51 protein-coding genes, 1 tRNA gene and 1 pseudogene (1 of these 53 cut by a window edge) are annotated in these 57,671 nt (G+C 44.9%); 33 read left to right on the forward strand and 20 right to left on the reverse strand.

Translation table 11 applies throughout. From position 1 onward, the window contains the following. The 3 genes from R7E38_RS09005 to R7E38_RS09015 form a co-directional block, all read left to right on the forward strand. On the forward strand, positions 1–703 hold a 703-nt coding region (locus R7E38_RS09005; protein ID WP_318081744.1), incomplete at its 5' end, for a hypothetical protein. A 108-nt stretch (positions 704–811) separates the two neighbouring features. Next, positions 812–1,153 carry a hypothetical protein gene (locus tag R7E38_RS09010; protein ID WP_062731032.1) on the forward strand — a complete coding sequence of 114 codons (342 nt, stop codon included), beginning with the start codon at positions 812–814 and terminating at the stop codon, positions 1,151–1,153. 139 nt (positions 1,154–1,292) lie between these two features. Beyond that, on the forward strand, positions 1,293–2,048 hold the full coding sequence (locus R7E38_RS09015) for a PhzF family phenazine biosynthesis protein (RefSeq protein WP_047101324.1): 756 nt from the start codon (positions 1,293–1,295) through the stop codon (positions 2,046–2,048). A 69-nt stretch (positions 2,049–2,117) separates the two neighbouring features. Here the strand turns inward: R7E38_RS09015 and R7E38_RS09020 are convergent, their stop codons facing one another. From R7E38_RS09020 to R7E38_RS09030, 3 genes are read right to left on the reverse strand one after another with little or no spacing between them, the layout of a single operon-like run. Then, positions 2,118–2,246, reverse strand: coding sequence for a DUF2474 domain-containing protein (locus R7E38_RS09020; RefSeq protein WP_017447407.1), 129 nt, complete (start codon positions 2,244–2,246; stop codon positions 2,118–2,120). Positions 2,247–2,266: 20 nt separating this feature from the next. Further along, on the reverse strand, positions 2,267–3,274 hold the full coding sequence (gene cydB / locus R7E38_RS09025) for a cytochrome d ubiquinol oxidase subunit II (RefSeq protein WP_226083197.1): 1,008 nt from the start codon (positions 3,272–3,274) through the stop codon (positions 2,267–2,269). A 28-nt stretch (positions 3,275–3,302) separates the two neighbouring features. Further along, complete coding sequence (locus R7E38_RS09030; protein WP_086047473.1) at positions 3,303–4,667, reverse strand: cytochrome ubiquinol oxidase subunit I; 1,365 nt, start codon at positions 4,665–4,667, stop codon at positions 3,303–3,305. Between the two features lie 154 nt (positions 4,668–4,821). On the opposite strand from R7E38_RS09030, the gene R7E38_RS09035 reads away from it, so the two are divergent. After that, positions 4,822–6,237, forward strand: coding sequence for a PLP-dependent aminotransferase family protein (locus tag R7E38_RS09035; protein ID WP_226083196.1), 1,416 nt, complete (start codon positions 4,822–4,824; stop codon positions 6,235–6,237). Positions 6,238–6,246: 9 nt separating this feature from the next. On the opposite strand, the gene R7E38_RS09040 is transcribed toward R7E38_RS09035, so the two are convergent. Then, entirely contained in the window at positions 6,247–6,795 is a 549-nt protein-coding gene (locus tag R7E38_RS09040) for a sugar O-acetyltransferase (protein ID WP_086047472.1), read from the reverse strand. Between the two features lie 334 nt (positions 6,796–7,129). On the opposite strand from R7E38_RS09040, the gene R7E38_RS09045 reads away from it, so the two are divergent. Then, positions 7,130–7,996, forward strand: coding sequence for a mechanosensitive ion channel family protein (locus R7E38_RS09045; protein WP_005373258.1), 867 nt, complete (start codon positions 7,130–7,132; stop codon positions 7,994–7,996). Positions 7,997–8,094: 98 nt separating this feature from the next. On the opposite strand, the gene R7E38_RS09050 is transcribed toward R7E38_RS09045, so the two are convergent. The 7 genes from R7E38_RS09050 to R7E38_RS09080 all read right to left on the reverse strand — a co-directional run bounded on the left by R7E38_RS09050 (position 8,095) and on the right by R7E38_RS09080 (position 15,723). Then, positions 8,095–8,415: a DUF1840 domain-containing protein gene (locus tag R7E38_RS09050; RefSeq protein ID WP_005373256.1), complete on the reverse strand. Its 321-nt coding sequence runs from the start codon at positions 8,413–8,415 to the stop codon at positions 8,095–8,097. A 173-nt stretch (positions 8,416–8,588) separates the two neighbouring features. Further along, positions 8,589–9,491, reverse strand: a complete 903-nt coding sequence (locus R7E38_RS09055) for a hydroxymethylglutaryl-CoA lyase (protein ID WP_226083194.1) — start codon at positions 9,489–9,491, stop codon at positions 8,589–8,591. Continuing rightward, a complete protein-coding gene (locus R7E38_RS09060) occupies positions 9,472–11,520 on the reverse strand; it encodes an acetyl/propionyl/methylcrotonyl-CoA carboxylase subunit alpha (protein ID WP_318081745.1) in 2,049 nt (682 codons plus the stop codon). The genes R7E38_RS09055 and R7E38_RS09060 overlap by 20 nt, the downstream gene beginning before the upstream one ends. Continuing rightward, the gene (locus tag R7E38_RS09065; protein ID WP_226083190.1) at positions 11,513–12,295 is read right to left on the reverse strand and encodes an enoyl-CoA hydratase-related protein; all 783 of its coding nucleotides are present in this window, start codon (positions 12,293–12,295) and stop codon (positions 11,513–11,515) included. Before R7E38_RS09065 ends, R7E38_RS09060 begins: the two co-directional genes overlap by 8 nt. A 104-nt stretch (positions 12,296–12,399) precedes the next feature. Then, complete coding sequence (locus tag R7E38_RS09070) at positions 12,400–14,007, reverse strand: carboxyl transferase domain-containing protein (RefSeq protein WP_226083185.1); 1,608 nt, start codon at positions 14,005–14,007, stop codon at positions 12,400–12,402. A 114-nt stretch (positions 14,008–14,121) separates the two neighbouring features. Further along, complete coding sequence (locus R7E38_RS09075; protein ID WP_226083182.1) at positions 14,122–15,291, reverse strand: isovaleryl-CoA dehydrogenase; 1,170 nt, start codon at positions 15,289–15,291, stop codon at positions 14,122–14,124. A gap of 45 nt (positions 15,292–15,336) precedes the next feature. Further along, positions 15,337–15,723, reverse strand: a complete 387-nt coding sequence (locus tag R7E38_RS09080) for a MerR family transcriptional regulator (RefSeq protein ID WP_005373242.1) — start codon at positions 15,721–15,723, stop codon at positions 15,337–15,339. 209 nt (positions 15,724–15,932) lie between these two features. On the opposite strand from R7E38_RS09080, the gene R7E38_RS09085 reads away from it, so the two are divergent. The 14 genes from R7E38_RS09085 to choV all read left to right on the forward strand — a co-directional run bounded on the left by R7E38_RS09085 (position 15,933) and on the right by choV (position 33,710). Beyond that, the gene (locus R7E38_RS09085; protein WP_226083179.1) at positions 15,933–17,111 is read left to right on the forward strand and encodes a thiolase family protein; all 1,179 of its coding nucleotides are present in this window, start codon (positions 15,933–15,935) and stop codon (positions 17,109–17,111) included. 70 nt (positions 17,112–17,181) lie between these two features. Next, the gene (locus R7E38_RS09090; protein WP_053304725.1) at positions 17,182–18,675 is read left to right on the forward strand and encodes a CoA-acylating methylmalonate-semialdehyde dehydrogenase; all 1,494 of its coding nucleotides are present in this window, start codon (positions 17,182–17,184) and stop codon (positions 18,673–18,675) included. A 95-nt stretch (positions 18,676–18,770) separates the two neighbouring features. Further along, a complete protein-coding gene (locus tag R7E38_RS09095; RefSeq protein ID WP_017820335.1) occupies positions 18,771–19,925 on the forward strand; it encodes an acyl-CoA dehydrogenase family protein in 1,155 nt (384 codons plus the stop codon). Between the two features lie 49 nt (positions 19,926–19,974). Next, positions 19,975–20,751 (forward strand): enoyl-CoA hydratase, encoded by a 777-nt coding sequence (locus R7E38_RS09100; protein ID WP_005382662.1) that lies wholly within the window; start codon positions 19,975–19,977, stop codon positions 20,749–20,751. Between the two features lie 10 nt (positions 20,752–20,761). Next, positions 20,762–21,892: an enoyl-CoA hydratase/isomerase family protein gene (locus tag R7E38_RS09105; RefSeq protein WP_064376640.1), complete on the forward strand. Its 1,131-nt coding sequence runs from the start codon at positions 20,762–20,764 to the stop codon at positions 21,890–21,892. A gap of 19 nt (positions 21,893–21,911) precedes the next feature. Beyond that, complete coding sequence (gene mmsB, locus R7E38_RS09110) at positions 21,912–22,808, forward strand: 3-hydroxyisobutyrate dehydrogenase (RefSeq protein ID WP_213971763.1); 897 nt, start codon at positions 21,912–21,914, stop codon at positions 22,806–22,808. 9 nt (positions 22,809–22,817) lie between these two features. Then, positions 22,818–23,576: an SDR family oxidoreductase gene (locus R7E38_RS09115; RefSeq protein ID WP_213971764.1), complete on the forward strand. Its 759-nt coding sequence runs from the start codon at positions 22,818–22,820 to the stop codon at positions 23,574–23,576. 463 nt (positions 23,577–24,039) lie between these two features. Then, positions 24,040–26,058: a diguanylate cyclase gene (locus R7E38_RS09120; RefSeq protein WP_411978673.1), complete on the forward strand. Its 2,019-nt coding sequence runs from the start codon at positions 24,040–24,042 to the stop codon at positions 26,056–26,058. Between the two features lie 605 nt (positions 26,059–26,663). Continuing rightward, positions 26,664–27,263, forward strand: a complete 600-nt coding sequence (gene betI, locus R7E38_RS09125) for a transcriptional regulator BetI (RefSeq protein ID WP_017820329.1) — start codon at positions 26,664–26,666, stop codon at positions 27,261–27,263. 18 nt (positions 27,264–27,281) lie between these two features. Then, positions 27,282–28,742 (forward strand): betaine-aldehyde dehydrogenase, encoded by a 1,461-nt coding sequence (gene betB, locus R7E38_RS09130; protein WP_025767886.1) that lies wholly within the window; start codon positions 27,282–27,284, stop codon positions 28,740–28,742. 180 nt (positions 28,743–28,922) lie between these two features. Next, a complete protein-coding gene (gene betA, locus R7E38_RS09135) occupies positions 28,923–30,638 on the forward strand; it encodes a choline dehydrogenase (protein WP_226083174.1) in 1,716 nt (571 codons plus the stop codon). Between the two features lie 36 nt (positions 30,639–30,674). Beyond that, positions 30,675–31,613, forward strand: coding sequence for a choline ABC transporter substrate-binding protein (locus tag R7E38_RS09140; protein WP_005382646.1), 939 nt, complete (start codon positions 30,675–30,677; stop codon positions 31,611–31,613). Between the two features lie 73 nt (positions 31,614–31,686). Then, a complete protein-coding gene (gene choW / locus R7E38_RS09145; protein ID WP_213903283.1) occupies positions 31,687–32,529 on the forward strand; it encodes a choline ABC transporter permease subunit in 843 nt (280 codons plus the stop codon). 2 nt (positions 32,530–32,531) lie between these two features. Then, positions 32,532–33,710, forward strand: coding sequence for a choline ABC transporter ATP-binding protein (choV, locus tag R7E38_RS09150; RefSeq protein ID WP_017633664.1), 1,179 nt, complete (start codon positions 32,532–32,534; stop codon positions 33,708–33,710). Positions 33,711–33,806: 96 nt separating this feature from the next. Here choV and R7E38_RS09155 read toward each other — a convergent pair. Continuing rightward, a pseudogene (locus R7E38_RS09155) lies at positions 33,807–34,462 on the reverse strand (nitroreductase family protein). A 243-nt stretch (positions 34,463–34,705) separates the two neighbouring features. Here R7E38_RS09155 and R7E38_RS09160 point away from each other — a divergent pair. Further along, entirely contained in the window at positions 34,706–35,140 is a 435-nt protein-coding gene (locus tag R7E38_RS09160) for a globin (protein WP_054729720.1), read from the forward strand. A 41-nt stretch (positions 35,141–35,181) separates the two neighbouring features. Here R7E38_RS09160 and R7E38_RS09165 read toward each other — a convergent pair whose 3' ends face one another. Next, the gene (locus R7E38_RS09165; RefSeq protein ID WP_054729723.1) at positions 35,182–35,964 is read right to left on the reverse strand and encodes a slipin family protein; all 783 of its coding nucleotides are present in this window, start codon (positions 35,962–35,964) and stop codon (positions 35,182–35,184) included. A gap of 10 nt (positions 35,965–35,974) precedes the next feature. Then, positions 35,975–37,351: an NfeD family protein gene (locus R7E38_RS09170; protein WP_226083172.1), complete on the reverse strand. Its 1,377-nt coding sequence runs from the start codon at positions 37,349–37,351 to the stop codon at positions 35,975–35,977. Between the two features lie 498 nt (positions 37,352–37,849). Here R7E38_RS09170 and R7E38_RS09175 point away from each other — a divergent pair, with 498 nt between their 5' ends. The 3 genes from R7E38_RS09175 (at position 37,850) to R7E38_RS09185 (ending at position 41,735) form a co-directional block, all read left to right on the forward strand. Next, entirely contained in the window at positions 37,850–38,818 is a 969-nt protein-coding gene (locus R7E38_RS09175; RefSeq protein ID WP_262642877.1) for a cytochrome c peroxidase, read from the forward strand. Next, positions 38,811–41,168 carry an ATP-binding protein gene (locus R7E38_RS09180; protein WP_226083167.1) on the forward strand — a complete coding sequence of 786 codons (2,358 nt, stop codon included), beginning with the start codon at positions 38,811–38,813 and terminating at the stop codon, positions 41,166–41,168. Before R7E38_RS09175 ends, R7E38_RS09180 begins: the two co-directional genes overlap by 8 nt. A gap of 99 nt (positions 41,169–41,267) precedes the next feature. After that, on the forward strand, positions 41,268–41,735 hold the full coding sequence (locus R7E38_RS09185; RefSeq protein ID WP_213891401.1) for an OsmC family protein: 468 nt from the start codon (positions 41,268–41,270) through the stop codon (positions 41,733–41,735). A gap of 75 nt (positions 41,736–41,810) precedes the next feature. Here the strand turns inward: R7E38_RS09185 and gdhA are convergent, their stop codons facing one another. Beyond that, the gene (gdhA, locus tag R7E38_RS09190) at positions 41,811–43,163 is read right to left on the reverse strand and encodes an NADP-specific glutamate dehydrogenase (RefSeq protein WP_226083164.1); all 1,353 of its coding nucleotides are present in this window, start codon (positions 43,161–43,163) and stop codon (positions 41,811–41,813) included. 303 nt (positions 43,164–43,466) lie between these two features. Here gdhA and R7E38_RS09195 point away from each other — a divergent pair, with 303 nt between their 5' ends. After that, positions 43,467–44,477 carry a DUF2804 domain-containing protein gene (locus R7E38_RS09195; protein WP_047101375.1) on the forward strand — a complete coding sequence of 337 codons (1,011 nt, stop codon included), beginning with the start codon at positions 43,467–43,469 and terminating at the stop codon, positions 44,475–44,477. A 7-nt stretch (positions 44,478–44,484) separates the two neighbouring features. After that, positions 44,485–45,342: a sterol desaturase family protein gene (locus tag R7E38_RS09200; RefSeq protein ID WP_005373167.1), complete on the forward strand. Its 858-nt coding sequence runs from the start codon at positions 44,485–44,487 to the stop codon at positions 45,340–45,342. Between the two features lie 16 nt (positions 45,343–45,358). Here the strand turns inward: R7E38_RS09200 and R7E38_RS09205 are convergent. Next, positions 45,359–45,433 (reverse strand) — tRNA-Gly (locus R7E38_RS09205). A gap of 371 nt (positions 45,434–45,804) precedes the next feature. Between R7E38_RS09205 and R7E38_RS09210 the strand changes: the two genes are divergently transcribed. The 3 genes from R7E38_RS09210 (at position 45,805) to R7E38_RS09220 (ending at position 47,580) form a co-directional block, all read left to right on the forward strand. Next, positions 45,805–46,323 carry a DUF4136 domain-containing protein gene (locus R7E38_RS09210; protein ID WP_005382627.1) on the forward strand — a complete coding sequence of 173 codons (519 nt, stop codon included), beginning with the start codon at positions 45,805–45,807 and terminating at the stop codon, positions 46,321–46,323. 87 nt (positions 46,324–46,410) lie between these two features. Beyond that, complete coding sequence (locus R7E38_RS09215) at positions 46,411–46,848, forward strand: hypothetical protein (RefSeq protein ID WP_318081755.1); 438 nt, start codon at positions 46,411–46,413, stop codon at positions 46,846–46,848. A gap of 51 nt (positions 46,849–46,899) precedes the next feature. Further along, positions 46,900–47,580 carry a DedA family protein gene (locus tag R7E38_RS09220; protein ID WP_226083160.1) on the forward strand — a complete coding sequence of 227 codons (681 nt, stop codon included), beginning with the start codon at positions 46,900–46,902 and terminating at the stop codon, positions 47,578–47,580. A gap of 124 nt (positions 47,581–47,704) precedes the next feature. On the opposite strand, the gene R7E38_RS09225 is transcribed toward R7E38_RS09220, so the two are convergent. The 3 genes from R7E38_RS09225 to R7E38_RS09235 all read right to left on the reverse strand — a co-directional run bounded on the left by R7E38_RS09225 (position 47,705) and on the right by R7E38_RS09235 (position 49,541). Further along, a complete protein-coding gene (locus tag R7E38_RS09225; protein ID WP_226083158.1) occupies positions 47,705–48,028 on the reverse strand; it encodes a hypothetical protein in 324 nt (107 codons plus the stop codon). Positions 48,029–48,114: 86 nt separating this feature from the next. Next, positions 48,115–48,573, reverse strand: coding sequence for a hypothetical protein (locus tag R7E38_RS09230; RefSeq protein ID WP_017633653.1), 459 nt, complete (start codon positions 48,571–48,573; stop codon positions 48,115–48,117). Between the two features lie 326 nt (positions 48,574–48,899). Continuing rightward, positions 48,900–49,541, reverse strand: coding sequence for a murein L,D-transpeptidase catalytic domain family protein (locus R7E38_RS09235; protein ID WP_033906463.1), 642 nt, complete (start codon positions 49,539–49,541; stop codon positions 48,900–48,902). Positions 49,542–50,394: 853 nt separating this feature from the next. Between R7E38_RS09235 and R7E38_RS09240 the strand changes: the two genes are divergently transcribed. Then, positions 50,395–50,970, forward strand: a complete 576-nt coding sequence (locus R7E38_RS09240; protein WP_053349404.1) for an imm11 family protein — start codon at positions 50,395–50,397, stop codon at positions 50,968–50,970. 139 nt (positions 50,971–51,109) lie between these two features. On the opposite strand, the gene R7E38_RS09245 is transcribed toward R7E38_RS09240, so the two are convergent. Then, the gene (locus R7E38_RS09245; protein ID WP_054574642.1) at positions 51,110–53,470 is read right to left on the reverse strand and encodes an EAL domain-containing protein; all 2,361 of its coding nucleotides are present in this window, start codon (positions 53,468–53,470) and stop codon (positions 51,110–51,112) included. Positions 53,471–53,943: 473 nt separating this feature from the next. On the opposite strand from R7E38_RS09245, the gene rbsD reads away from it, so the two are divergent. From rbsD to rbsB, 4 genes are all read left to right on the forward strand, one after another. Further along, the gene (rbsD, locus tag R7E38_RS09250) at positions 53,944–54,363 is read left to right on the forward strand and encodes a D-ribose pyranase (RefSeq protein WP_005382620.1); all 420 of its coding nucleotides are present in this window, start codon (positions 53,944–53,946) and stop codon (positions 54,361–54,363) included. A 23-nt stretch (positions 54,364–54,386) separates the two neighbouring features. Continuing rightward, on the forward strand, positions 54,387–55,892 hold the full coding sequence (gene rbsA, locus R7E38_RS09255; RefSeq protein ID WP_226083154.1) for a ribose ABC transporter ATP-binding protein RbsA: 1,506 nt from the start codon (positions 54,387–54,389) through the stop codon (positions 55,890–55,892). Beyond that, positions 55,889–56,872, forward strand: coding sequence for a ribose ABC transporter permease (rbsC, locus tag R7E38_RS09260; RefSeq protein ID WP_005373145.1), 984 nt, complete (start codon positions 55,889–55,891; stop codon positions 56,870–56,872). The genes rbsA and rbsC overlap by 4 nt, the downstream gene beginning before the upstream one ends. An 87-nt stretch (positions 56,873–56,959) precedes the next feature. Beyond that, positions 56,960–57,671: the 5' portion of a ribose ABC transporter substrate-binding protein RbsB gene (rbsB, locus tag R7E38_RS09265; RefSeq protein WP_005373143.1), read on the forward strand. Its footprint extends 167 nt past the window's final position; 712 of the gene's 879 nt are visible here — the first part of the coding sequence; the start codon lies at positions 56,960–56,962; the stop codon falls past the right edge of the window.

Raw genomic sequence — 57,671 nt, forward strand, 5'->3', positions numbered from 1 at the left:
AGAAGCAGAAGCAGAAGCAGAAGCAGAAGCAGAAGCAGAAGCAGAAGCAGAAGCAGAAGCAGAAGCAGAAGCAGAAGCAGAAGCAGAAGCAGAAGCAGAAGCAGAAGGAAAAGTAGTGTTAGCGAGAGGTCCTTCAACTTTAAACTCAGGCACAGGTTTTTGTCTTGAACAAACGGGGAGCTCTGGTAAAGAATTTGATGAAATCGAGAACGCTTCATCGATTACATTGGATGCCGCAAATTATTTTAAACCTGAATACGTTGATAGGCTCACTCAACTTGCTAAAGACATCCTTATCGAACGCCCTGGTATTACACTGCATGCACTTACCCTCGAAATAGCCAACCTACATGGCTTAACACGTACAAGCAAAAAGCAACTCGAGTATATGAGAAAAATACTTGATACTTTCGCTGGTATCAAAGAGAGCGATGGGTACTCTCCAACACTCTGGGTTTCGCCGAGTAATATGGTCGATTTGATTGAGTGGCGGGGTGTAGAGGCATTCGGTTATGAACGAAAGTGGAATGAGCTGTCGTATGAGGAGGCTTTGGGGCTTGCTAAGTTTGCGATTCAGAAGAACCCAGAAGCGCCAATAGATGTTATTTGCGATGAGTTAAATATTAAGAGACGTCATGAGACATCCTTGAACCAATTTGCTATTTGGCTAAAAACCGTTAATGAATTTGACGATCAGAAATAGCTAATACATATGCTTGTCAGGCCTGATGCCTCAAAGCTTAGGAACTGACAAGCTTTTCTCGAATCTTTTATATACGCAGTTAGATTAAATCATTAACAAGGATGTGTAATGATAAATAGAAAATGGATATTTGCGGCTATTTTGCTTATTGGAGGACCTTCATTATTGCCCTTTAGTTTGGAAGTAATCTCAATAATTGAGCTGTTTGGTCTTTTGGGTTTGTGGACAATTTATTCATCTTACGCTGAATATTTGGTGAATCACCCTTGGTTTAAAAGAGGTCTGCGTTTAGCAACCAGTTGGGACTTTCAGCCTCAAATGCTGTTCTCTCTGAGAGAGCTTAGGGCATGTCCACAGTTAGTTTTCCACATGCTTCCTGTTCAAAGTGTGATGATCTGGGCTTTGAACATTATGTTTTGGGCGAGTGTGGCTTGGTGCTACAGAATTTAAGCGAACAAGTTGTTCAAGAGGGGTTCGCAACGCATGGCATTTTTACTGTGCGTTGGTTTTAGTGATTAAGGCGGTATGCAGTGGTATCAGTATTGAGTCGCTCACCCGTCAACAAGACGCCAAACAGTAAGGATGATGGATGATTAAAGCGCAAACATTTGATGTATTTTGTGATGAGTTGGCTCAAGGTAACCCTTGTGGCGTTGTCGAACTAAATCACTGGCTGAGTGATTCTGAGTTACTTCAAATCACTCACCAGGTCGCTCAACCTGTCACATCATTTGTGGTTCAGTCTGGCAGTGACTACCACATTCGCTGGTTTAGCCTAGAAGGAGAGATCAACCTATGTGGACACGGAAGTTTGGGCGCAGGCGCTGCAATCATTTCCAACTATCATCAGAATGAGGTCATTCTAAAAAGCCAGTATGGCCATATTACCGTTACTGGACTGGATGGAATGTACAGGATCGTGATGCCAAGTTGGCAAGCCAAGCCTCATGCCATCCCCTTGGGTATTTCAGGCTTTTCCAATGACCCCGTAGATGCTTTTACAACGCGTGATTTGGTTGTTGTTCTCGAATCCGAAGATGATGTTGTTCGCTATCAACCTAACTTTGATGAGCTGATTAAAATTGATGAGTTTCATGCGGTCATCGTGACGGCTCAAAGTTCTGATAGTAGCTATGTGCTGCGTTACTTTGCACCTAAAATCGGTATTTCAGAAGATCTTGCCACAGGCTCGGCTCAGTGCTCATTAGCGCCTTATTGGTTTGAAAAGCTAGGCAAAGAAAAATTGACGGCTCGTCAGCTATCTCGTGCTGGTGGTTATTTTGAAGTGGCTCGCGGTTTAGAATCTACGATCGTATTGTCTGCACACGTGAAAAGTCGGACTTGAATGCAAACGCCTCTAGCTCTTACACAAGATCTAGAGGCATCCATTTTTTATTGACTTAAAAGTGCCGAGCTACGATTTTAACCCGGCAGCGGTCATCATGACGCGAAATAACATAGACACTAACCCTAATGCAGCGACGCTAACGACCCAAATTCCAACCATCCAAGCCCATTGGCGGCACCAATTTTTGACTTTCATACTCACTCCTTATCAACTCGTTAATGGTACGCTTCGTCTTCTTTCACTTTTCCAGAGAAGACGTAATAACTCCAAAAGGTGTAAGCCAGAATGATCGGGATGATGATCACCGCTCCAACGAGCATAAAGCGCTGACTGCATGCAGGAGCCGCTGCTTCCCATATTGATATGCTAGGAGGAATGATATTTGGCCAGATACTGATGCCAAGCCCTGCGAACCCGAGAATCACGATCACTAGCGCCATCACGAAAGGGCTGCGCTCTTTACGCTTTTTAACGGAGTCAGCAATTTTCAAACATACCAGTCCAGTAATGACTGGTACGGGCAGTAAGTAGAACAAATTCGGCAGAGAAAACCATCTTTCCGCAATGGTAGGGTAAGCAAGTGGAGTCCAAGCGCTCACAATGACTAATGCGGAGATCATCGCCAGTAGTGTTTTATTAGTGAAGCGGTACATCGTGTTTTGCAGTGCACCTTCCGTCTTCATGATGAGCCATGTGCTACCAAGCAGCGCGTACGTTGCGACTAAACCCAAACCACAAAAGATGGGAAAAGGGCTGAGCCAGTCGAGTTGGCTACCTACGAAGACGCGGTTTTCCACCGCAAAGCCTTGAATTACCGCGCCAACAACGATGCCTTGGAAAAACGTGGTTAAAATCGATCCGACCATAAAAGAGCGATCCCAGAACTTTAAGTGGCTTTCCAGTGCTTTAAAGCGAAACTCAAATGCGACTCCACGAAAGATCAAAGCAATCAACATCAACGTTAAAGGGATGGTTAGCGCTTCAATAATCACCGCGTAAGCCATCGGAAAAGCGCCAAATAGAGATGCGCCTCCTAGCACAATCCAAGTTTCGTTACCGTCCCAAACTGGCGCGACACTGTTGACCATGACGTCTTTTTGTTTTTCATCCTTGATGAAGGGCATCAGTATTCCAATACCCAAATCGAAGCCATCCATGATGATGTACATCAAAGTGGCAAAAACGATGATCGCGAACCAAATCACGGATAAATCAAAATGCATATTTTCTACCTTCACTTTGTGACAAATTCTAGATGCGACCTGAAACGGTCGTCATGTCGTGCTCATCGTGTTCGATTGCATCGGGGCCTTTCTTGATTTGGTGGATCATGTAGTAATAACCAAAACCAAATACCAAGCTGTATACAACCAGGAAACACAGCAGGCTGATGCTCATTTGTAGGTCTCCGTGTGCAGAAACCGCATCACGCGTTTTTTGTACGCCATAAACGACCCAAGGTTGCCGACCAACCTCTGTCGTAAACCAGCCAGCGAGTATTGCGATAAGACCAGATGGCCCCATAAATAATGAAAACTTGAGGAACCAACGCGAGGTATAAAGCGTGTTCTTTTTTCGTAACCATATGCTGTAGAAGCTCTGTAAAATCATCAGAAGTCCTAGCCCGACCATGATTCGAAATGACCAAAAGACGATAGGTGAGTTCGGTCGTTCCTCTTTCGGGAAGTCTTTCAGCGCCGGGATTGGCTCAGTTAAACTGTGGCGTAGGATCAAACTTCCTAAAACAGGAATTTCTAAGGCATAGTCTGTGCGTTCTTGTTCCATGTTTGGCATGCCGAACAATATCAATGGGGTTGGTTTGCCATCACTGTTATCCCAATGTCCTTCGATGGCAGCGATTTTGGCGGGCTGGTGTTCCAGAGTGTTTAGCCCGTGCACATCGCCAATCACGGTTTGGAGTGGCGCAAGGAACACTAAGATCCCGAGCGACATCGAAAACATGGTTTTTACCGCAGTCGATTGATTGCCTCTCAATAAATGCCAAGCGGCTGACGCGCCTACAAAGAGTGCTGAACTGACGAAAGCCGCGACGCTCATGTGCGCCAAACGATAAGGAAATGAAGGATTGAAAACGATAGCAAACCAGTCGGTTGGCACCACACGTCCGTCGACAATTTCATAGCCTTGTGGCGTTTGCATCCAACTGTTGGAGGCGAGAATCCAGAACGTCGAAATGATCGTTCCTAACGCCACCATCGAGGTTGCAAAAAAGTGCAGCTTTTCGCCGACGCGACGCCAACCAAACAGCATTACGCCAAGAAATCCGGCTTCGAGAAAGAATGCCGTTAACACTTCATAAGTCAGTAATGGGCCAGTGATAGAACCAGCGAAGTCGGAGAAACCACTCCAGTTGGTGCCGAATTGATAGGCCATGACAAGGCCAGATACAACGCCCATCCCAAAGTTAACCGCAAAAATTTTCGACCAGAAATGATAGAGCTTTTGGTAATCGGGATTGCGTGTTTTTAGCCATAAGCCTTCCAGCACGGCGAGATAGGTGGCCAAACCTATGGTGATAGCGGGGAAAATAATATGAAAGGATACCGTAAAGGCGAACTGTATCCGTGCAAGCATAAATGCGTCGAGGCCAAACATTAAACTTCCTTTGATCTTTTAAGTTTTATGAGAGAGCTATTTTAAGAGGAGCGGAATGAGGGAAGTAGGTACAGACAGTGACTATAAACCTATAACAGATTAAATATTGAAGTGTTATTATTTTGAATTCGGCTTTAGGGAAGGGGATTTGCGTTTGGCGAAGTATCAAGAGTTAGTGGAACAGCTTAAAAGGCAGATAAAATCGGGGATATGGCATCCGGGTGACAAGCTGCCTTCGCTGCGTCGCCAATCTGAACACTCGGGTTTAAGCTTGATGACGGTGTTGCATGCCTATCAAATTCTGGAATCTCAAGGCTGGGTAACGTCACAGCCGCGCTCTGGTTATCGAGTCGCGCCCAATATTAAGAGTTCAAATGAACCCCAAGCGCCAGCCGCGGTTTCGTGGACAGAACAGGTAGACATCAATGAATTTATCTTTGATGTGCTGCAAGCGAGTAAAAATCCATCCATGATCAATTTTGGCTTTGCCTATCCAGATCCAAGTTTGTACCCACGCTATCACGTGAATCGGGCGATGAGCGCAGCCGCTCGCAATATGCCGATTTCTACCGCCTTTGATAACTTACCGCCGGGAAACGAACAATTACGCACCATCATCGCGAAGCGTTATGCTGCGAAAGGCATTGAAATTTCACCCGATGAAATTGTCATTACGGCAGGCGCGCTGGAGGCGTTAACGCTCAGTTTGCAAGCCTGCACAAGACCGGGAGATTGGGTGGTTGTGGAGTCGCCTGTATTCTATGGCGCATTGCAATCCTTAGAGCGGTTAGGTTTGAAAGCGCTCTCAGTAAGAACAGACCCAGTCACGGGCATTGACCTAGACTCATTGGAACGAGCGCTGCAAACACACGATGTGAAAGCATGTTGGCTGATGTCGAACTTCCAAAATCCTCTGGGTTTTACGCTCACCAACGAGAAAAAACAAAAGCTGATTGAGCTGACACAGCGATATAACGTGCCAGTGATTGAAGATGATGTGTACAGCGAACTGCATGCCGAGAATGACTCAGTTTACCCACTAAGAATGTTTGATGACATGGGCAATACCATGTTGTGCTCCTCGTTTTCAAAATCATTAATCGCAGGGCTACGTATTGGTTGGGTTGCGGCGGGAAAGCGGGCGCTAGAGGTACAAAAGTTACAGTTAATGAGTACATTAGCGACGAGTGCACCAGTGCAAATGACATTGGTGCACTATTTAACAAGCCGCAATTATGAATCGCATTTGAAGCAGTTACGGAAAAAGCTGTTTGAACGTAAAAGTAAGATGACGGATCTGCTTAATGAGCTGTTACCTGAAGAAGTCAACGTGTTAAGCCAAAGCGGCGGGTACTTTATTTGGTTAGAGCTTCCCAAGCATATCGACGGCTTGCAGATATATCGAGAATCGCTAAAAGATAATATCAGCATCGCGCCGGGAAAGATGTTCAGCCTGACAGAACAATACGATCACTGTATTCGTCTTAACGCTTCTTTTGAGCTCAATGACAAATACGTTCATGCTCTCAATCTGCTTGCCAACATTATTCGCGATCATTTGGCGAAATAGCGACTTTCTTCATTTTTTGGGTTTAATGGAGCGCGCCGGATTTCCAACGACTCGATCGCCCGGCGCAACGTCTTTGGTTACGACAGAGCCAGCGCCGACGACGGCCTCATCGCCAATGGTCACGCCTGGCAGTATGATTGCGCCCCCACCAATCCAAACGTTATTGCCAATTGTTACCGGTTTGGCGATCTCATCTCCGGCTAAGCGTCTTTTTGTATCGAGTGAATGAGCGGCTGTGTAAATTTGTACTCTAGGCCCAATCATGACGTTCGCGCCAACCTCAACCTGCCCATTGTCCAGAATAATGGCATCCCAGTTGATGTAGGTGTTTTCTCCGATGGACAAGTGACAACCGTAGGTAAGTTGTAGCGGTGGCTCTATACAGGCGCTGTTTTTTAATTGGACGCCCATTTTCGCCAATAGTTGTCTACGGATATCTGGGTTTGGCTCGTGGTTAAATTGGAAGACAAGCTGCGCAGTTTTGGCGCGCATTAGCTTTAGTTCTTCATCCAGACAATTATAGGTTTCTCCAGAGCGCATCCGAGTCAGTTCTGACATGACAATCATTCCATCAATGTTATTTGCAATAAGGTGTATAATAAGTGAGAGTGATTCGAAGTGAAAATTTGATGCTTAAAAATCAGAAAGTTATCACTGATTTGCCTTGCGTCTCAAGTTGGTTGATTGGCTCGTTTAGTTCACAAAGACGTACTCCCTAAATGGCTTAATCGGTTGAAGCCAAAGTGGGAAACCACTCGAAGCGTTTTACGTAGATTACTATATAGTTAATAAGAAGAACTTAATTGAGCCGCTTGCGCTATCGATTGGGCTAAAAATATAAGACTTATGCGCTCTGGCTTGCTGGCAACGATGAATCAAGAGTGAGCACTTTATGTTCGAACGGGTCATTTCATTTTTAGAAACAACACTGTTTACCTTTAACGAACAACCTATCACGTTGTGGGCGATATTGATGGTGCCGACATGGGTCATTGTCGCTTTATGGTTATCCAAAATTTTGATCAAAACCGTTACGTCAAGAATGTCTTCATCGGGGAAAGACCCAAACGTGATTCATTTGGTTAAACGGATATTATTTGTCATCGCTCTCGCCATTATTTTTATGACCACACTTTCGATGATCAATGTGCCAATCACCGCGTTCGCCTTTCTGTCTGGTGCCATCGCTATCGGCTTCGGTTTTGGTGCGCAAAACATCATTAACAACTTCATAAGTGGCTGGATTTTGATTGGTGAAAAGCCAATTCGAATTGGGGACTTTTTAGAGGTTGAGGGCGCCAAAGGCACTGTCGAGCAAATAAATACACGTTCAACGAGAATCAGACGAACCGATGGTGTTCATATGCTCATACCCAACAGTCAGTTGATTGAGAACGTGGTGATCAACTGGACGTTATGCGACAGATTAGTTCGTGGCTCGGTCGTCGTCGGCGTCGCGTATGGGAGCGATGTCAAACAGGTTGCTGCCTTAATGGCGGAAGTGACTTCGCAGCAAGCGCAAGTTCTGAGTTCGCCAGCGCCAGATGTGTTTTTTCAAGACTTTGGTGACAATGCTTTGATCTTCGAATCTTATTTTTGGATTAACTCAACGGTTGAGGGCGGTATTCGCTCGGTCGCAAGTGCCATGCGTTTTGAAATCTACGAAGCTTTCGAAAAGCACGGCATTGAAATCGCGTTTCCACAACGAGATGTGCACATTGATGGGCAAATCAAGTTGTCTAGGGAGAGAAACGGATAGGGCGATAAGCGGTATTGGTGTTCTTATCTTGGTGTCGAGTAACCATAGCGAGGCGGTCACAACACGGATTCACCTCGCTAGAAACCAGTTTGAAGGCGTTATTGGTTGTCCCACATGACTTCGCATTCTTCTTTGATTGCTGATTTTAGCAACTCAATCAGTGGAAACGCTCTGCGTCCTAGGCTTACCGCGGGCTCTGCTTGTTCTTCCTCTTCGTCTACATCAGTAGGGAGGTTTTCTTCAGCTGCATTTTTCGCAGATAGAGCAGAAGTTAATCTTGATAGCGCGTCAGGAACATCTTGAGCGGAAATTGATCCCGGCACCGTGCCGCTGTGACCCATCATTTTGAGCATATCTAATGCAATATCACCAAACATTGTGACGTTTGAGTGGCTTCGACAACGAAATGTTATGAGCATTTACCTGATCCTGTTTTATATGTTCGGTTTGAAACTAAATTGTAGCTGAAATCAGACACTAATTAATGTGATGAAGACCGTTGAGCGTTAAGGTTTTTATGAGTAACAACAAAAAACGGGCACGTACGTCTGCATGCCCGTTGAAATACATTACCTGATTGGTTGTTGATGATTTACAAGCTATACGGATCGCCCAGAGCTAATGCGACCCTAGAAGCAGGAGACTTTCCTAACGCACGGCAAATTTGCCAACCCGCTTCATTGATGACGCCAAGGTCAACGCCTGTTTCAATCCCAAGTTGCTCACACAGATAAAGTACATCTTCCGTTGCAACATTGCCACTGGCTCCTTTCGCGTAAGGGCAGCCGCCGAGCCCCGCTACTGCGCTATCAATGGTGTTGATACCCATTAACAAGGCTTGGTAGATATTGGCTAATGCTTGTCCATAAGTGTCATGAAAATGTACTGCGAGCGCGTCTTTTGGCAGTAGCGTTAACAACGAATCCAGCATGGCGATAACGCGATTAGGCGTTGCTTTACCGACAGTATCACCGAGCGAAATCTCATAACATCCCATATCAAACAACGTATTGGCGACCTTGGTAGTTTGCTCTGGCTTGATTACTCCCTCATATGGACACATCATGGTACAAGACAAGTACCCGCGTACAGGAATGTTGTGCTGGTTCGCCAATTCGATAACGGGTTCAAATCGAGCGAGACTTTCGGTAATGCTGCAGTTGATGTTCTTCTGGCTGAACGTTTCTGAAGCGGAGCCAAACACCGCAATTCGCTTTACACCGCTTTCCAGCGCACGTTCTAACCCTGCGAGATTTGGTGTGAGCGCGCTATAAACCACGTCAGGCTTTTTTGAGATACCAGCAAACACCTGATCGGAATCGGCCATTTGAGGCACCCACCTTGGAGAGACGAAAGATCCCGCCTCAATATGCTTTAAGCCACTGCTGCTTAGTTGGTTAATCAAACGGATTTTATCAACCAGCGTCACTGCCGTTTCATTTTGCAGACCATCACGAGCGCCGACTTCGACGATATTAACCTTCGCTGGTAGCATATTCGCGCTCCTTATCTTCACTGACGTTATCCGATATCAAAGACAAATTCAGCAGTATGGAACCGTGCTGTACTTGGTCCCCGTGCTGATAAAACAATTCGTCGACTGTTGCTGCGACCGGAGCCGTGATGGTGTATTCCATTTTCATTGCTTCGAGTACCAAAAGCGGATCGCCCGCCGCCACTTCGTCACCTTTAGCCACCATAACTGCTGAAATTATGCCGTTGAGTGGTGCGGTTGGACTTAGTTCATCATCTACATCTTTTGCAGAGTCAAAGTTAGGTTGATGAGCGAACGTGCGCTGCTGACCAAGATAAAATAGTGTTGTTCTTTGTTCATCGCTAAGTGCATTAAAGGTGTAACGCACATTATCAATATCGACGATAAATTGGTTGTCACTTTCAAGCAGGATGACCTGATGCAGATCCTCGCCGCATCGGACAGTGAAGTGAGATCCTGTATCTTGCGATGATTGTTGCAAACGTACTTGATGGTTGGCATTGGCATCCGTGAAGTTAAATCGGTAAACGTTGTCAACCGACAGTCTAAAACCTCGTTTGGTTGGCGCGGGTAACGTTGAGCTGTCTGATTTTGAAATCAGATCATTCCAGCGAGCAACCGCCGCCAATGTAAGCCAGATTGAATCCGACACGTCTTGCTGCTCATTTATGCCTTGTTGATGTGTGACGAGGAAACCTGTATCAAGCTCAATCTCTGCAAAGGCTGGCTGCGAAATAATGCTGTGCAGATAACCAATGTTTGTCGTTACGCCACGTACGTGATATTTAGTTAACGCCTGCTTAAGCTGCTTTAGAGCGATATCACGAGTTTGCCCCCAGACGATCAGCTTGCTGATCATTGGATCGTAATATTCGCTGATGCTATCGCCTTGGGTAACACCGCTATCAACTCGTACGTACGCTAGGCGCACATTACTGTCTGATACGGGTTCTTTTAAGTAGTCAATGCGGCCAGTCGACGGCATAAAGTCATTGTCTGTATCTTCTGCGTAAATTCGCAGCTCAATTGAATGACCGTTGTGGGTGATTTCAGATTGCGAAATAGGTAAATGCTCGCCAGCTGCGACTTTGAATTGCCACTCCACCAAATCAACGCCGGTGATCAATTCAGTGACAGGGTGTTCAACTTGCAGACGGGTATTCATCTCCATGAAGTAGAATTGACCTCGGCTATCGAGTAAGAACTCCACCGTGCCAGCGCCAACATAGTCGATCGCTTGAGCGGCCTGAACCGCAGCTTCACCCATTTGTTTACGCAGTTCATCACTAAGACCGGGAGCTGGTGCTTCTTCGACTACTTTTTGGTGACGGCGTTGAATGGAGCAATCGCGATCAGAAAGATAGATACAGTTGCCATGTTGGTTAGCAAATACCTGAACTTCAACGTGGCGAGGCTGCAATATACATTTTTCGATTAGAAGCTGCTTATCGCCAAAGCTTGAAAGTGCTTCACGCTGCGCACCGTCGATGGCCAGAGGCATTTCGGCTGCGCTATTGACCACTCGCATGCCTTTACCGCCACCCCCTTGGGTTGCTTTAAGCATCACTGGGTAACCGATTTTTTCCGCTTCTGCTAATAAATGCTCTACACTGTTGTCTGTGCCGTGATAGCCGGGAACCAAGGGCACGTTCGCCTCAGACATGATGGCTTTGGCTTGCGACTTCGAACCCATTGCTTCAATTGCGCTGGTGGAAGGGCCAATAAAAACAATGCCATTTTCTCTGCACGCTTTCGCCAGTTTCGGGTTCTCGGAAAGAAAACCATACCCAGGGTGGATAGCATCGGCTTGCCATTTTTTCGCAGCGCCGATAATCGCATCGATATCGAGATACGATTCACTCGCCGGAGCGGGGCCAATGAATTCAGCGAAATCCGCTTGTTTAACATGTAAGCTGCTGCGATCCGCTTCGGAATAGACGGCAACCGTCTCTATAGCCATGCTTTTTGCGGTTTTAATGATTCGGCAGGCAATTTCACCGCGGTTTGCGATCAGTATTCTTTTAAACATGATTCCTCCAATTGGCGGCGCGCTTTTCAAAAAATGCAGCTAGTCCTTCTTGTCCTTCGCTGGATACGCGAGCGGTTGCAATAGCTTGGCTGGTGTATTCAGTTAATGAGTGATCGATAGGTTGATTGTCACAACGTAAGCAGAGTGCTTTTGCTGCCTGCATGGCTTGTGGACTGTTGTTAAGCAGGTGATCAATGGTGCGGTTGACGGCTTCTCTTGGCTGAGAGTCGATCTGATGAAGAATACTCATCGAAAGCGCAGTCTCGGCATCAATCAGTTCCGCGGTTAAAAAGTAGCGTCGGCTTTGTCGTTGTCCAATCGCTCGGATTACGTAAGGTCCGATGGTGGCGGGTAATAAACCGAGTTTCACTTCACTCAAACAGAAGCGGCTTTCAGGCGTACCGATAGCGATATCGCAGCAGCAGATAAGCCCAAGTGCGCCGCCAAATGCAGCGCCATGCACCATAGCAATGGTTGGTTTGCTAAAGGTATCCAGTTTGTGCAAGAGCAACGCTAACTGCTGTGCATCTTGCAGATTTTCCCCCTCGGTTTTGGTGGCCATTGACTGCATCCAGCCAAGATCCGCACCCGCAGAAAAGTGTTTACCTTGCGCCGTTAGTACCAATGCACGTAGAGAGTTGTCTCTCTCAAGTTTTTCCAAGGTTTCGATAAGTGAAGCAATTAATTCATCATTAAACGCGTTGTGTTTCTCTGGTCGATTGAGGCTCAACCAAGCAACGCCATTGCTGTCTTTTTCAAGCAGTAGTCCGGTCATGTGACTTCCTTTGTCTGACATTTCAGTCTGTATTTCAATGCTCGCTAACCATTACTTTTTAAACATCGGTATTCGCGAGGAGTTAAGGTTTGCCTTGCATCCGGCTACATGCGGAAGATGCCAAATTTACTGTCTGGTATTGGCGCATTAAGCGCAGCAGACAGAGCAATGCCGACAACATCACGGGTTTTCGCAGGGTCAATAATGCCGTCGTCCCACAAACGAGCACTGGCGTAGTATGCATGGCTTTGAGTCTGATATTGCTCCGCAATTGGACGTTTGAACGCTTCTTCTTCCTCCGCGCTCCAGCTTTCACCTTTGCGAGTTTTGATATCGCGGGTCACTTGCGCCATCACGCCAGCCGCTTGCTCTCCACCCATGACGGAGATGCGCGCGTTTGGCCACATCCACATCATGGTTGGATCATAAGCGCGGCCACACATGCCGTAGTTCCCAGCGCCATACGAGCCACCAATCACTACGGTAAACTTCGGTACGTCTGCACACGCCACAGCGGTTACCATTTTCGCGCCATGTTTTGCGATGCCTTCGGCTTCATATTTTTGGCCGACCATAAAGCCCGTGATGTTCTGCAAGAAGAGCAGAGGAATTTTGCGTTGTGCGCACAGCTCAATAAAATGCGCGCCTTTTTGTGCTGATTCCGAAAATAGAATGCCGTTGTTAGCGACAATGCCAATCGGCATACCGTGAATATGGGCAAAGCCACAGACCAAGGTTTCGCCGAACAAGGCTTTAAATTCATCGAACTGGGAATCATCAACAATTCGGGCAATGACCTCTTTAACATCAAACGGCTTTTTGAGATCGGTTCCGACGATGCCGTACAGCTCTTGGGCAGGAAAATGTGGTTCCTGTGGTGCTTTTTGCTTGAGTTGAACGGGTTTCAAGTGGTTAATTTGAGAAACGGCTTGTCTTGCCAACTCTAACGCGTGGTGATCATTTTCTGCGTAATAGTCCGCCACACCAGAGGTGCGACAATGAACGTCTGCGCCACCAAGATCTTCCGCGCTGACTTCTTCACCTGTCGCTGCTTTTACAAGAGGTGGACCTGCCAAAAAAATCGTGCCTTGTTCTTTGACTATGATGGATACGTCGCACATGGCAGGAACATAAGCGCCGCCAGCGGTACATAGCCCCATGACCACCGCAATTTGTGGAATGCCTTTGGCCGACATACGGGCTTGGTTGTAGAAAATACGGCCAAAATGGTCTTTATCTGGGAATACCTCATCTTGGCGGGGTAGGTTAGCGCCGCCAGAGTCTACTAAGTAAACACACGGCAGTTGGCATTTTTCTGCAATTTCTTGTGCTCTTAAGTGCTTTTTCACGGTAAGTGGGTAGTAACTGCCGCCTTTTACCGTCACGTCGTTCGCGACGATCATGCACTCAGTGCCGTCAATCACACCCACACCTGCAACCACTCCAGCACATGGAACGTAATCTGGATACACATCCCAGCCAGCAAACTGACCGATTTCTAAAAAAGATGAGCCGGGGTCGAGTAGGGCAAGAATGCGCTCACGAACCGGAAGTTTGCCTTTCCTCTGCTGATGCTCGCGGGCTTTCTCACCGCCGCCATCTTCGATTTGCGCAATCACGGTATAGAGTTGATCTACAAGCGATGCCATAGAGCGGTAGTTTTCCTGATACTGCTCTGAATGGGTATTAATATTGGTCGTCAAACAAGCCATAAATAGCCGATCTCCATTCGGTAGACGGGTGACACCACCCGCCTTTATCTATGTTGAATAAGATTTAGGTTGAATAAGGAATTTATTTAGATTCAGAACGCCTAGGTATGTTGATTAGGCGCTTTCGTTAAACAATTCGCGACCAATAAGCATGCGGCGAATTTCTGAAGTGCCCGCACCGATTTCATACAGCTTGGCATCTCGCAACAAACGGCCCGTATCAAACTCGTTGATGTAGCCGTTACCGCCAAGTAGTTGAATCGCATCCAGTGCCATCTTGGTTGCCAGCTCTGCGCTGTAGAGGATCGCGCCAGCAGAATCTTTACGGGTGGTTTCACCGCGATCACAAGCGGCAGCGACGGCGTAAACATACGCTTTAGCGGCATTCATTTGTGTGTACATATCCGCGATTTTTGCTTGAACTAGCTGGAATTCACCGATGGATTTACCGAACTGTTTACGGTCGTGAATGTAAGGCACAACGATATCCATACACGCCTGCATGATGCCAAGTGGGCCGCCTGCAAGCACCACACGTTCGTAGTCGAGGCCGCTCATCAATACTTTCACGCCTTGGTTTTCTTCGCCGAGAATATTCTCCGCTGGGACTTCGCAGTTTTGGAAGACCAGCTCACACGTATTCGAGCCGCGCATGCCCAACTTGTCGAGTTTTTGTGCTTGAGTAAATCCAGGGAATCCGCGTTCCACAATAAACGCCGTGATGCCTTTGGAGTGCTGGCTTGGGTCGGTTTTTGCGTAGACAACATAGGTGTGTGCATCAGGGCCGTTTGTGATCCACATTTTGTTGCCGTTTAGCAGGAAAATATCGCCTTTACGTTCGGCTTTAAGCTGCATAGAGACCACATCAGAGCCGGCGCCGGGTTCACTCATAGCAAGGGCGCCGATATGTTCACCGGAGATGAGCTTAGGTAGGTATTTCTCTTTTTGCGCTTGTGTGCCGCTACGGTGGATTTGGTTGACGCAAAGGTTGGAGTGAGCGCCGTAACTTAACGCCACCGAAGCGGATGCTCGGCTGATTTCTTCCATAGCGATAACGTGGGCGAGATAGCCCATGCCTGCACCACCAAACTCTTCGCTGGTGGTCACACCTAAAAGACCCATGTCACCTAATTTGGACCAAAGATGGTTTGGAAAGTCGTTAGTTTGGTCGATAGATTGCGCTAGCGGCGCAATTTCTCTTGCAGCAAAACTATTGATTTGCTCGCGAAGCAAATCGGTATTTTCGTCATAAACAAAGTTCAGGGAAGAGTAGGTAGATTTCATTGCGTGTCCTTGCCTTTACGTCACCTACATCCCAGAGTTGAGGTGTTAGGTGACTTTTTCGCCTTTCATGGATCTCAGTGTGTTTTGGCATCGCAACTGCGCAGCATTTAACTCCATCATTACCGCTTGAATGTCGTTTGCTTGCTGTTGCAATGCTGCCTTCTTCTCTTCGATCAACCGAATCATATAGTTCAACTGCTCAGTACTTTGATCGGTATCGTAGAGTTCAAATAACTCTTTGATATCTGCAAGAGAAAAGCCCAATCGCTTACCTCGCAAAATCAGTTTTAGTCGAATTCGATCGCGACCATTGTAGATTCGTGTGTTGCCTTTACGTTCCGGAGTTAGGAGACCTAAATCTTCGTAGAAGCGAATGCTTCGAGTAGTAATGTCGAACTCTTTCGCGAGCTCGCTGATCTTAAATGTGTTCATTCCATAACCTTACGACTTTCGTATAACATTTACATGAATATACAATTCGTTAACGTTAAAGTAAACAAACAACATCCACTCTTGAGCCTTGATATCACTCGCGTTTACTCGAAATCAAAGAATCACTCGAACAAACAATAACCTCAAACTTGACGTTAACGTAAATGTTAGTATAGTTATGACGTAAACGTCAACAAAAGGTTAATGGAATGAAAAATGAAACATGGATTGTTGCCGCTAAGCGAACGCCTATCGGCTCTTTTCAAGGTGCATTAGCTTCAACAGATGTCACGGAACTCGGTGCGAAAGCCATTCAAGGGGCGCTAGCCGAAAGCCAACTCGATGTGCACAAAATAGACGAAGTGTTGATGGGGTGCGTTTTACCCGCCGGTGTGGGGCAAGCGCCTGCAAGACAAGCAAGTCTTAAAGCTGAAATGCCACAATCGATTGGTTGTACGACACTGAACAAAGTTTGTGGATCGGGTATGAAAACCGTCATGCTGGCATATGACCTTATTCAATCTGGCAATGCGCATGCTGTCATCGCTGGTGGCATGGAAAACATGTCGTCTTCTCCTTATCTATTAAAGAAAGCGCGTGATGGTTTCCGTTTAGGTCACGAGCAAGTGCTTGATCACATGTTTTATGACGGTTTGCAGGATGCCTACCAAGGCGAGCTGATGGGTGTCTTTGCAGAACAGACGGCGCAAAAGTATCAGTTCAGCCGTGAAAGTATGGATGCCTGGGCGCAACAGTCGTTGACTCGTGCGCAGCAAGCAATCGAACAAGGTTTGTTCAAAGAAGAGATCGTGCCTGTTAACGTAAAAAATCGACGCGGCGAAACCTTGGTTGTAGATGATGAGCAACCGAGCAAACTCGACGTCACTAAAATTCCTACCTTACGCCCTGCGTTTGCCAAAGATGGCGGCGTAACCGCAGCAAACTCTAGTTCCATTTCGGATGGTGCGTCGGCAATGATCTTAGTCGATAGTGAGTTTGGTCGTCAGGAAAACCTTCAGCCTCTAGCCAAAATTGTCGCGTACAGCACGCATGCAAGACAGCCTGATGAGTTCACCATCGCACCAGTCTTCGCGATTGAATCGCTGCTGGAAAAAACGGGCTGGGACAAATCAGACGTGGACCTTTGGGAAATCAATGAAGCTTTTGCTGTCGTGACTCAATACGCGGTGAAAGCACTCGAACTAGACGAGAGCAAAGTGAACCCGCGCGGAGGGGCTTGTGCGCTGGGGCATCCAATAGGCGCAAGTGGCAATCGAATCCTTGTCACTTTGATTCATGCGCTAAAACAAACTGGTGGTAAGCGTGGCGTTGCATCGCTTTGTATTGGCGGCGGCGAAGCTACCGCTATCGCGATTGAAATCTGCTAAATCACTCTCAACAAAGTTTCACTTACATAACAGTAGTCAGTAACAAGCTGAAAAATACAAGGATGTCATCATGACAGAACAAGTAAAGCAGTATATCGGTGGTGAATTTGCCATCTCCGATTCAAAACAATGGCTAGATGTAACCAACCCGGCAACCAACGAAGTGATTGCACAAGTACCTTGTGCCACGGAATCGGAAATGAATGCGGCGATTGCCAGCGCAACAGAAACGTTCAAACGCTGGAAAGAAGTTGCAGCGCCGGAGCGTGCTAGATTGATGTTGCGTTACCAACATTTGCTAAAAGAGCAACACGATGAGTTGGCGATACTGCTTTCAAGTGAGACAGGCAAAACCCTCGCGGATGCAAAGGGTGACATTTGGCGTGGGATTGAAGTCGTAGAACAAGCGGCAAACATTTGTAGCTCAATGATGGGCGAAACGGTTGAGAATGTCGCAACCAATATTGATGGTTACTCTTACATTCAACCGCTCGGTGTTTGTGCTGGCATCACACCGTTTAACTTCCCTGCGATGATTCCATTGTGGATGTTCCCGATGGCGATCGCTTGTGGCAACACCTTTGTTTTGAAGCCGTCAGAGCAAGTGCCACTAACGGCAATGAAACTGGCGGAGCTGTTTGAACAAGCTGGCGCACCAAAAGGCGTATTGCAAGTTGTTCACGGGACCAAAGAGCAAGTCGACCGCATTCTGACTGATCCAGTTGTTCGTGCGATCTCTTTTGTTGGCTCTGTGCCCGTTGGTGAGTACATCTACAAAACAGGTACAGACAACCTGAAACGCGTGCAGTCATTTGCAGGTGCTAAGAACCACATGGTCATCATGCCGGATGCAAACAAACAGCAAGTCATCAATAACCTAGTTGGCGCGTCAGTTGGTGCTGCAGGCCAACGCTGTATGGCTATTTCGGTTGCCGTATTTGTCGGCGAAACCAAAGAATGGATTCCAGAGCTTAAAGAGGCGTTAGCTCAGGTTCAGCCTGGCGCGTGGGATGATGAAACCGCTGGTTATGGTCCGCTGATTAGCCCTCAAGCGAAGCAGCGAGTGGTGAATCTGATTAATGAAGGCAAAGCGTCAGGCGCGAATTGTGTTCTGGACGGGACAGACTGCCAAGTGCCTGGCTTTCCGAACGGTAACTGGGTGGGGCCAACACTGTTTACCAACGTGACCACAGACATGTCGATTTATCAGGAAGAAATTTTCGGGCCTGTGCTGTTAACTATGGAAGTGGATGACCTAGATGAAGCGATTGAACTGATCAATGCAAACCGCTTTGGTAATGGTACGTCTATTTTTACGGCGAACGGCGCTGCCGCGAGAAAGTATCAACACAATATCGAAGTAGGTAACGTAGGCATCAACGTGCCGATTCCGGTGCCATTGCCATTTTTCTCATTTACTGGGTGGAAAGGCAGCTTCTACGGCGACCTGCATGCTTACGGTAAACAAGCGGTTCGCTTCTACACCGAGACGAAAACTGTCACCGCGCGTTGGTTTGAAGATGACATTCCAAGCGGTCCAAACATGACTATTCAACTTAGCTAATTACTGGATTAGCGACACCTCTAGCCAAGCCCTTCATCCTTTTAGAGGGCTTGGCTCGGATACAAATGCAACGAATTAGACCTTAGGACTTCAAGATGGATTTTGAATTAAACGAAGATCAACTCGCGTTTGCCGAAGTAGCAAAGCAGTTTGCAGACCAAATGTTAGCGCCGCACGCGGCCGAGTGGGATGAAAACCATCACTTCCCTAAAGATGTACTGCGTCAGGCGGGTGAGCTGGGCTTTTTGAGTATCTACACGCCACCAGAGCACGGTGGCTTGGGGTTATCTCGTTTGGATGCGGCGATCATTTTCGAGCAGTTGGCTATGGGTTGTACCGCGACTACTGCGTTTATGACCATTCACAACATGGCGACGTGGATGATCACCAGCTTTGCCAAAGCCGAAGTGGCGCAGCAATTTAGCGCGGATCTAATTTCGGGTGAAAAGCTCGCTTCCTACTGTTTAACCGAACCTAATGCCGGCTCTGACGCCGCTTCTCTAACGACTAGCGCAGTGCGTGATGGCGATGAGTTTGTTCTCAATGGCGCAAAAGTGTTTATCTCGGGTGCCGGTGATACAGATGTATTAGTCGTGATGGCGCGTTCCTGTGGTGAAGGAGCGAGTGGCGTTTCTGCATTCGTTGTTCCTGCTGATTGCGAAGGCATTAGCTACGGTAAAAAAGAAGCCAAAATGGGTTGGAACTGCCAGCCAACTCGCATGATTACCTTCGAAAATGTCCGCATTCCGGCTGACTATCTGTTGGGTGAAGAGGGAGAAGGCTTTAAGTTCGCCATGCTTGGTCTGGATGGCGGTCGAATCAATATCGCCACTTGTTCCGTCGGTACTGCGCAACAAGCACTGAACGAAGCCAAACAATACATGACCGAACGCAAACAGTTCGGCCGTTCACTGGCGCAATTTCAAGCGTTGCAGTTCAAGCTTGCTGATATGGCGACTGAGCTGGTCGCTGCGCGTCAAATGGTGCGACTCGCTGCCGCTAAACTCGATGCCCAGCACGCAGAAAAAAGTGCGTACTGTGCCATGGCAAAACGCTTTGCTACTGATGTGGGCTTTAAAGTCTGCGATCAGGCGCTGCAAATTCACGGTGGCTATGGCTACATAAAAGAATATCCAGTCGAGCGCCATTTCCGAGACGTTCGTGTTCACCAAATTCTTGAAGGTACCAACGAAATCATGCGTCTGATCGTCGCAAGACGATTACTAACGGAAGGCGTTGAGCTGCTTTAGTCAGCGAGACACAGCCTTACCTAAAGAAATTAAAAAGGACTGAAAGATTATGACGGCACAAATCAAACTAGAGCGCGAAGCGCATATTGCCAAGCTCACGATTAGTAATCCGCCAGCGAACACTTGGACGCTTGAGTCTTTGAATCAGCTAAAAGAGTTGGCGATTGAACTCAGTAATGATCGCTCTATTTATGCGTTGGTTTTAACAGGCGAAGGCGAGAAATTCTTTTCTGCTGGAGCAGATCTTAATAACTTTGCATCGGGTGATAAATCACAAGCAGCAGACATGGCGTTCGCATTTGGTGAAGCGTTTGAAGCGCTTTCTGCATTCGATGGGGTTTCTATCGCAGCGATTAATGGCTATGCGATGGGCGGCGGTCTGGAAGTGGCGATGGCGTGTGACATTCGTATCGCAGAAGAACAAGTACAAATGGCACTTCCTGAAGCATCAGTAGGTTTGTTGCCGTGTGCGGGTGGGACGCAAAACCTGACCGCGTTGGTAGGTGAAGGTTGGGCGAAGCGTATGATCCTGTGTGGCGAGCGTGTGACGGCCGAGCGAGCGGAAAAAATTGGGTTAGTCGAAGAGGTGGTGGCGAAAGGTCAAGCACTCGAAGCGGCTATGGAGCTAGCACAGCGTGTTGCAGGTCAATCACCGAAATCTGTGTCTGCGTGCAAAACGCTCATTCAAGGTCGACGCAGCCAAACTCATGCGGCTGGATTGGTTTTGGAGCGTGAACTGTTTTTACAGCTGTTCAATACACAAGATCAGACTGAGGGTGTGAATGCGTTTTTGCAAAAGCGCAAACCACAATGGACAAACAGCTAGCGGAGGCCAAATGACAGGTACAGTAAATGTTTCAAAACTTAAGTGCGCTGATGGCTCTGTTATTGGTGTGCTGGAGCTTGATAATCCAGCTGCTCTCAACGCGTTGAGTTACGTGATGATTGAGAAGTTGTACAAACAGCTTAGTGAATGGCAAACGGACGACAGCGTCGTCGCGGTATTCTTGCATGCTCAAGGTGAAAAAGCGTTTTGTGCTGGTGGCGATATTCAAGCGATCTACCGTGCACTTGAAAACAAAGAGCAAGATTTTGATTCTGCGTTTTCAGCGATGGAAACCTTCTTTGACCTCGAATATCGCTGTGATCATCTTATTCATACTTATCCAAAACCGATCATCGCGTGGGGACATGGTTATTTGATGGGCGGGGGAGTTGGCCTGTTTATGGGCGCAAGTCATCGCGTAGCAGAAACCACCACCCGCTTTGCAATGCCAGAGATTAAAATTGGACTTTACCCAGATGTAGGCGCGACGTACTTCCTAAACCAGTTGCCAAAACATTTGGCACTGTTCTTAAGTTTGACGGCTTGTCAAATTAACGCAACAGATATGAAAGCGTTGGGGTTAAGCCAATGGATTACACAGCCAGAAAACAAGCAAGTGCTGCTGGATCTGCTGGCATCGGTAAGTTGGCAAGATGAAGCAAACATTAATGAAAAAATCGCCACTATGCTGCGTTCGGTACAAGTTGATGAGCCAACCGAAGGGATGTTGATGCCCTATGCGGAATTGATTGAGCAGTTATGTTCGGGTGACTTAGCGTCAATTGTTGATGCAATCAGCCGTGCTAACGTTGATAACAAGTGGTTCGTCAATGCGCAGAAGTCACTGAACTATGGCAGTCCGCTGTCGCTCAGTATCACTTATCAGCAGTTAACGCAGTATCAAAACCTCTCTTTGAAAGCGTGTTTTGATATGGAATTTAACCTAACACTACGTTGTGGCTTAGAAGGTGATTTTAGAGAAGGGGTTCGTGCGCTGATTATTGATAAAACCAATCAACCGACTTGGCAACATCGCACGGTTTCTGACGTAACGCCACAAGTTTTGGAGCGCTTCTTCTCGCCAATTGACTCAGCAGAATACCCACTGACCGCATCGTCGGTAGCTATAGCGGCACTTTAGTACAAGGAAGAAATACGATATGGACAAAATTGCATTTATTGGCCTTGGTAACATGGGTGCGCCTATGGCTAAGAATCTACTCAAAGCGGGCTTGAACGTCGAAGTATTTGATTTGAACCCAAACGCAGTTGAGGAGTTGACCGCATTGGGCGCTTCAAGTGCCGATTCCGTTCAGCAGGCAGTACAAGGTGTTGACGTGGTTGTCACTATGCTGCCAGCGAGCCAACACGTTCAAAGCGTTTATCTTGGTCAAGATGGCATCTTAGATAGCGTCGAATCAGGTACCTTGCTGATTGATTCTTCCACCATCGATCCGGCGATTGCTCGTTTGGTTGGCGAAAAAGCATCGCAACTTGGTATCAGTTTTGTTGATGCACCAGTATCTGGTGGCGTTGCGGGCGCAGCAGCAGGTACGTTAACTTTCATTGTTGGCGGCTCACAAGAGAACTTTGTTCAAGCCAAAGCGGTGCTTAGCCACATGGGTAAAAACATCTTCCATGCAGGCGATGCTGGAGCTGGTCAGGTGGCGAAGATCTGCAATAACATGATGTTGGGCATTTTGATGAGCGGCACCTGTGAAGCACTCAATTTAGGGATGGAAAACGGACTCGATCCCAAAGTGCTTTCCGACATCATGTTGCAAAGTTCAGGACGTAACTGGGCGCTAGAGCTTTATAACCCTTGTCCAGGAGTGATGGAAAATACGCCTGCAAGCAATGGTTATCAAGGCGGCTTTATGAGCCAGTTAATGGCTAAAGATCTGGGTCTTGCGATGGAAGCGGCGGTTGCCTGTCAAACATCAACGCCAATGGGCAGCTTGGCTCGTAATCTGTTTAATTTTCACAACGGTCAGGGCAACGGGCAAAAAGATTTTTCAAGCTTGTTTGAGTTCTACCAAAAGCAAAATCAGGCCTAAGGAGCGCTTATGGAGTTAGCAAATAAGGTCATTGCGATCACGGGGGCAGGGCAGGGGCTGGGTAAACAAATGGCACTGTCACTGGCGGAAAATGGCGTTCATCTTGCGCTTATCGACCTCAATTCAGAGCAACTGGCTGAAACGAAAGCGGAATGTAAATCTCTCGGCGTTACCGCTCGTTTTTATGTGACGAACGTGACTGACGAACAGCAGGTGTGCACTGCTTTTGAGCAAATTGAGGCAGATTTCAAGCAGCTCAATGGCGTTATCAATAACGCAGGTATTATGCGTGATGGTATGTTCATTAAAGTCAAAGATGGTCAGGTTAACACGATGTCGCTGGAACAATTTCAGTCTGTTCTAGATGTGAATGTAACAGGCACTTTCCTGTGTGGCCGTGAAGCGAGCAAGGTAATGCTGAACACCGATAGCAAAGGGGTTCTGATCAACATATCCAGCGTTGCGCGTGCCGGGAATATTGGTCAAACCAACTATTCAGCATCTAAAGCGGCGGTAGCCACCATGGCAACGGTGTGGGCGAAAGAGTTAGGGCGTTTCGGAATTCGCTCAGTGGCCATTGCTCCGGGTGTCATCAAAACTGCCATGACAGACCAAATAAAACCTGAAGCGATGGAACGTTTAATCGGAATGATTCCGGTTGGACGTTTAGGTTTGGCGGATGAAATTGCATCGACCATAAAATACGTGTTAACCAACGAATTCGTGACCGGACGAGTGTTCGAAGTCGATGGCGGAATGCGAATGTAACCCCCTCTGCAACATAAAAAAAGGGGAGCGAGTTTGATTGTCCGCTTCCTTCCACTTTCTTCTTTCTTTTATTGCTTCTATCTGAAAAATGTATTGGATGCATGGTCGACTGCTATCTCATCGAACGGTATAAAAATTGATTCTATTTCTAATGTGAATGGTTAGTTCTATATTGCTTGTCATGTAAATGTATCAACTCACAACTAAGACGATCTTTTGTCTCACTAACGAGATCATTATTCTTGGTGTGTAAAAAACACTCTCATTGGTTGTATTGTGACCGAAAACTATTTCGGCATCTAAAGATGGTGATTTATTATTCAGCGCAAAATACATGGGAATATGAGGCTGACTGAATAACCTTCAGTTGTCTTAATAATAAATAATCAGAATTCTCAATTACACTGAAGTAACTACCCATTAGGGAAGAGCAATAATGTCACTATTTCATTCGCTTAGGACGATGCCGCTATTATTGGGGTGTCTGTGTTTTTCTGTTCAGGCCTCCACAGAAAAGGTGGAACAGGAAGGTAAGTTTTTACAGTCGTTAGAAGGCATCGAAAATCAAATTTACGCATTACCTCAGAGTTCTTTAGCTTTGATTGAAGCGTTAGAAGAAGAGTCTTTGCTACAAAACCAACCAACAGCGCTGTTGGTGCGTTACTGGCTTGCCAAGGCCACGGTTTTAGAGCTGCTAGGGCGCGTAGAAGAGAGTCAGAGTGTCGTTCAAAAAGGATTGGAGCTTGTGCGTCCACAGAGCCATGAGTATCTCCTGTTTAAGTTGATTCAGATGCGAACTATGGTTGGAAAGAGCGATATCGATACCGCGCTTTCTGCGTTGGATAGCTTGTTGGAAACATCGCGTGAGAATGGTGATAAGCAACTTGAATCAGAAATCCTGTTGCTAAAAGGACGCTATTACGATGAGCAAGGTGAGTTTAAAAAATCTTATGCTGCACTTATGTCGTCCATGGATGCGGCTGAATCTTCAGGTGTTCACGGGCTGGTCGAACGTGCAGCACTAGAGCTAGGTGACGTACTTGTCAAAATTCAGGGTTACGACCGATCTGAGGCGCTTTTGGAACAAGCATATCGCTATTTTAGGGATAGGCGTATGTCGTTCAATGAGTTGTTGAGCGTTTTGACGATAGCGAAACTTCATAAAGCACAGTTCCAATACGAAGAGGCGATAGCGTCATATCAGCGAGCGTTAAAGCTGGCTCAAATTATCGGTGATGGACGCTTTAGATTTCGAGTTAACCTTGAACTTGCAGCTTTATATCGTGAGACGAATCAAGAAAAGAAGATGGTTAACCACTTGAAGCTGGCGGAGAATTTACAGTACAGAGAAACGTCTAGCGCGTATTTGGCAACATTTAAGTTGTTACAAGCCGAATATATGTTAGAGCAGCAGCAATTTGAAATACTTTTAGCGATGATCGCGCCAATGCTGCCGGAGATTATAGAGAGTCGATACGTCAAGCAACAGCAAATGGAGCTACTAAAAGTCGCCGCTATGGCCTATGCGGGAAGCAATGACTTTAAACTAGCATTCGAAACTTACGGTAACTATCACGATAAATTTATCCAATTTAGCAATCAAAGAGAAGTTGAAAATCTTGAGCGCCAGCAGACGTTATTTGAGTTGGAACGACTTGAATATGAGAACGAAGATCTCAACTGGAACAATGTTTTGCAGCGTATGGAGCTAGAAAATAACCGTCGTACTTTTTACTTATTGGGTGAAGCGCTACTTGCGCTCATCGGTGTTCTATTTTTGATGGCGGTAGTATTTCTCGTCGTCAATCGCTCGCGTTTGAGAATGCGTCGCCTCGCAAAGACAGACACATTGACAGGGTTGTTCAATCGCCGTTTTTTAGAGGACTGGTTCACTAAGCCAGTAGAAGTGAGGCGTGAGCGAAAAGAGAAACCGGTACCTCAATCTAAGCAAGAAAAGATACAACACTTTGTTTATGAGCAAGTCGAGCAAGTTAAGTACGGTTATCTAGCTTTAAATAAATGGGTAGATAGCAAACTCGATAAACAGAAAATGGTGCCAAATAAACCACAATCGGGGCCAGTAACTTTAGCGTTAATCGATGTGGATTATTTCAAGCAGGTAAATGATACCTATGGGCATGTGTTTGGAGATACCGTACTAACGGGCGTTGCCAAAGTGTTGGAGGAAACTGTACGTGAGAACGACATTGTTGCTCGCTTTGGTGGGGAGTTTGTTGTTGTTATGCCCAATACAGACCATAAAAACGCCCTTATTACTGCAGAACGTTTACGTAGCGCTTTATCCCTACATGGCTTTGTTACGGAACAGAAAGAAGAAGTGAGAGTGACCTGTAGTTTTGGAGTCGTTACCACTGAAGATAATGAGATGAGTTTTAAATCACTTTGCGATCAGGCCGATAAATTGCTTTATCAAGCGAAAGCGAACGGACGCAACTGCGTGAAAGGTCGCTCGCTAGCGTAACAGAAATCAAGAGTTCAGGCTCATCGCACGATGAATCTGAACTTATCCCTCCCATTTACTTTGATAGCCAAGTGACTTAGAGATCCTTGCTTCGAATATAAAACGCTGAATCTAACATCTTAAAGTCACTTGGCTATATTACTTAAAAATGGCTTAAGGATATCGAATCGCATATTCATGGCGTTCAATATAACCTCTCTCTTTGCCTTCTTCACCTTCAAAGTGCGAATGCCACTTGTGTCTACAAAACTATAACAAACTAGTGTGTCTATTCTTTGTACAAATAAACCGTGTACAGGTGAAATGATTAGTGGTCGATATAAATTTTTTGTGGCACAGATTTTTGTTGTTCAAAAATCAACTCGTTCATAATCGTTTTAAAAATAGATTAATAGTTAAATATTTGATTTTGTTTGTCTTATTTGTTTTTTCTTAAACTAAAATCTAGTTATCCCGACAAGTTCTTGCCGAGCAATTTTTCGTACACCCTCAACTTTTCATCCTTTTTTACTAACATTTTTCTTTAAAAATAATTTGAGTTCGAATTAATTTTCAGGCATTTTATATTTAACTAACCGTTCAATTAAAAATAACAGGGACGCAAAATGCCAAAGGTGGGGATGCCTGAAATCAGAAAACCGCAGCTTGTGAAAGCGACAATGTCAGTGATTGATAGAGTCGGTTTACACGCGGCGAGTATTTCGTTAATCAGCAAAGAAGCCGGTGTATCAACGGGGATTATCAACCACTATTTCGGTGGTAAGCACGGATTGCTGGAGGAAACGATGCGCGAAATCTTGCGTCAGCTTTCGTCCACTATCACACAGAAGTTACGTGAGCTGCCAAGTGATGCTCATCACCAAAGAATTAATGCCATCATTGACGGTAACTTTGTCGGCTATCAGGCAGAAAACCAAGTTGCTAAGACTTGGCTGGCGTTTTGGTCGTACTCAATGCATGACGAGCAGCTCAAGCGTTTACAGCGTGTCAACGAACGACGTCTATTGTCCCACCTAAGAAAAGAACTCAAAGCATTATTAAATGCAGAGCAGGCTGAATTGGTTGCTCATGGTATTGCATCACTTATTGATGGAATTTGGCTGCGCGGAACGCTCAACCCGCAAGGCATTGATGCAGAAAGAGCGAGAATCATCATCAACGATTATCTCGAAAAACAACTTACGTTTTATTCTGAAAAAATATAATAGTTACAGGTCTTCAAAATGGAAATGAAAGCACACTATATCAATGGTGCGATGTACGACGGGTGTTCAGATGAACACTTCACCACTTACAATCCGGCGAATGGTGAGCCATTGGCCAACATTAAACAAGCGAACCAAGACGATCTTCAAGCAGCGATTGAATCGGCAAAAAAAGGTTTTGCTGCATGGTCGGCGATGACTGCGATTGAGCGCAGCCGTATTTTACACAAAGCCGTTGCCATTTTACGTGAGCGTAATGACGAGCTGGCTGCATTGGAAGTGGCAGATACTGGTAAGCCCATTCAAGAAGCTATCGCGGTTGATGTCACAACAGGTGCCGATGTTCTTGAGTACTACGCTGGCCTTGCTCCAAGTCTACAAGGTGAACAGCAGCCACTCAGCGACGATCAGTTTTTCTATACACGTCGTGAGCCATTGGGCATTTGCGCGGGTATTGGCGCTTGGAATTATCCAATTCAAATTGCGATGTGGAAATCGGCGCCAGCACTGGCTGCGGGCAACGCAATGATCTTCAAGCCATCAGAAGAAACACCATTAACGGCGCTTAAGCTCGCCGAAATTTATTCAGAAGCGGGCATGCCAGATGGCGTATTTAATGTCGTGCAAGGGGATTACCGAGTAGGACAGATGCTAACGGCGCATCCTGATATCGCAAAAGTGTCATTCACGGGTGAGTCAGGCACCGGTAAAGTCGTCATGAGTGACAGCGCTAAGACACTAAAACAAGTAACGATGGAGCTTGGTGGTAAGTCTCCACTGATTATTTTTGATGATGCGAAGTTAAACGATGCCGTTTCTGCGGCCATGGTGGCGAACTTCTACACCCAAGGTGAAGTTTGTACGCACGGTACACGCGTATTTGTCCATGAAGGTATTTATGACGACTTTATCGCACAACTTAAAGCCCGAACCGAGCTGTTAGTCGTCGGCGATCCGCTTGATGAGAACACGCAGATTGGCGCGCTAATCTCTAAAGATCATGAATCGAAAGTTTTAGGAGCGATTGAAGCCGCGAAAGCGAGTGGCGCGACGTTACTGACTGGCGGCTACAAAGTAACAGACAATGGCCTAGCCAATGGTAACTTTGTTGCTCCAACCGTATTTGTCGATTGCGATGATGACATGAGCCACGTTCAACAAGAAATCTTTGGCCCGGTAATGTCAGTTCTGAAATTCCGCGATGAGTCGGAAGTGATTGCGCGTGCAAATGGCACCGATTATGGCTTAGCGGCAGGTGTATTTACTCAAAACCTATCTCGTGCGCACCGTGTGATCCATCAAATTCAAGCGGGTATTTGTTGGGTGAACACATGGGGTGACTCACCTGCGGAAATGCCAGTTGGCGGCTACAAGCAATCAGGTGTTGGCCGTGAAAACGGAGTCGAAACCCTTAAACATTACACACAAACGAAGAGTGTTCTGGTTCAGCTAAGCGACTTCGAAAGCCCTTACAAATGATACTACTCATAGTAGATAACTGACCACTTTAGCTTGTTAAAATGCTCGATAACTACGTTGTCAATTTTGATTGTAGGTTAACTACTTATCAAAATTTCCGCCTTGTTCTCAAGCATTTTTCCTACGCTAATTTCGTTCACTTATCTAGGGTGATTAGTATTAACTCCTAGGAGAATAAAAATGCAACAACACTACGATTACATCATCGTCGGTGCGGGTTCGGCCGGCTGTGTGTTAGCGGATCGCTTAAGTGAAAGTGGTCAAAATTCGGTCCTATTACTCGAAGCGGGTGGGTCGGATAAAAGTATTTTTATCCAAATGCCAACAGCGCTTTCTTACCCGATGAACACTGAAAAATACGCGTGGCAGTTTGAGACGGTTGAAGAGCAAGGGTTGGATGGTCGCCAACTTCATTGTCCTCGCGGAAAAGTTCTGGGCGGTAGCTCATCTATCAACGGCATGGTTTACGTTCGCGGACACGCTTGTGACTTTGACCAGTGGGAAGAGGAAGGCGCGAAAGGCTGGAATTATCAGTCGTGTTTGCCTTATTTCCGTAAAGCAGAGTCTTGGATTGGTGGTGCTGATGAATATCGGGGCGATCACGGTCCAGTCGGCACATGTAACGGCAACGATATGAAGCTCAATCCACTGTACCAAGCTTTTATTGATGCAGGCAAAGAAGCGGGCTACCCAGAAACAAAAGATTACAACGGTTATCAGCAAGAGGGCTTTGGCCCAATGCATATGACCGTCGACAAAGGCGTACGCGCCTCGACCTCTAATGCATACTTAAGCCGCGCTAAAAAACGCAAAAACTTCACCCTAATGAAGAGGGTGACGGTTCATCGATTTTTATTAGAAGAAACTGGTGCAGAAGGTAAGAAAGCGGTAGGCGTTGAATTTGAAAAGTCAGGTTCAATTCAGCAATGTTTTGCGAATAATGAAGTGATTTCGAGTGCGGGTTCGGTTGGCTCCGTTCAGCTGTTGCAGCTTTCAGGCATTGGCCCTAAGGCAGTATTAGAAAAAGCGGGCATTGAGGTGAAACACTCGTTGGAAGGGGTAGGTAAAAACCTGCAAGATCACTTAGAAGTGTACTTCCAATATCACTGTAAGCAACCTATCACGCTCAACAGCAAATTAGGCTTGGTGAGCAAGGGCTTGATTGGCACTGAGTGGATATTAACTCGCAAAGGCCTTGGTGCTACTAACCACTTTGAATCGTGTGCGTTTATCCGCTCTCGTGAAGGACTAAAGTGGCCAAATATTCAATATCACTTCTTGCCAGCGGCAATGCGCTATGACGGGCAAGCTGCTTTTGATGGTCATGGTTTCCAAGTGCACGTTGGACCTAACAAGCCAGAAAGTCGCGGGTCGGTTGAAGTTGTCTCTGCGAATCCGAATGATAAGCCGAAGATTGAGTTTAACTACATTTCCACTGAACAAGATAAGCAGGATTGGCGTGATTGTATTCGCCTTACTCGCGAGATCCTCAATCAGCCAGCCATGGATGAGTTTCGTGGGGATGAGATCCAACCCGGTCTGAACATCACAACGGATGAACAGATTGATGAATGGGTGAAGCAAAACGTCGAGAGTGCTTACCATCCATCTTGTACCTGCAAAATGGGCGCAGATAATGACCCATTAGCCGTCTTAAATGAGCGATGCCAAGTACGCGGTATTCAAGGCTTGCGTGTGGTGGACTCTTCTATTTTCCCAACCATTCCGAACGGTAATTTAAATGCGCCAACGATTATGGTGGCAGAACGCGCCGCGGATATGATTTTGGATAACGCCCTAGAAACGTCGAACAACGTACCAGTTTGGATTGCACCGGACTGGCAAGAGATGCAACGAATGCATCCGCCAAAAAGAGATCTCGATTCGATCTCATAAAATGAAAAAGTCAGTAATCATTACAAGGAATTCAACATGTCTAAGATGACAAAAATCTTCTCAACAATTGCACTAAGTACTTTAGCAACAGGCGCTTACGCCAACCAATGTGAAACGGTTCGTTTCGCAGATGTAGGTTGGACTGACATCACAGCGACCACTGCCGTTACATCAGAGTTACTTAAAGGGTTGGGGTACAAAACGAAGACCGATCTTCTGTCTGTGCCTGTAACTTACTCCTCTATGGCTAATGGCGATATCGACATTTTCCTAGGTAACTGGATGCCAACGATGGAAGGTGATATCGCGAAATACCGTGATGCAGGTACTGTTGAAACCGTACGCGCGAACCTCGTTGGCGCAAAGTACACGCTAGCGGTTCCAAAATACGTTTATGACGCAGGCGTAACCAACTTCGCTGACCTAGTAAAACATGCCGACAAATTTAAAGACCGCATTTACGGCATTGAACCAGGAAACGATGGCAACCGCTTAATTCAGTCAATGATTGATAGCAACGCATTCGGCCTAAAAGATTTCAGCCTAGTTGAATCCAGTGAAGCTGGCATGGTGTCTCAAGTATCACGTGCCGCACGCCGCAATCAATGGATTGTGTACCTAGGTTGGGCGCCGCACCCAATGAATAGTAACGTTGAAATGGAATATCTAGCGGGTGGCGATGACTTCTTCGGTCCTAACTACGGCGGCGCGAACGTCTACACAAACGTACGTAAAAATTACCTCGCTGAGTGTCCAAATGTAGGTCAGCTAGTGAAAAATCTAGAGTTTAACCTAGAAATGGAAAATGAACTGATGGAAGCGATTCTTAACCAGAAACAGAAGCCATCAAAAGCAGCGCAAGCATGGTTGAATGCAAACCAAGAGCAAATTGAAGCGTGGCTAGAGGGCGTGAAAACGGTAGATGGCCAAGATGCGCTAACAGCTATTACAAACTACTTAAAAACAAACGCTTAATAAGCAGTATTTGAGCTCGTTTTTTTTAAAAAGTGGGCAGTTTTGCCCGCTTCATTAACACAAAGGTTTTATTTTGAATTTTATTACGGACAACAAACTACCGTTGGGCCAATGGATGGAAACTGGCGTCGATTGGTTAACCATCAATGCATCGGTTTTTTTCGATGCAATCTCTATTACACTTGAAACGATCATTCTTTTCGTGGTGGACATTTTTAAATGGATGCCACCTGCAGCGCCAATCATTATGACGGCGGCAATTGCTTGGTTCTTACATCGCAGCATTCCTCTTGTCGTATTTATCGTGTTGGCCTTACTCGCAATTCTCAACCTTGGTTACTGGCAAGAAATGCTGGAAACCTTTGTCCTTGTGTTTGCAGCGACAACGATTTCCGTATTAATTGGCGTGCCGTTGGGCATTATGGCGGCGCACCGTCCTTGGTTATACACCTTGTTGCGGCCAATACTCGATTTAATGCAGACCGTCCCGACATTCGTTTACCTAATTCCAACCTTGGTTCTGTTTGGATTGGGTATTGTCCCAGGTCTAATCTCGACCATCATTTTCGCTATCGCAGCACCCATTCGATTGACGTACCTCGGCATTATTAAAGTGCCGGAGGAGCTACTTGAAGCGGGTAAAGCATTTGGTGCCAGCCGCATGAAGCTACTGTTTAAGGTGGAGTTACCTGCGGCATTGCCAAGTATTATGGCTGGCGTTACGCAGTGCATTATGTTGTCTCTGTCTATGGTAGTCATTGCGGCGCTTGTTGGTGCTGATGGACTTGGTAAACCAGTCGTACGCGCACTGAATACGGTAAACATCTCGCAAGGTTTTGAAGCTGGTTTAGCGATTGTACTCGTTGCCATCATTCTTGATCGCTTGTGTAAAGCACCAAACCAGAAGGAGGCATAATCATGGACGCTATTACTATTAAAAATCTTGATGTCGTTTTTGGTCAGCAACAAGCACAGGCGCTAGCACTACTAGATCAAGGGAAGTCTCGACAAGAAATCATTGATGAAACTGGCCAAGTGGTTGGGGTTGATAATGTTTCGCTGAACGTGAAACAGGGTGAGATCTGTGTCTTGATGGGGCTTTCAGGCTCGGGTAAATCAAGTTTGCTGCGAACGGTTAACGGATTGAACGATATTTCTCGTGGCTCTCTGAAAATTAAAGACGGCGACGACATGGTTGAGCTCTCTAACTGTGACGAACAGAAACTGCGCCACCTTCGTACGCACCGCGTGTCCATGGTGTTTCAGAAGTTTGCATTGATGCCTTGGTTAACGGTGTTAGACAATGTAGCGTTTGGTCTAGAGATGCAAGGCATTGGTAAAGCGGAGCGTCGTAAAAAGGCGCGTGAACAGCTCGAAATGGTCGGTTTATCTGAGTGGGAAACCAAATTCCCGCACGAGCTTTCTGGTGGTATGCAGCAGCGTGTTGGCCTAGCGCGAGCGTTTGCGATGGACACTGATATCTTGTTAATGGATGAACCGTTTTCAGCACTTGATCCATTGATTCGTGCTCAGCTTCAAGATGAATTGATTCTGCTTCAAGAAAAGCTAAACAAAACCATTCTTTTTGTGAGTCACGACTTGGATGAGGCGCTTAAAATCGGCAACAACATCGCCATTATGGAATCAGGAAAGCTGATTCAACATGGCAAGCCAGAACAGATCATTCTTGCTCCAGAAAACGATTATGTGGCGGACTTTGTTGCTCACACTAATCCATTAAATGTGCTGAAGGGACGTTCCTTAATGCGTGACGATTTGGTTCGCGAAGATACGCGTGTTCTGATTTGCCCTGATAAAGATATTTGGGTGATACAAGAGAGCAAGGGGTTAAGTTTAGCGGATAAAGGTAAATCGTTGATTCAATGGAAGAGCGATTCTTCGAACCTTGACGAAGTTAATGAAAACTCTCTGGTTCAGGTTAGTCCAGAAATCAGTATGCGAGAAGCGATTGAACTTAAACAGCGCAGCAATCAGCCTCTGCTTATGGTTGAAGATAATAAGCTGGTTGGTGTGTTAAGCGACAATGAGCTTTACGATGCATTGCTTGGTAATTTTAAGTCAGAGCAAGTTGCGTAAAGTTGACGCAGAACCAAGTAAAAAAGAGCCGCACATTAGTGCGGCTCTTTTTAGTTTGAACAATGATTTAAGTCGCTAAGCTAAGACAATGGTCGACTATAGAGTCGTAATTACGTCATCCATTGCAAGGCGCGCTTTTGGAAGACCATGATTATAATCTTCTCCATCTTTATGGTAGCCAATCGCCAGCGCAACTTCACAAATATGGCCCTCGAGCTCTTCTTTAAACTCTTCTCCAATCAGAGCCGGATCGACACCTTCCATCGGTGTTGAATCAATGCCTAGTCGTGCCAATGTGTGTAGTAGGTTGCCTAGTGCCAAATAGACTTGTGCTTTTGTCCAGTTTCCGTTGAAGCCATTTTCGTCCGTATTTGCATCGGCAAAAGCGTAAGCACCCATAAAGTTGTTGTACATCTCCGCTGGCAAGTGGCCAGATGTTACTTCTGCATCCACACGCTTCGCAAATTTCTCTTTAGTAAATTTAGGATCGTAAGCAAACAGAATCGTATGTGATGCGGCTTTCGCGTGTGGTTGGTTAAACTGATGCATATTTGCAAACGTATTGTGGAAACGTTGCTTCGCTTCATCACTTTCAATAACGATGAATTTCCATGGTTGTGAGTTGATAGAAGACGCTGACAAGCGCAGTGCTTCTCTGATTATCGCCATGTCTTCTTGAGAAACGCGCTTGGTTTCATCATATTTTTTGCAGTGTAACGGCTATTTAGATCGGTAATGATTTGATGGGACACGTTTATATCCTCTTTATGTGATGACAGATGAGGATGCACTAGCATCGACAACCATGCGTACCTCGAATATGGGTTCATGATAATGGATATTTTTTCATTGATAAGAGGGTGTTTATTTAAATCACTTTTTACTTTTTGTTGAAAATCGATGTGGGTTGATCGGTTTGAAACTTAAAAGTCCTTATTTGGAAGCTTTTATTTGATATTAAATTAAACTCATATTAAGGCGTAGGGGAAAGCAACATGAACGTGATTGAAGTTTTTAATGATAGCTATGAACGTTGTACTTCAGATCAGGAGTTTTTCGACTTGTTCTACAAAAATTTATGGTCGAAAAGTGCCAACTTTAGACAGAAGTTTGACGGTATAGACATGCACCAACAAGTGAGAATGCTTAGAGGGTCTATCGTATTTTTTATGATGGCAGATACCTCGACCGAAGCGCACAAAATGGTGGAAAAGTATGGGAAAAAGCATGCAAGTGCAGATATTGGTATAGAGCCGCAGGATTTTGATGTTTGGCTTGAGAGTTTGTTAGAAACGGTTCGACAGTGTGATTCCGGGTATGATGCCGATGTTGAAACCGCTTGGCGAACATGCTTTAAAACGGGCTTAGAAGTAATGAAACAAGAATGTGATAAAGAAGATGGGAACATCCTTAAAGCGAGTACCAAATAAGGAAGTAACGTGAGTGGTCGTTACTTCCTAGGGGCAGAATCTTACTTATCTTGTGTCTCTTTATTCTTTTTCACCGCTTCGGCGATATCACTGACAGCTTCGATAAGATTGATCGGCATTGGAAAAATAATAGTGGATGTTTTGTCTGTAGTGATTTCAGTGAGTGTCTGCATGTAACGTAATTGCAGTGCATTCGGTGCTTCGTTGAGCATTTGCGCTGCTTCTTTTAATTTATTTGAAGCCTCTAACTCACCAGTAGCGTGAATGATCTTCGCCCTACGGTTACGTTCTGCTTCTGCCTGACGGGCTAGGGCTCTGACCATGCTGTCATTTAAATCAACATGTTTGACTTCAACCGTAGCAATCTTGATTCCCCAGTCATCAGTCTGTTGATCGAGAATGGATTGTAAATCCTTATTGAGGCGTTCTCGCTCTGATAGCAATTCATCGAGTTCATGCTGACCCAATACCGAGCGCAGCGTGGTTTGTGCTAACTGGCTGGTGGCATCGCTGTAGCTTTCAATATTGTTAATCGCCATTTGAGGATCGACTACGCGAAAATAAACGACCGCGTTGACGCGCACAGAAACGTTATCTTTGGTAATTAAATCTTGTGTCGGCACATCCAAAACGATAGTACGTAAATCAACCCTCACCATTTGCTGAATAAATGGGATAAGGATGATCAAACCAGGTCCTTTGACTTCTTGAAATCGACCAAGAAAGAACACAACCCCACGTTCGTATTCTCTCAAAACTTTGAACATTTGGGTCGCTAGTGCGAACAGCAGCACCACGATCACCGCAACGGTATAGAGCATCATAAAGCGCCTCCTATTTATTTTGGCGGTCATCAGGCATCACAGTTAAGGTCAGCCCTTTAACATTAACAATGGTGACGTGATCACCTTGTTTGAATTGTTGATGGTCTTTGGCTTTAGCTCGCCATAAAGCACCGTTGAGTTGAACGCGTCCTTCGCCATCGATAAAGTCATCGCTTACCACGGCGACCTTCCCAGGGTAAGTCTCTAAACCCGTCGTTACACGCCGGCCGCGAATTTTGAGCAGCAGGCCGACGGTCAGCACGATTAGAGCCACGGAAAATATGGCAATACCAAAAATCAAAGGAAGGGCGATCTGGAACCCTGGTAACTCACTGTCCATGAGAAATATCGAACCGAGTACAAAGGCGACAACGCCGCCTAACCCTAAAATACCAAAGCTCGGACTGAATGCTTCCGCTATCATTAGTGCAATACCGAGTAACAGCAGGCCAAGACCTGCGTAGTTGACGGGCATCATTTGTAGTGCGTACATGGCAAGAAGCAGACAAATCCCACCTAGCACTCCGGGTAAGCCAATTCCTGGGTTGTAAAATTCAAGAAGTAAACCGTAGATGCCGATGAGCATTAGAATGTAGGCAACGTTTGGATTGGTGATAACGGCTAACATTTCTGCTCGCCAATCTGGCGTTCTTTCAACCCATGTTGGATTTTCAAGTGACAATGTCACAGTGCGATTGTTTACTTTAACAGTTTGCCCATCTATGGCTTTAACTAAGTCCTCTGGCGAATTGGCGATGTAATCGATCACGTTTAATTCTAATGCTTCTGTTGCATCCAAGCTCGCCGCCTCGCTTACTGCTTTCTCTGCCCATTTTGCATTTCGTCCATGAAGTTTTGCTAAGCCTTTAATGTAGGCTTTGGCGTCGTTAATTACCTTTTTCTCCATTGCGGTTTTAGCGGGAACTTTCTCTGAGCTTTCGTTGGTTCCTTCTGGCGTTTCTTCCGCGTTTTGATCTTTGCCATCATCCGATGAAGGAGGTTGAGGCGCACCACCTAACGCGACGGGCGTTGCCGCGCCAAGGTTGGTGGCTTCAGCCATTGCGGCAACGTGGCTGGCGAGCAAGATGTATGTTCCGGCACTGGCGGCTCTAGAACCAGATGGGCCGACCCAAGTCGCAATGGGAGTCGAGGAGGTGGTAATCGCGTGAATAATATCTCGCATTGCGCTATCTAAGCCGCCTGGTGTGTCCATCTGTAAGATCACTAAACTGACACCGTTTAGTTGAGCTACTTCTATTTCTCGAGATAAATAGTCACTAGTAGCAGGCCCTATAGCGCCTTTGACAGGAACAATCCAAACGGTATTCGCCAGTGCTTGACTGGCAATCAAGAGTAAAGGTAAGAACCATATCCATAGTCGTTTCATGCAGTCCTCCTTGTGTGGTCACAGGGACTTTTTGAAATCCTAATTCAAGTATATCCAAATAACTTAGAGATGCTTGAGTATAGGTTCTAATGAATAAGTTGCCGAGGCTAATTAGGAGACTACTTTTTTATATATAAACGCTGTGTGAGATAGTAAACTAAAGCAAATTATTGGTAATTGTGACGTTTATGTTTATTGTTCAGCGTTTGATTAAGTTGGCCGTTATCTGTGCCGTATTCTTTACTATTTTCGATCTGATCTCGTATGGAGAGGTGACTTGGTTTCAACGGTTTTTGGCTTTTCTACACTAAACTCAGATTTCAATACGTTAGCTACTCATAAGGCGATAGGTTTCTTCCTATTCGCCTTATTACTCCCTCTTCAACCAAAGCCTTAAACAAAGCAATACTTAACTCGTTTTTTCAACTTCCTGTCGGTGGAAAAAACGCCAAAGTGCAACTAAATTCATATCAATGACAAGTTTAAGGTATGTAGTTGATGAGGCAATTCAGCGCAATCGCACTAGCTGTTGTAACACTCATTTTGAGCCAAACAACAACCGCAAGAAACGCGAAGATGTTAGGTGATATCTCCCTAGTTCAGCCCATACAGGGTGATCCTAATGTGGATATTAAGCTAGCGAGAATTGGCTGGCATCTCTTCCGCGATCCTCAATTATCGTCAAATGGTAATGTCAGCTGCGCGACATGCCACAATCTGCAAACCAATGGAGCTGAAAATACACCAGTCTCTACGGGGGTGAAAGGTGATGGAATTAGAAATTCTATAACAGTGTTTAATGCAGCGTTAAATTATCGTTTTTTATGGGATGGTACGGAAAACACCTTGATGGCTCAGATTGATGGTCCAATCCATAATCCAATGGAAATGGACTCAAACTGGCAAACGATAGAGCAATATGTAAAGGAGAGTGAACATTATCAAGCGCTATTTAATCGTGACGATGAATTGCCGATTAACGTTCATAATATCAAGTCCGCTATTGTGGAGTTTGTTGAAGGGCTGCAGACGCCTGGCGCACCATTCGATGCTTACTTATTGGGTTACACGCATGTACTGAGTGAACAGCAAATCAGAGGTTGGAAAACATTTCAGACTTCAGGTTGTGTGCAGTGTCATCAGGGCAAAAATATCGGCGGAGCGATGATCCAAAGGTTCGCCTATTTCAAGGATAAGCCAGTAGTAGAGGACTCGGGCAGGCAACTCGTTACGATAGAAGATGAAGAGCGATTCTATTTTAGAGTAGCCAGTTTACGCAATGTCGCGCTAACGAGTCCTTATTTTCATAATGGGCAAGTCGATAAGTTATCCGACGCGATACAAATCATGGCTAAAACCCAGCTCGGTATAACGATGAACGATGAGAATGTCGCGGACATTGAAGCATTCTTGCAGTCGTTGACAGCACCTAGACCCATAATTTTAGAGGTGTTGGAAAATGAATAAATTCAAACTGATCAATTTGTGCTTTTTTATTGGGATACTGGCGTGCTGCACACTGGCGTATATGTCGTATATGAACTCAAAAAACGCTCAAGAATTTCATGCAGAGCTAATGAATATCGGACATGAATTGATTGAAGAGCGTGATGTTATCGTGAACCGATATGCCGTTGAAGATAGGAAAAACTATGAGTTAACAACATCTTTAGTAGAGATAGAAATCGCAGCACAGGCACTGTTGGAATCATCAAAGGCATCAGTTTGGTTTCCCGTGACCCCCAATCGTATAAAAGTTAGGGATACGCTTGAACAGTTTAAGGAGCGAGTGCTTCAAACAACGTTGAAGCTTGATATGTTAATTGGTGTTCAGGTAGAAAATCGGTATGCATTACTCATGTTGTTCAATTTGTATCAGCAAGATGTTTCTATCGATAGCGGTCAATCATTGGGTGGCAGTCGTTATTTTGAATTTCTCAACCAGTTGCTTCTAACACAAACTGAAGTTGAGAGTGAAAAGGAAGCGAACTTCCTTAAACGGCTTCAAACGAGTGATAAAAGAATTGAATTGCTGACGAATGAATTGCTTGATCACACTTATATTGAGTTTGTCGAAAGCTCAGAGCATCGGTTACTCAATATTGTTCAAAGTGAGGCGCGTTTTACGTGGTTGTTTGTATTTATCGCGGTGATGTTTCTAGTTAGCGCGTTTGTTTATCAGTCACATCACCGAATGCATAACTTAAAACAGTTGAACCTTGAAATTGAAGAGGCGAGAAACAAAGCCGAGCGAGCGGCAAAAGCGAAATCAAATTTTCTCGCTGCAATGAGTCACGAACTAAGAACGCCGATGAATGGTGTACTAGGGCTTTCTCAAATGATTGCAGAAGAGACCAAAGAGCCGACGACGAAAGAGCACATTAGGGTTATTCTTGACTCTGGCCAGCATCTGATGACTATCCTCAACGATATTTTGGATTTTTCTAAAGTTGAAGAAAACAAACTGGAATTTGAGCAAGCTAAGTTTAAGCTCGATCAAGTGCTTTCTCCGGTGTGTAGCGCAATAAAACCACTTGTTGATGAAAAAAATATCGAGTTAATCTTGGAAAACGAGGTTTCTGAATATACTGAATTTACTGGGGATTGTGCGCGTTTACGACAGATCTTATTTAATCTCGCCGGTAACGCGGTGAAGTTTACCAATGAAGGGCATGTGCTGGTTAGAACCGAGTTAGATGAATCGAATCAGTTGTTGGTCATGCGCGTGAGCGACACCGGTATTGGTATTGCGCCAGACAAGCACGAGCATATTTTTAACTCGTTTGAGCAAGCAGACTCATCAACGACTCGAAGGTTCGGCGGAACAGGTCTTGGGTTAGCCATCGTCAAAAAACTAACCGATTTGATGGGTGGCCATATTACTCTCAAGAGTATAGAAGGCGTTGGAAGTCAATTTATCGTTGAGTTGCCGATTCCTTGGGTAGAATCTGCTCCGAAAAAGCAGCAAGAAGCACCGAAACCTCGCGCAAAATCACACCATTTAAAGATACTACTTGCTGATGATAACCGTGTGAATGCAATTGTTGCAAAAGGGTTTTGCGAAAAGCTCGGGCATGAAGTGGATGTTGCAGAAAATGGATTAATCGCGGTTAAAAAGGCGAAAGAGAACGAGTACGACCTGATCTTGATGGACAACCACATGCCCGAGATGAATGGTGTTGAGGCGACACGCGTTATCCGACAAGAGTTAGGTATCAAGACGTTACTCTTTGCGTACACGGCAGACGTATTTCGTGAAGCCCATGATAGCTTTATTGAAGCAGGAGCAGACCATGTGCTTACAAAACCGCTACAGCATGAGAGCTTTTCAGACGCTCTCAAACAGTTTGCCGCCAGACTCGAACCGAAACAGAATCCGCCACTAACGAGTGACAGCAATGTGCTTCAGTTGCAACGTAAGCCAATCGAGAACTTAAGGTTAACAGAGGAAGAACTCTCCCGCTCAGGCATGTTTACTTCTTTACGAGATGAGCCAGAAGCGCTCGACGAGCTGCTAAAAAGCATTATTGTCGATTTTGAGACATCTGTTGATGAGCTTATTGAATACTTTATGGCTGAAGACTTTGCTTCATTAGCGCTGACGTTGCACAAAACGAAAGGGATGGCACTGAACCTAAGTTTACCTATTTTGGCGAGCCAAACGGAGGCCCTGGAAACTCAACTTAAAGCCAACCAAATTCCCGAGATTGAGCAGTTGCAGATGCTGATCAATCGGTTACAGGTCAACATCCATCAGTCTCATAGACTTTTGGATGATATCCAGAAGAACAATGCCGATCCTCAACAGATTTTATAGTCCCTGTGAGTGCGATGCTTTCCTTAACTCATTTTGTTGTGGTTTACTGTGGCAAGGACGGATAGTGTTGATTCGTCGTCGGAAAATCAGGGAGTTAGAATGAGTAAGCATTCCGCTTTAATCAAATGGCATCGTAAAGCTGGCGAAGAGTTTAGTGATAATAAGTATAGTAGGGCACACATTTGGCAATTTGATGGAGGGTTGCAAGTCCCAGCATCTCCATCTCCCCACGTAGTACCATTACCACTATCCGTAGAAGAAAACGTTGATCCAGAAGAAGCGTTTGTCGCGGCACTTTCTAGTTGTCATATGCTCGTTTTCCTGTCTATTGCAGCAAAGCGACGTTACGTTGTGGACAGTTACTTCGATGAAGCGGTGGGGGAGCTTGAAAAAGGCGAAAACGGAAAAGAGTGGGTATCAAAGGTAACTTTAAACCCTAAGGTAACATTTTCAGGTGAAAAACAACCGACACCATCTCAATTAGAAAAACTGCACCACATGGCCCATGAGAATTGCTTTATCGCCAACTCCGTTAAAACAGAAGTGACAACGCTTATTGCGAATTAAGTGAGGCTCTTTATCAAAAGCGCGGCCTATTACAGAGTTATATTAAGCCAGCAGTCATCCTGCTGGCTCGTTCATCTAGACGACACCTTGCTCAATCATTGCATCAGCGACTTTTCTAAAGCCTGCAATGTTGGCGCCTAAAACTAAATTTCCAGGTTGGCCAAACTCTTTACTGGTTTCGTTTGCATTGATGAAAATATTTTTCATGATGGTTTGCAACTGACTATCCACTTGTTCAAACGTCCAGTTTTGCATGCTGGCGTTTTGCGCCATTTCAAGTTGACTGGTTGCAACACCGCCTGCATTGGCTGCTTTGGCAGGCCCATAAGCTATGTCTGAGTCCACGATAATATTGGCAGCATCACGGGTGGTTGGCATGTTCGCCCCTTCACTAATCAAAATACATCCGTTTTCGATAAGAGCCAGTGCGTCGTCTGACGTTAATTCATTTTGAGTCGCACAAGGGAAGGCAGCATCAGCCTGATATCGCCAAACAGCATGTCCTTCATTAGGATAGTCGCTCTCTGGTGTGTATTCTGCTTCAGGGTAAGTTTCTAAATATTCTTCTAAGCTTGCTCTTTTCACTTCTTTCAGTTGTTTGAGGAGCTTAAGATCAATACCGTGCTCATGATAGATCGTACCTCGAGAGTCGCTGCATGTAACCGGCGTTGCTCCCATATGGTACAGTTTTTCAATGGCGTAGATAGCCACGTTGCCAGCACCAGAAACGAGGCAAGTTTTCCCCTTCAATGAATCGTTGCGGTCGTTGAGCATGCATTCTGCAAAATAGACGGCGCCATATCCTGTCGCTTCTTTTCTGGCGAGTGAGCCACCCCAAAGAAGACTCTTGCCTGTAAGCACACCTTCGTAGCGACCCGTCAATCGTTTGTATTGACCAAACATATAGCCAATTTCGCGCGCCCCGACGCCGATATCGCCTGCGGGTACATCGGTGGCAGGACCGATGTGACGGTACAACTCGTTCATAAATGATTGGCAAAATCGCATGATCTCGCCGTCGGATTTTCCTTTAGGATCGAAGTTTGAACCGCCTTTGCCGCCACCGATAGGAAGGCCAGTCAGTGCGTTTTTAAAAATTTGCTCAAAGCCGAGAAATTTTATGATGCTCGCATTGACTGAGTGATGGAATCTCAATCCTCCTTTGTACGGCCCCAAAGCAGAGTTGAATTCAACTCGATAACCTTTGTTTACTTGTACATTTCCAGCATCATCAACCCAAGGAACTCGAAACATGATTTGACGTTCTGGCTCGACGATCCTCTGGATAATCGCTTGTTCCTTATATTTATTATTGCCTTCTATTACCGGCGCGAGAGAAGTTAATACTTCTTCTACCGCTTGGTAAAATTCTTTTTGCGCAGGGCTACTGTGTTGCAACGCAACAATAGTATCGTGTATGTATGACATAGGTTTCTTCCTTGATGTGAATAAGCAATCAGTTTATATGAATGTATTTCCATTAAATAGTGATTTTGACCAAGATTCAATGGTTGTAGTGGTCTTTCCTGCGGATGAGAATGTGCAGCTTCTAACCCAGGCAGTGTTGGTTGAGATAGGTAGGGCGAGCTAAGTAAGCGGGTGGTTGAGTGATCAGTTTCACATATAACAAGCAGAAATCACTTTAGTCGATGTTGTTGTGCAGTTACGCAAATTGTTTATGTTAACGTCATGTTAAAGTTTGTGTGTAATAACTTGTGAAAAGACAACTATATGGATGAGCTTAAGGTTCTGAACTCGTTTATTCAGCAGAATGGTCTACCAGCGTTTGGCCACCTTGATGGAATTCCAACATCGTTACAGCTAGATAAATTTACTTACCTCGATGAGATGGATAAGCCAGTGTCTAAGTGGCGCCGTTACCGCGATTATAAGCAGTTTCAGTTCGTCAATTTGGTCACACCTGATTACGTCATTGGAGTAGCGATTGCTGATATACGGTATTTAGCATCCGGCTTTTGCTACCTGTTTGATATTAAAAAGAATAAGTTGATTGAGCAACAATGGTTGAAACCTTTTAATATAGGTTATCAAACTCAGCCTTCCAGTTGGCGCAGTCTTGCCCATCTTGCTAACAAAAGAGTTCAGTTTTCTATTAAGGATGGTATTTGGCACGTCCACTTTGTGACAGAGTCAGTCAATGCGGATCTCTATTTACGTCCAGAAAATATGAGTTTGCCATTAATGTTGTGTACGCCAACAGGTTATGCGGGTTGGACATATACTCAGAAGCACAATGCGTTAGCAGTAGACGGTAACTTGTTCATATTAGGAAAAGAGCAAGATCTTTCAGAGGTGGCTGCTGGTTACGATTTTTCCGCTGGGTACATGCGGCGAGAAACAAGTTGGCGCTGGGCGAGTATCAATTGCTTTGAGGATGACAGGCGTCTGGGGTTGAACTTGGCAGCTGGCGTTAATGAAACTGGCTATTGCGAAAATGTATTGTGGATTAATGGTCAGCGTCACTTTTTGCAACCTGTGCAGTTTCAGTTTTCACGAAGTGATGAAGGGCAAAAGTGGCATATTACGTCGGAAGATAAACGAGTTAACTTACAGTTCACGCCTTTGAATCGACGCTCAGAGAAGAAAAATTTTTGGCTTCTCAAAAGTAACTTTCGTCAGTACATCGGTTATTTCTCTGGCTATATTATCGATGGAAATGGCATCAAACATCAGTTAGAAGAAGTTATGGGTCTTACTGAAGATCACTATGCAAAATGGTAGAAACACAATGGATTGGACGCAGTTGATGGACCGCCCAGAATTACTTCTGATGATTCTGGCTCCAGTTTTCTTTTTCTGCATGCTTGCCGAATATTGGTTCGGACAAAGAAGGGGACGCTTGCCTGAAAGCGCGACGTATTACTTCCCTGAAGTAGCGTGTAATTTTGTTCTTGCGGGCTTACACCAAGCGACAGACATACTCACGGGTTTACTGATTGCTCAGTTGTATTTGTGGTGGTTCGATTGGCGTTTGTTTGATATCGAAATGAGCGTCTCAGCTTTTCTTTTACTTGTTGTCCTGCAAGATTTTTTCTATTACTGGTTTCATCGGGCTAGCCATCGTATTCGTTGGATGTGGGCCGCGCACGTTGTTCATCACAGTTCGGAAAGAATGAACTTCAGTACCGCCTTTCGTCAAAGTTTAATGTATCCGCTAGCGGGGATGTGGATTTTTTGGTTGCCCTTGGTGATTATTGGTTTTGAGCCAAAATGGGTTGTCTTCGTTGTGTTGTTTAATCTGGGCTTACAGTTTTTTGTTCACACCCAATCAATTCGTTCGCTCGGGCCACTAGAGTGGGTATTTAACACGCCGTCTCATCATCGCGTTCATCATGGTGTGAACCGTCAGTACATCGACAAAAATTATGCGGGTGTATTAATTATTTGGGATCGAATGTTCGGAACGTTTGAACCAGAGGTGGAAACGGTTCGGTATGGGGTTTCTAAACCTGTAAACAGCTTTAATCCCATCCGCGTGACGTTTGCAGAATGGAAAGACATGTTTTATGACGTAACTCGACCAAACTTATCATGGAAACAACGCTGCCGCCGTTTGTTCGCTCCGCCATCGGATTTTTATGAGTAAATTGAGATAAAGAGATTGGAGCGGGCAGCGGGAATCGAACCCGCATCATCAGCTTGGAAGGCTGAGGTAATAGCCATTATACGATGCCCGCGCATCGATAGGACTCAGTTAATATGCCACACTGGACGAAAAAGAAAAGTCTTTTCTCATCAAATGTTTGTCAGTTGCCTAAAAAAGTAGCGGACTGATGTTAAAGTGTTCATTGTCTCTGGTTTTTTGTGGCACTCGCGATTCCGCTACTAAGCCTAGGGGCTTCCAATTAGGTCGTAAACACCGAATTCTTAGGTGTTTAGATGTTGATGATATTCAAGATTTTCTGTGTAAAGGTTAATCTCGTTTATTGAACAGTCACGTTTCATGGTCAAGACTAGATATTGAAATGATTACTTTTTACTGTTGATGCGTATGTATAACACAGGGTAATTCTGCTGAAACAGTCAGCTTAACCAAAGGAGATTTAACATGATGAGAGGTTTGATATTAGGGCTGGTGGTGATGCTGGTATCTGCTTGTACTACCGTTACAACCGATGTAGATAAACAAGCCGACTTTTCAGCTTACAGAACGTTTGACTTCGGTGCTCAGGCGGAAGCTCCTACCAGTATTGATGGTCGACGTATTGAGCAAGGGCTTGCTGAACAGCTTGAGGGTAAGGGTTTAATTAAGGTAAATAGTGGCGGTGACCTTTACGTACATCATGATATCGTAGAAGAATCCGAGCTTGTTTCTTCAGGATCGTCGGTGAGCTTTGGCTATGGCTGGAATAGCTTTGGTGTGATCACTTCAAGCCCAGAAAGATATAAAGAACGTAAGTATGGGAAGTTGGTGGTTGAACTGGTTGATGCAAAGGCTAATCAAGTCGTTTGGAAAGGCGTTTCAAGTCGTAAACTGTCTGAGTCAATGAGCTCTGAGAAACGAGAATCTCTCATCCAAGAAGAAATCGCGAAGATGTTTGAAAGCTACCCTTACGGTGAAAAATAATTAGTATTCTTAACGATTAAGAATACTAATTGCCAATAGTTACGCACAGGGTTAAAAGAACTTATCATTTTGGTTCTGGTTACCTTTGTGCGTACGACTCTGATTGCTTTACTCGGACTACTTTTCTGCTTGTTGGCTCCGAGCATGAGCCTGCCGTACTCACACCCAAATTTTCTTTCCTTTCATAACCAGAATATTGCTGTTGACGCTAAGTCGAAGCACTTTTCAGAACATCCTATCTCTCCAGTACAACAAGACTATCCGAGTTTAAACAGCCGGAATAGATTGAGGGTTAGCCATGCTAAGGAAATGAGCTCGAACGACGATGTAGAACCCGAATGGTTTGAAATGCTTGATGTAGCATGGTGGGCGCATCGTTCGGCAATTTACTCGATGAAGCGGCTAAAACGCATCGGCAATGAGGCTTTAGGTTGTTGTATTGAAAGTGTTTTTACTCACTTTAAATACAGAATCGGAGTGAGAAAAGAATCGAATTTCATATACCGCTTTATACATGCTCGCTAACACATTCCATGTTTTTGCAACTTTTTGGTTAATTATGCTTAGGAGCGGTTTATGTTTGATTCGATCATTCAGGTCTTGAGTGCTTTTTGGCATCAAGATTTCACGGCGTTAATGGCGCCAGGCAGTGCAGGTTTGGTTTATTTTGTTGTTGCAGTGATTATCTTTTTGGAAAGTGGTTTTATTCCTGCTGCACCTTTCCCATGCGACAGTGTCGTCGTATTATCCGGTACGCTGGCGGCGGTTGGCGTCCTTGACCCAATTATGATCATGTTGGTGATAGCTGTTAGTGCGGGGTTGGGAAGTTGGGCGGCTTATTTACAAGGCAAGTGGCTAAATCGCTTACCTAAGGTCCAAGGCTGGGTGAGTGCGGTTCCTCAAAAGCGTTTGGAACAGGTCGACGTGTTACTCAGTAAACATGGATTGATTGCGCTTTTGTGCGCGCGGTTTATTCCGGTTGTTCGTTCCCTATTGCCATTAATGATGGGGTTGCGAGTGAAACGTATTAGTAAATTCCATTACTTTGCGTGGCTGAGTGCGATTTTATGGACGCTGATATTATGCGGTTTTGGTTCATTACTTCCTTTGCTACCGGAAAATATGAGCAAAGCAATCACAATGCTATTAATGGCGGCACCAATAATTACTCTTGTGATTGGAGTGCTTAGTTTCTTGTTTGTTAAAGCACGTCGAGCGCTCTGTAAACCCAAGGATGTGTCTGAGTTTTCTCAGTAAGTTTACTTGATTTGCACTTTTAAGCTTGTATGCAGATTAGACATCTAATCGACAGGTTTTTGTCAGTAAAAAGAAAGGCGCAATGTATGCGCCTTTCTTTTTGAGTGTCGTTAGGGTTTCGAATTTAATAGCCAATGCTATATAGGTATTCGCCAACTTCTTTGCACTGAGACTTGTAGATGTTCTCTACTTCAGACTCATTCTTATCTGCTGCTTTAAATTCAAGTTCGGCAGACGATAGCTGGTCAAAGCTGTAGTCTCTCTCAGACATTAAGTAGTGTCTGAACATCGCTCTGTGTTCCGGAACTGCAATACGTGCGTTAGCAACGTTGGCACACTCTAACAGAGTGTCGTTACTCATTTCTTCTGGCTTAGTTTCTGTGTTTGCAAAGGTTGAGCCCGCTGAAAATAGTAATGCTAGTGCGATGGTTGTAGCGATTCTTGTCATTATATGGACCTCAAATTGGTTCTAGTAACAATGAGCATATTGGCTCTTATCGTTACATTTTCGTGTTCTCTGTATGTCATAAAAAGTTAAACAACAGAGAAGGCGTTGCGACCATGAGTAAAGACGTACATTAAGTTCGCTTCCTTTCTTCCTGAGAGGCGATAAAGAGAGCGTTGACTCATGAGTCCGCCATAACTGTCTAGAGGTAAGCGAGATGCTTGTTTTGCCAACTCCAGTAGTGGTGGAGAAGAGAAAGCAATAAGTAAAAAATAATCAGGAGTAAAATCTGATGATAAAACGCCATCAGTAGCTGATGTTCGGCGACAGGAGACAAGCCCGAACAACTCGCGCTTTATATGTAGGTAGTAACTTTCTGAACCCCAAGAGCTCAGAGAAGCTGAGGCATGAAAATCAGTGTGTGCTAGCTCAAAATCGTCTTGTTGAGAGAGTTTAAGTAGGCGCTCGGAAGTGTAATGTTTGGTGTGGTGCCACTCATGCGCATATGAAGCTGTGATGAGCCCTGAGAGCAGGGACAAAGAAAGCATCAATAATATACGGTGTAGATAACGCAAGAAGTAACCCTAAACATATAAAGCCACAGTTACCCACCATGATTAAGGAATCTTAGTGGCACTATGATAACGATGAAAGCCAGTGTCTGATCAACTCAGCGTATACTAACGAGATGGAAGGGGGATGAACAGAGTTTTCTGATCGCACTTAGGTATATCAGCGAATAACACAATAATTTTCGCTTTCGAGTAAGCGAAAATGGAAAGAGAGTCGTTGCACAGGACGATTAAGCTAACAGGATTATTACTAGGGAAGAAATAGAATCTTCTTTTTCTTCCCCATATGTGTCGCATCGATATTATGCGCTTGCGTAAATAACGCTGCCGCCTTTTATGGTGTCAATGATCTCGCGAGACAACTTCTCTGGCAAAGCAGGGCAACCCCAACTGCGTCCGAGGTATCCATTCTTCTTGATGAAGGAAGGGTTTGCGTAATCGGCGCCGTGCACGACAATGTAACGCTCGCGAGCTTTGTCGTTTAATCCAGAGCTTAGCCCATCTAATCGAAGTGAATAGCCATTTGAGCCGTAGTAAGTGGTATCAGTCAAAAAAGTGCCCAATGATGTTTTTCGCGAGTTCACGACATTTGAAAACTGTGTCGCTGTTTTCTTTCCGCTGTTCACGCCGTGAGAAACATACGTATTGTAGATTAGCTTCTTTTTATCTAAATCAACCACATAAAAACGCTTTTCAGTTGATGGTTTACTATAGTCGATGATCGTTAGTACCGACTTCTTTCTATCGGGTGTCTTCTGATAAGCGATGTAAGCGTCACTGAACAACTTAAAGTCTACTATGCCATCTAGCTTGGCTTGTTTAAACACATGTTCAGCTTGCTTTGGTCGTAAATGATCCCTGGGTTCGTTATCTGATTGTTTTGCAAAAGCAAAAGGTGAGACAGACAACAGCGCACATGTAAATAATAAAATTAACTTTTTCATCTTGGCTAAATAAAACTCTATGGTGTTACAAATTTACCGATTGCTTCATGCATTCGTTAAAACAACATGCACATCAATATAATTCTATTCCCAATGTTTCTTATTGCACGCTTAGGTGCTTGATATTGGGTTGACGATAAGTTTTCGAGTTAAAAACTAACTAATTGAAACTTATATAAAATATGAAGTTTAACGATGGTTTCTATAAACTTCGGCGTAAATAATATCTGATATATGTAATTAATAAAACTGTGTTTAAGGATATTTGTGAAGTTGCTAATTTATAAAAACGGCGTTTTATTTTTCGTACTTTAGAAACTCTTTTTATTTCAATGTGTTTTCTTTTTCTACGCTTTATCCAATACCTCAAAAGTTTGTGATTTAACTCGTAACAAATCGTAACGCCGAATCGTTATGTGTATAAATGCATTTATAATGTATGAATAAACAACAGGGTGGTAAGAAAAGGCAGTAAAACAACGGTGAATCGGTTGTTTTTAATTCACGATTGACAAAGCTAAGTCTAAGTCGTACAAAAATTGAACTTGTGAATGTATCGTTTAAGTGAGAGTGATGAGCTCGACAAAAGTGAAGTGATGCGTGCTATTGTTTATTCTCTAATTTATTCGATTACATAAGGAAGGGTACATAGTAAAAATTGAAAAAATAATTCTATCGTGTGGATTAAAATATATAAATAATAAAACTTAGAAATTAAAAGATAAGAACGCCAGATATTAATTCATTAAATTTTTGAACATGAAAGTAAACTCTATCTATTATGTTTGGTTTGGTTTGGTGTGAAAGCGCTCGTCTCATTAAGAAAAGCGCTCAAATTTATTTAAGGACGGTTATGACAGCATTTAATAAAGTGTTTATTGTCACTCCCAATGTTAATGATTTTGCAATGTTGCAAGAGTCGCCATTGGAAATGTCTCTTCAAGTAACGGCAAGCAAACCTATCCAACTCTATGGAGAGTCTGTTAAAGCCAGTTGGAAAAGTATTGATATTGAATGGTTAGACGTTAAGGGTGAAAAGCCATTACCCAGGCCTGATATTGCAGCATGGGGATCTTTTACTCTTGCTGTATCCGCTTCTATTGCGGATAAGCTCGATGTGTTGAGCGAGAATGTCGAATTTTTACCATTAAATCTACAAGGAAAGCCTTGGCGAGCATTAAACATTGTCACTCAAATTGATGCCATTGATACCTCTGCTACCGAGTATAATCTTCGTCATGGTAAGCTAAGTCGTGCTAGACCGTTTAAGAAACTCGTTTTGAATAGAGAAGCCGTTAATGAATCTGACTTGTTCAGAGTAAAAGGTGCTGGGCTCAGAACGTTTTGCACGGACAAAAAAGGTGGCTTGTACGATAGCGTCAAAGCGCTGAATTTGACCGGTTTGGATTTCAAGGAAGTGCTGGTTTAAAAACGAATAAATAGTGATTTACTCGACTAAAGTCATAGATATAGGTATGGGGGAACAAAAGCTGAGCATCTATCAATGAAGCTCATATACAACTAAATACAGCCGCCACAGTTGTGACTGCTGTACTTCTCCCCTTAACTTATGTTCTTGAAACCCTAATTGAGCTGACCATGGACGCATCAAATCGACTGTCGTCATTTGCCGATTGCCACCACAAGCTCAATTGTTCTTTAGTCATTGGTTTGCCAAATAAATAGCCTTGCATATAGTCGCAGCGGTATGCCGATAGCCATTCATGCATCATATTGTGTTCAATACCTTCTGCTGTAACCGTTTTATTTTGGGCATGGCATAGCTCAATAATAGGTTTGATCACATGGCCGTTATTGGTGTTCATCAATGTAACGAGGAACTCTCGATCAAATTTGATTTTTTGAACCGGATACTGAACGAGCTGAGTTAACGATGTGTAACCAGAACCAAAGTCATCAATTGCAAGACGGTAGCCACGTTTTGATAGCTCATCAAGTAGAGCCGTGCCTTGTTGTTCTGCGGCAAAGGTTTCGGTTATTTCTATCTCAATACATTCTGGTTTAACACTGTGCAGTGTCGCTTGTTCATGGATGTAGTTTGCCATTTCTATCGAGTTTAGCTCTGCTGATGAAAGATTGACCGAAAGAACAATATCCTTACCGAAAATATTCCTTAATTGATGGTATTCCGCCGTTGCATTGGCGAAAACCCAGCGGTCAATTTTATCAAATAATCCGGCTTGCTCTGCAATTGGAATAAACTCCTTTGGGGGGATAGGGCCGATACCTTCGGCTTCCCAGCGCAACAAGACTTCCAACCCCTCAATTTCGTTGCTTCGATTGTTCATATAGGGTTGAAAAACAAGGTGGAATTCTTCCTCTACATTGCTTTTTCGGAGCGCACGTTCAAGCTGACTTCGTCTTTGAGACTCAATATTGAGAGCGGCTGAATAATAGGCGTATTGATTTTTCCCTGCCCGTTTTGCTTGATACATAGCCGCATCGGCACTGGAGAGTAACTTCGCGATGTCAGTACCGTCTTGAGGATATTGTGCAATACCTACGCTTGCCGTAACGGGAAATGAATTACTCCAAGATGAACTGAGATTACTAATTGGTTTTAGTAACTCTGATGCAAGCAAATCAGGCAAGCGTTTTACCTCTTGATTTGAGCTCAGCAAAATTGCAAATTCGTCACCAGATAACCTGGCGGCAAAGCAGGGGCTGTTGTAATCGTGCGAGAACTTTTGACAGGCATTCTTGATGTGTGATGAGAACACTTTTAATAAGTTATCTCCCAATTCATGCCCGTATTTATCATTCACGTATTTAAAGTTATCAAGATCGACGTAAACAACCCACAGAAACTGCGAAGGGGAGATAAGTTCACGAGTGGCAAGCTCATGAAAACGATGGCGATTGGCGAGTTGCGTCAGGTGATCCGTTTCAGCTAGGCGTTTTGTCTTTTTATAGATGACATTAAGTTCCTCATACATATCAAAAAAGCGTGCAGAGAGGCGTCCTATTTCATCGTTTGTTTCTAGCTTTTCAATATTGTCACGTTGATTAGATTCAAGTTCGTTCAGCTGCTTATCAAGGCGAGAAACAGGGCGCAACACATAGCGGTACAACACCAAAATGATTAATGTGATAGTGAAAAACGCCGCTACGCCAAAGGAGAAAGCAAGTTCTAGCCACACTTTATCGACTTTATTCCACATTAAATATTCGGCAGGAGAAAGCACGGCATAAAAGTGCGGCAGCAGCTCAATGGTTTGAGCGAGAGGAATATCAAGATAAATGGGTTTGTCGGCGAAAGTAATCACGCTGTGCGTGTCAAACTCGATGTCATGCTTAATCTCGTTAAAGGCTTCAAGTGATACGGAAACTACCACAAAAAACACATTTTTCGAGTCAAAGCTCAAAGGGTGAGTCCCCGTTCTTTTGTCGACGACCTCATATTGAAGAAGAATGCTTTGTCCACTGGAGTTATAAATAAAGCCAGTGTGACTGAAAGCCTCTCTCTCATTGAAACTTCGTGATATGTACTCTAATACCTTTGGGTCGACCACGCCCGATGATTCGTAATATTTGTTTTCTGTGTAGTAGAGAAGGTTTTGTTTGCCGTCGAGGATCGCCATGCTCGCATCGCCTTTGTAACCATGGCTTAATACTTCAGCGGTCTCGTCTAATCGATTAAACAAGACTCGCTCACGATAGGGGTTGTTATGATTAACCAAATAGTCTTGTAATACATCACTTTTACTGAGCGTATAGGCATAGCTATTAAGAAAAATATTCGCTTGTCGAAACTGCCCGGCCAGCTTTTCCATCTGCAACTGAATATAGCTGTCTTCCCGCTTGATGAGCGTCACTTTTTGAATGCTATAAATAATATAGCTAGATACTAACGCGCTTAATAAGATCACTGGCGCGACAAGCAAAATGACTCTATTGCTTAACTTCATTATGGTTCTTAGTTTCCGTTTGTGTCCCTACAAACGTCGCGTACCAGGTAAGGTACTGAACGGATGATGTGTTTTGGCAAATTGTAACCAGATTGTAAGGTGAGCGTTCTCCAAAATCAGGCAGCTATCTAAGAATTGTGATGACGTGAAAGGTTTCGAGCTTATTAACTAGAGGTTTTCTCAGTAGTTGGACGTCTCTTTTCCTTCCTCCCTGTATAAAACCTAACCGTAATGACAGGTAAATACCATCATCGAAACGTTTCGATGGTAAAGTGTGACTCAAGTGCACTTTTCCTATTCAATGACAATTGAATTACAGATCATTCTCACACCTTATCGATCTCACACTGGTCAAATTGCGATGACGAATTATTATTTCATCGAAACGTTTCGATGAGTTTTCTGTTAATAACGAAAACACTTTAAGACAGGCGCTCATGGTTGTATGAACGTGTAACCGAAAGGTCGATGAGATGAAAAAAAGTACCCTAATTAACTCAGATATTTCTTACTTGGTGGCGACGCTAGGCCACACCGACGAGATCACGATATGTGATGCTGGTCTACCAATCCCAGAGCATGTTCAGCGAATCGATTTGGCGCTAACGCATGGGGTACCAAGTTTTCTTGATACTGTTCGCGTAATTCTATCTGAGTCCCAAATCGAAGGGGTCATCATTGCGGAAGAGTTCTCTGATGCAAGCCCAGTTTTGCATGAAGCGTTGCTCAACGAACTGAGCAAAGAGAGTGAAGAAACGGGCAAATCTATTGAGGTGAGCTACGTGTCACATGAAGCGTTTAAAGCACGCACGGCCCAAAGTCGCGCTATCGTAAGAACGGGCGAATGCTCGCCATATGCGAACGTTATTTTCCAAGCGGGCGTGGTTTTTTAAGCCAGAGATATTGAGGACAGATTATGACTCAAGCCATTCTACAACTAAGCGAAATTGAGAAGGCGTTTCCGGGCGTAAAAGCACTCGACAAAGCAAGCCTGAATGTTTATCCAGGCCGTGTTATGGCGCTGATGGGTGAAAATGGAGCAGGCAAGTCAACGTTAATGAAGGTGTTGACAGGCATTTACCACATGGATGCGGGGAGCATTCAATATCAAGGTCAGCCGGCGGCCTTTAAAGGGCCACGCGATTCACAGGAAGCTGGTATTAGCATTATTCACCAAGAGCTGAACCTGATTCCTGAACTGACGATTGCCGAAAATATTTACTTGGGACGAGAGTTCACTGGCTCCTTAGGGCGTATCCAGTGGGGCAAAATGTATGACGAAGCTGACAAGCTTTTAAAACGTCTCAATGTCAAGCACTCATCAAAAACATTGCTTGGCGATTTAAGCCTTGGTGAACAACAAATGGTGGAAATTGCAAAGGCACTTTCGTTTGAGTCGAAAGTCATCATTATGGATGAGCCAACGGACGCATTGACCGATACCGAAACGGAATCACTGTTTAAAGTGATTAAAGAGCTTCGCGAGCAAGGATGCGGCATCGTATACATTTCGCATCGTCTTAAAGAAATCTTTGAAATCTGTGACGACATTACCGTGCTTCGTGATGGTAAGTTTATCGGTGAGTGCAAGGTGTCCGACACTGATGAAGATGGCCTAATTGAAATGATGGTTGGCCGAAAATTAGAAGAGCAATATCCACGTATTGATGTCCAACATGGCGAAACTTGTCTTGAAGTCATTGGTTTGACTGGGTCTGGCGTTCAGGATGTGAGCTTTACTCTCAAGCGTGGTGAGATTCTTGGAATTTCTGGCTTGATGGGCGCAGGCCGCACTGAACTCATGAAAGTCATTTACGGCGCATTACCTAGTGAGCATGGTGTTATCAATCTTGATAACAAAACTATTAACCCGGTTAGCCCGCAAGATGGCTTGGCAAATGGTATCGCTTACATCTCTGAAGATCGCAAAGGCGATGGTTTGGTTTTAGGTCTTTCGGTTAAGGAGAACATGTCACTTTGTTCGCTAAACCAGCTGACCAAAGGCTTCCAGATTCAACACAGCGACGAAGTGATTGCTGTGGAAGATTTTATTAAGTTATTCAACATTAAAACCCCAACGCGAGATCAAATCATCGGCAACTTATCTGGTGGTAACCAGCAAAAAGTTGCGATAGCGAAAGGGTTAATGACGAAACCTAAAGTTCTGATTCTGGATGAGCCGACACGTGGTGTTGATGTCGGAGCAAAAAAAGAGATTTATCAGCTCATCAACAAGTTTAAGGTCGAAGGCATGAGCATCATCTTGGTTTCTTCCGAGATGCCTGAAGTGCTCGGCATGAGCGACCGTATTTTAGTGATGCATGAAGGTCGTATCACTGGCGAATTTGATGCGAAAGACGCCGATCAAGAAAAATTACTCGCCTGTGCCGTAGGCAAAGAGATCAATGAGGAAGCAGCATGAGTACGAATACCATGAGCAAACCAACCGAAACGAGCAACAAGAAGTTGTTCACAAAAGAGTGGCTGATTGAACAAAAATCACTGATAGCTCTGATCTTTCTGATCGTTGTTGTGTCATTTTTGAACCCGAACTTCTTTACGGTCGACAACATTCTCAACATTCTTCGTCAAACCTCCGTGAATGCCATTATCGCAGTGGGTATGACATTAGTTATTTTAACCGCAGGTATCGACTTAAGTGTTGGTTCGGTATTGGCGTTGTGTGGTGCCTTTGCGGCAAGCATGATCGCGCTTGAGGTTCCGGTGCTGGTGGCGGTTCCCACTGCTTTAGTCGCAGGTGCAGCGTTAGGTGCGATCAGCGGTATCATTATTGCGAAGGGTAAGGTGCAGGCATTTATCGCTACGCTGGTTACCATGACGTTACTACGTGGTGTGACCATGGTGTACACCGAAGGTCGTCCAATCTCGACAGGCTTTACTGACACCGCAGATGCGTTTGCATGGTTTGGTACTGGCTACGCGCTAGGCATTCCGGTTCCTGTTTGGTTAATGGTGGTTGTGTTTGCAGCGGCTTGGTATTTACTTAACCACACGCGCTTTGGTCGCTATGTTTACGCACTAGGCGGCAATGAGTCTGCGACTCGCCTATCAGGTATCAATGTAGACCGAGTGAAGATTGGTGTCTACGCCATCTGCGGTATGTTAGCAGCGCTTGCAGGCATTATTGTAACGTCTCGTCTTTCTTCGGCGCAGCCAACAGCAGGTATGGGCTACGAGCTAGACGCTATCGCAGCGGTTGTTCTTGGCGGTACCAGCTTGATGGGCGGTAAAGGCCGTATCATGGGTACCTTGATTGGTGCGCTGATCATCGGTTTCTTGAACAATGCACTTAACCTACTTGATGTTTCTTCCTACTACCAAATGATTGCAAAAGCAGTGGTTATCTTGCTGGCGGTATTGGTAGACAACAAAAACAAGTAATTCATAACAATCTGTATATATAAAACAGTGAATACAAACCGAGTCAGGGGACGTGTACTGGCTCACCCTACACAAAGGACTAGAACGATGAAAAAACTTGCAACTCTTATCTCTGCTGCACTTCTTTCTTCAACCGTATCGGTAGCGGCGCAAGCTCAAGATACCATGGCGATTGTGGTTTCGACGCTAAACAACCCGTTCTTCGTAACGATGAAAGACGGTGCGGAAGCAAAAGCGAAAGAATTGGGGTACGACTTAATTGTACTGGACTCGCAAAATGACCCGAGTAAAGAACTGTCGAACATCGAGGATTTAAGTATTCGCGGCGTAAAAGCAATTCTTATCAACCCAACGGATTCTGATGCAGTGTCTAATGCAATTCGTATGGCGAACCGTTCTAAGATCCCTGTGTTGACATTAGACCGTGGTGCAAGCCGTGGTGAAGTTGTGAGTCACATCGCGTCGGACAACGTAATTGGTGGTGAAATGGCAGGCCACTACATTATGGAAAAAGTCGGCGAAAAAGCAAAAGTCATTCAACTTGAAGGTATTGCGGGCACATCGGCAGCGCGTGAGCGCGGTGAAGGCTTTATGAATGCCGTGAAGGGCAGCGATATGGATCTTCTTGCTAGCCAACCAGCTGACTTTGACCGCACAAAAGGTCTAAACGTAATGGAAAACCTGCTAGCGGCTAACCCGGATGTACAAGCGGTATTTGCACAGAATGATGAAATGGCGCTAGGTGCACTTCGCGCAGTTCAAGCTTCTGGCAAAGATGTCGTTATCGTTGGTTTTGATG

Origin of the sequence: Vibrio sp. Vb2131 (assembly GCF_033338535.1) — a bacterium.
In the GTDB taxonomy this organism is placed as follows: Bacteria; Pseudomonadota; Gammaproteobacteria; order Enterobacterales; family Vibrionaceae; genus Vibrio; species Vibrio alginolyticus.

Excerpts from the sequence above, each read along its gene's own strand:
- R7E38_RS09050 (WP_005373256.1), bottom strand. The coding sequence starts at position 8,415 with ATGCTCATAACATTTCGTTGTCGAAGCCACTCAAACGTCACAATGTTT.
- choV (WP_017633664.1), top strand. The coding sequence starts at position 32,532 with ATGGACGCTATTACTATTAAAAATCTTGATGTCGTTTTTGGTCAGCAA.
- cydB (WP_226083197.1), bottom strand. The coding sequence starts at position 3,274 with ATGCATTTTGATTTATCCGTGATTTGGTTCGCGATCATCGTTTTTGCC.
- R7E38_RS09180 (WP_226083167.1), top strand. The coding sequence starts at position 38,811 with ATGAATAAATTCAAACTGATCAATTTGTGCTTTTTTATTGGGATACTG.
- R7E38_RS09210 (WP_005382627.1), top strand. The coding sequence starts at position 45,805 with ATGATGAGAGGTTTGATATTAGGGCTGGTGGTGATGCTGGTATCTGCT.
- R7E38_RS09070 (WP_226083185.1), bottom strand. The coding sequence starts at position 14,007 with ATGGCTTGTTTGACGACCAATATTAATACCCATTCAGAGCAGTATCAG.
- R7E38_RS09095 (WP_017820335.1), top strand. The coding sequence starts at position 18,771 with ATGGATTTTGAATTAAACGAAGATCAACTCGCGTTTGCCGAAGTAGCA.
- R7E38_RS09245 (WP_054574642.1), bottom strand. The coding sequence starts at position 53,470 with ATGAAGTTAAGCAATAGAGTCATTTTGCTTGTCGCGCCAGTGATCTTA.
- R7E38_RS09020 (WP_017447407.1), bottom strand. The coding sequence starts at position 2,246 with ATGAAAGTCAAAAATTGGTGCCGCCAATGGGCTTGGATGGTTGGAATT.
- R7E38_RS09055 (WP_226083194.1), bottom strand. The coding sequence starts at position 9,491 with ATGCTACCAGCGAAGGTTAATATCGTCGAAGTCGGCGCTCGTGATGGT.
- R7E38_RS09080 (WP_005373242.1), bottom strand. The coding sequence starts at position 15,723 with ATGAACACATTTAAGATCAGCGAGCTCGCGAAAGAGTTCGACATTACT.
- R7E38_RS09060 (WP_318081745.1), bottom strand. The coding sequence starts at position 11,520 with ATGTTTAAAAGAATACTGATCGCAAACCGCGGTGAAATTGCCTGCCGA.
- mmsB (WP_213971763.1), top strand. The coding sequence starts at position 21,912 with ATGGACAAAATTGCATTTATTGGCCTTGGTAACATGGGTGCGCCTATG.
- R7E38_RS09160 (WP_054729720.1), top strand. The coding sequence starts at position 34,706 with ATGAACGTGATTGAAGTTTTTAATGATAGCTATGAACGTTGTACTTCA.
- rbsD (WP_005382620.1), top strand. The coding sequence starts at position 53,944 with ATGAAAAAAAGTACCCTAATTAACTCAGATATTTCTTACTTGGTGGCG.
- R7E38_RS09240 (WP_053349404.1), top strand. The coding sequence starts at position 50,395 with ATGACAGCATTTAATAAAGTGTTTATTGTCACTCCCAATGTTAATGAT.
- R7E38_RS09015 (WP_047101324.1), top strand. The coding sequence starts at position 1,293 with ATGATTAAAGCGCAAACATTTGATGTATTTTGTGATGAGTTGGCTCAA.
- R7E38_RS09105 (WP_064376640.1), top strand. The coding sequence starts at position 20,762 with ATGACAGGTACAGTAAATGTTTCAAAACTTAAGTGCGCTGATGGCTCT.
- R7E38_RS09170 (WP_226083172.1), bottom strand. The coding sequence starts at position 37,351 with ATGAAACGACTATGGATATGGTTCTTACCTTTACTCTTGATTGCCAGT.
- R7E38_RS09045 (WP_005373258.1), top strand. The coding sequence starts at position 7,130 with ATGTTCGAACGGGTCATTTCATTTTTAGAAACAACACTGTTTACCTTT.
- R7E38_RS09085 (WP_226083179.1), top strand. The coding sequence starts at position 15,933 with ATGAAAAATGAAACATGGATTGTTGCCGCTAAGCGAACGCCTATCGGC.
- betI (WP_017820329.1), top strand. The coding sequence starts at position 26,664 with ATGCCAAAGGTGGGGATGCCTGAAATCAGAAAACCGCAGCTTGTGAAA.
- R7E38_RS09115 (WP_213971764.1), top strand. The coding sequence starts at position 22,818 with ATGGAGTTAGCAAATAAGGTCATTGCGATCACGGGGGCAGGGCAGGGG.
- R7E38_RS09140 (WP_005382646.1), top strand. The coding sequence starts at position 30,675 with ATGTCTAAGATGACAAAAATCTTCTCAACAATTGCACTAAGTACTTTA.
- R7E38_RS09120 (WP_411978673.1), top strand. The coding sequence starts at position 24,040 with ATGCCGCTATTATTGGGGTGTCTGTGTTTTTCTGTTCAGGCCTCCACA.
- R7E38_RS09100 (WP_005382662.1), top strand. The coding sequence starts at position 19,975 with ATGACGGCACAAATCAAACTAGAGCGCGAAGCGCATATTGCCAAGCTC.
- R7E38_RS09010 (WP_062731032.1), top strand. The coding sequence starts at position 812 with ATGATAAATAGAAAATGGATATTTGCGGCTATTTTGCTTATTGGAGGA.
- R7E38_RS09185 (WP_213891401.1), top strand. The coding sequence starts at position 41,268 with ATGAGTAAGCATTCCGCTTTAATCAAATGGCATCGTAAAGCTGGCGAA.
- R7E38_RS09195 (WP_047101375.1), top strand. The coding sequence starts at position 43,467 with ATGGATGAGCTTAAGGTTCTGAACTCGTTTATTCAGCAGAATGGTCTA.
- rbsA (WP_226083154.1), top strand. The coding sequence starts at position 54,387 with ATGACTCAAGCCATTCTACAACTAAGCGAAATTGAGAAGGCGTTTCCG.
- R7E38_RS09230 (WP_017633653.1), bottom strand. The coding sequence starts at position 48,573 with ATGCTTTCTTTGTCCCTGCTCTCAGGGCTCATCACAGCTTCATATGCG.
- R7E38_RS09235 (WP_033906463.1), bottom strand. The coding sequence starts at position 49,541 with ATGAAAAAGTTAATTTTATTATTTACATGTGCGCTGTTGTCTGTCTCA.
- R7E38_RS09175 (WP_262642877.1), top strand. The coding sequence starts at position 37,850 with ATGAGGCAATTCAGCGCAATCGCACTAGCTGTTGTAACACTCATTTTG.
- rbsC (WP_005373145.1), top strand. The coding sequence starts at position 55,889 with ATGAGTACGAATACCATGAGCAAACCAACCGAAACGAGCAACAAGAAG.
- R7E38_RS09040 (WP_086047472.1), bottom strand. The coding sequence starts at position 6,795 with ATGTCAGAACTGACTCGGATGCGCTCTGGAGAAACCTATAATTGTCTG.
- betB (WP_025767886.1), top strand. The coding sequence starts at position 27,282 with ATGGAAATGAAAGCACACTATATCAATGGTGCGATGTACGACGGGTGT.
- betA (WP_226083174.1), top strand. The coding sequence starts at position 28,923 with ATGCAACAACACTACGATTACATCATCGTCGGTGCGGGTTCGGCCGGC.
- R7E38_RS09090 (WP_053304725.1), top strand. The coding sequence starts at position 17,182 with ATGACAGAACAAGTAAAGCAGTATATCGGTGGTGAATTTGCCATCTCC.
- R7E38_RS09030 (WP_086047473.1), bottom strand. The coding sequence starts at position 4,667 with ATGTTTGGCCTCGACGCATTTATGCTTGCACGGATACAGTTCGCCTTT.
- R7E38_RS09200 (WP_005373167.1), top strand. The coding sequence starts at position 44,485 with ATGGATTGGACGCAGTTGATGGACCGCCCAGAATTACTTCTGATGATT.
- R7E38_RS09065 (WP_226083190.1), bottom strand. The coding sequence starts at position 12,295 with ATGACCGGACTACTGCTTGAAAAAGACAGCAATGGCGTTGCTTGGTTG.
- gdhA (WP_226083164.1), bottom strand. The coding sequence starts at position 43,163 with ATGTCATACATACACGATACTATTGTTGCGTTGCAACACAGTAGCCCT.
- R7E38_RS09165 (WP_054729723.1), bottom strand. The coding sequence starts at position 35,964 with ATGATGCTCTATACCGTTGCGGTGATCGTGGTGCTGCTGTTCGCACTA.
- R7E38_RS09220 (WP_226083160.1), top strand. The coding sequence starts at position 46,900 with ATGTTTGATTCGATCATTCAGGTCTTGAGTGCTTTTTGGCATCAAGAT.
- R7E38_RS09225 (WP_226083158.1), bottom strand. The coding sequence starts at position 48,028 with ATGACAAGAATCGCTACAACCATCGCACTAGCATTACTATTTTCAGCG.
- R7E38_RS09075 (WP_226083182.1), bottom strand. The coding sequence starts at position 15,291 with ATGAAATCTACCTACTCTTCCCTGAACTTTGTTTATGACGAAAATACC.